This is a genomic window from Rhodoferax sp. GW821-FHT09E07 (assembly GCF_059416145.1).
Genome location: NZ_JBWKOP010000005.1, coordinates 110,886 through 165,917, shown reverse-complemented (window position 1 = coordinate 165,917; position 55,032 = coordinate 110,886). Strand labels below are relative to the sequence as shown.

The following is a 55,032-nucleotide window of genomic DNA, read 5'->3' as shown; positions in this document are numbered from 1 at the left end:
GTAGTCAAATTGGTAATCCAGAAATGGCCTGACCGCTTGCGGGTAGCGGCTGACCCAGCCGTTCTGGGAATACGTCAACACGCCTAGCGCAGCTGACAATACCATCGCGCCTAACAGGCACTTGGCGATCGCTTTGGCTTGCCATCGAGAACCATATCGAAATGGCTTTTCAACAAATCGATATGTCAGTACGCTCAATACAAAGGCCAGAGCGACCATGCCGAGCGTTGTCAGCCTGGGGTGATCCATACCGACCGAAGTCATGCGACCAAACGTCAGCAATGGCCAGTGCCACAGGTACAGTGGGTAACTGATCAGGCCAACGGAGACCATCCATTTATTTGCCAGTAGCGTCCTGTTGACGACACCGCTGCTACCTGCGGCAATCAACAGCAATGCCCCTGTGGTCGGCAGCAATGCCCACCAGCCCGGGAAGCTGCTGGCCTCATCAATGGCATAAATACTCACCGCGACCATTGCGAGGCCTGATACCGACGCTACTGACCGCATGGTGATGGCGAACTTGCCGATCTGGCCAAGCACAGATGAAAGCTTGTCCTCTAACTCATCATGATGGTGCAAATGAAGATAGGCCAACAATCCGCCGACGAGCAATTCCCAGAACCGACTAAATGGCAGGTAAAACGTGCCTACCGGATTGCTTCGCACTCCTGAAACATTAGTCAAAAAAGATATGGCAAGCAGGATACAGATCGGGAACAGCGCACGCCATTTTCGCGATGTCGCGAATATCAGCAGCAAGGGCCACACCAGGTAAAACTGCTCCTCGATGCCCAATGACCACAGATGCAATAGCGGTTTGAATGCGGCAGCTGCATCAAAATATCCCGACTCACTCCACAACATGATATTGGAGACAAACGCGGCGCCCGCGACCATGTGCTGCCCCAGCAATGTATATGCCTGCGGCTCAAGCAACATCCAGCCGAACATCCAGCTACTGGCCAGCACCAGCACCAGCGCGGGAAAAATACGCCGGATTCGGCGCACGTAAAAATCAGCCAAACTGAAGCTGCCGCGCTCCAATCCATTGATAATGATGCCGGAAATCAGAAAGCCGGAAATGACAAAAAAAACGTCGACTCCGACAAAACCGCCCGATATGCGCTTTGTGGCGTGAAAAGCCACAACTGCAAGCACCGCAATTGCCCTTAGGCCATCTATGTCAGGGCGGTGAACCAAGCTGGAACTACTTGACATCCGCTCAAGGCTTTATGGCCATATCAGGAAGAGGGATCAGGAATTTTCCACCAGCATCAGTAAAGCGGGCGTGCTTCTTCATGATGGCATCAGAGTATTGCCATGCAAGTATTACGACAATATCAGGTTGCGGCTCAGCATAAAGTTGATCGGAAGAGTGCACAGGAATATGGGCACCGGGGCTGTACATTCTGAATTTGAGCGGATTGTCATCCACGATGAATTTCATTCGGGTCTGGAGTTCAAAGTGGTATAGCAGCGTGGTTGTCGTTGTTGACGCGCCATAGGCCACAACCGTCTTGCCCCGAGCTATTGCGTTATCCACATACTCCAGAACAGCTTGCTTGCGCTTCTCGATGGCCAGGTAGAAGTCGCGGTAGATTTCCGGATGCGCAATGCCCCGGCGGTCTTCTTCCGCAAGCATTTGCAAATAGGGTTGCGTCTTGGCGCGCTTACCCGTGGACATGGGTTGCGCAAACCCGCGGATGGAGCCGCCCTTGGTCGCCACGCGTTCAACATCAAACAGCGTCATGTCAAGGCTGTTGAAGAATCGCTCCAGCGGAATCAGGGCGTGATGCGAAACGTGTTCGTGATAAATGGTGTCGAACACGAAATTATCGATGATGTCAGGAACATAGGACACCTCGAAAACAAACACGCCATCGGGCGCCAGCAGACTCCTGATCCCTTTGACAATGTCTGCAATGTTGTCTGCATGCGCAAACACATTGTTTGCGCACATAAGCATGGCGGGACCATTTTCAGCCAGGATTTGCTGGGCGATTGCGTAACCGAAGAACTCCGGCAAGGTTTTAACACCCTCGGCGGTCGCTGTGGCTGCGATGTTTTTTGCAGGATCCACACCAATGACACGCAGTCCATGTGCCTTGTAAGCCTTGAGCAGCGAACCATCGTTGCTGCCAATCTCGACGACCAGCGAAGCGGGCGGTATTTGCAGTTCAGAAACCACTGCTTGCGCATATTGTCTGAAATGCTCAACCAGCCCCATGGAGGCGGAGGTGCGGTATGTGTAATTCCGGAACAATATTTCCGGATCAACCACATCCAAATTTTGCAAGTGTCCGCACTCGATGCAAAGATAGGTGTCCAGTGGGAACAGTTCCTGCACCTCGTCAAGCTGTTCCTTTGCCACGAACGCATCGCCAATCGCGGACGGAAGAATGGGCAATACCAATTCGAATCGGGTCGAGCCACAAAGCCGGCAGTCGTTACGGTGTTTATAGTGTTTCAAATTCTGCTCCAGGCAAGGTGCGCTGTTGTGTGGTCAACATCAAAGGCCGGTCATTGATCTGGCCAGTTCTTCCGGCCAGATAACTGAGACGCCCCCGTCCACAAAAATTGCCTGGCCATTGATGAACGATGCTTTTTCGCTGCATAAAAATTCAAGCAGATTGGCTGAGTCTTCTGCGCGCCCGATAGTTCCCATCGGCACAAATTGCTGATACAGACGCATCAGGGCTTCGTTGGCCAAGTAGTAATCCCGGGATTCTGCTTTGAGATAGGTCAGGGGCATGATTGCATTTATGCGAATACCTTTGCGCCCCATCACCCAAGCATTGTATTTTACCAATTGATTCAGTCCGGCCTTAGCCACATGGTAACTTTCGGGCTGCGAACCGCCGACAAATTCAGCGTAAACAGAGCTCACCACCCCGATTGCACGGTCCCCATCCTGGCTGAAATGGTCGGCAAAGCCATTGATAAGCAAGCGGGTTGCGGTCAGTGAGACTTGTATTTCACCCTGCCATGGATCGCCGCCCCCCCGATAGCGCTGGCAAAAAATCAGATACCGGATGTTTCCACTAATGCGCAATACATCCTGAACCACCGCGTCGCTGGAAGTCATGGTCTCCAGATCCGCTGCAACGTGGTTCAAATGCGCAGAGGCAACGAGAGGGTTGCGTGAAAGCACCGTAACTTTGTAGCCCTGCTCGTGGAATTTGTTTGCGACCTCCCGCCCCAACCCCTTGGATCCACCCACGACCACAACATGACCTTTGTCGCTCATACGGCTTGCCCCACTCGCTCGGACAATTCTTTCTGCCAGGCGCCGATAGTTTCCGTGCTGGAATCCTCGGACGGTGCAAACTCTGCGAAAGTCGTCCCGTCCCTGACGAAAGGTCCATTAGTTATTTCATGCACGACCAGCACATCCGACTTGATGATCAGTGTGTGGAAAAAAGGTTTTGACATGCGATAGTAAAAGGGACTGGTGTCGCTGCGTGCCGCAAGCTTCACAATCTGCGCGATGCTGCCATCATCCTCAAAGACGACGATGTCGACTTCCCCGTGCACAACGTGGAATGCCTCGCTTTTACTCGGGTGCTTGTGCGGCCGAATGTAGGAGTCTGACCGGATGGCAATGAACATCTCGTGCAGGGTATCGGCACTGTCGGGATGCAGGTTGATACGCACCCGCCCTTTGGCATTGCCTACCAGTTCACTGCGCAGGTATTCAATCTCGGCCTGGCCAATTGATGCGATTGGGCCGAGCGCGACGTATACGTCTGCGGTTTTCTTGATCAGATTCACGTTATTTCATACCCTTCAATCGACGATGGTCGTGCTTCCGGCTCCGGGAAAGATGGAGTACATGCGGCCGCCTCGGTTCAGGAAACCTGCGCACTTGCTTCTGATTTTCTGCTCTATGTTCGGACCGACACCCAGCAGGCAGATGCCGATGGAGGGATCACGGTCCAGTTCACTTGAAGGAACAATCGGCATCGTGGTTCCGGGAAGCAGATGCCCTATTTTCTCTGGCGCATCGTCGATGGCATACGCGATGTGTTGCGCCAGTCCAAGTGCATTGACGAACATAATGCTCTGGTGCCCCGCGCCGAAAATGGCCACTCTTTGGCCTTTCGCGGTAATGGCCTGCAGGGTACTGTGATATTTTTGCCTTGCATCATCAAAACCGGTTTTGTATCGGGCAAAAGTATCCTGACTTTCTCGGTCCGGACCGACTGATTCTGTTTGCCTGGACGACGGACTTGCAACTCGCAGCACACAGACCAGCGCATCTTCAAGTACCCCCGGGAAACGGGTGAAATGGACTATTTCGTAACCCGCCTTCTGCACGCAAGCCCGCAATGTTCGCTCTGTGAAATAACAAATGTGTTCTTCCCAGATGAAACTGTAGTCCATGCGACTCAGGAACTTACTACTGTCCGGGACTTCGACAAGGAGCGACCCGCCTGTACCCAATAACTGCCCCAAGCCTTGCAGGCAAGCGACCGGATCATGACTATGCTCCAGCAAATACCGACAGGATACGAATTGGGCAGTCCCCTGCTCGGCGGCCAGTTCGGCCAACGTATCGGGCAGCAATACGGCCTGAATACTTTCTAGGTAAGGGTACTCATCAGGTTCCCGGAGCAGACTCGAGGAGAGGTCCAGCTGCATTCGACTGAAACCGCATTTGGCCATGCGCTCCAGCAAGGGCCCATCAAAAGGCCCCACACCCATTGCCAATCGTCCCGGTGCAGCAGGAAGAATGGCATTTAGTTGCTCTACGGCTGAATCCAGATGCGCCGACGGCTCGTTATATCGAATCCACGGTAGGCGAGGGCGGACATATTTCAGAGCCGCATACTCAGACAATTGAACGAGATTACAAGCCGCGCATTCGGCAATGCTCAGTGCATGCGCCTGCGCATGCCGGGGGGCATGCATTTCAAACTGATTGCACGCGACCAGGGGGCCCAATGCCAAAGTGGATGACGCCAGCAGCAACTCACCACATAGCAGACATTGGGTCATATGAATCGGATTGCGTTAATCAGACACTTCAAGCATACGGTTCATCAGAAAGCGCACTGGTGCTTCACGGCGTTCGCATATCTACCAGGCAACGCCCGCTCATCTGCCCGGAACGCATATTGGCGATGGCATCGTTGATGCCTTCCAGCGTCACTTTTTCCGTGATAAGTTCAGAGAGTTTGATGCGCCCGGCATTGAACAGGTTGTGGTAACGGGGAATGTCCTCGTGCGGCACGGCCTCGCCGCCCTGCGAACCCGCCATGCGCTTGCCAAAGTGCAGCGGCAACGAGTAGATGTTGATGTTGTTGCCCTTGCGTGGCACGCCTACCAGCGTAACTTTACCTTGGGGCTTAGTCATTTGGTAACCCATTTCGATGAGGTCTGGCTGGCCGGTGTTGTCAATGAAATGGTCCAGGTTATTTACGCCGATGATTTTTTCAATCTCGGCTTTGGCATCTTGCGCGTTGGAGTTGATGAGGTGGGTGGCACCCAGACCTTTGGCCAGCGTGAGGCGGCTGTCAAACAGGTCTACCGCAATCACCGGATAGGCACCCACTAGGTTGGCTGCCTGCACTATGTTTAGACCGACACCACCAGCGCCAAACACCACAACCGATTGCCCTATGCGCACTTGGGCATTGTTTTCAATGACGCCAAAGCCGGTGGTCACGGCACAGCCAAACAATGCCGCGACTTCCATGTTGCTGCCCTGGGGAATGGCGGTCACGCGGTTTTCGGCCACGATGGCGTATTCATTGAAAGTGGCAATCCAGCCTGCATTGAGCTTCTGGCCTCGCCACTGGTAGTTTGGCGGCACCCCCTCAATGCCCAGACCTTTGCGCCAGTGCATGACTACGGCATCGCCGGGTTTCACGTGCTTCACACCCGGGCCGATGGCTTCCACTGCGCCTGAAGCTTCGTGGCCCAGCAGGTGGGGCAGGAACTTATCTTCGCCTTTGGCGCCGTCAATTTCACCCAGCTGCGAGCCACAGATTCCGCTGAAATGCACCTTGACCAGCACCTGGCCGACTTCCAGCGTCTGTGGCAGCTGCACTTCGTCAATCACCAGGGGTTTGCGCTGCTCGACCAGAATGGCCGCTTTCATGGTTTTGGGGATGGCCATGGGTTATTACTCGAAATAGATAAAAGAATGGTCACCGGTGTAGCCGGTTTGCTTGAACCACCAGTCCCACTCTTCAGGGGAGCAAAAGGCCTCGCAAGTTACTTGCCAGTACAACAGATTGGCTTTTTCCACCTCATTGCGATACGACTCCACGCATAGGTATTTGTTTTTCTTGCCCACGCGCTCCATTTCGCGCAAAGCCTTGTCCAGGTCGTAATTGTGCAGGTTGTGCAGGGTAGTGATGGAAAACACAAAGTCAAAATGCTTGTCCGGGAAAGGCAGACTGTTGGCATTGGCTACCTGCAGCCTGTCCTTGATCTCCGGTTTTGCGTTTTCGATGGCGTAGGGTGATACGTCAATGCCATACACCTCTACGCCGGGTACCAGTTGCGTCAGTTCATACAACTGAAAGCCTTTGCCGCAGCCAATGTCCAGAACCTTGTGACCAGGCTTAATGCCGTAGTGGTCCACCATAGCCTGGCCCACAGGAGCCCAGCGCCCGGGCATGTATTTGTAGCCGCCGTAGCAGATTCGGCGGTCACCGTCCCAGTAGTCATAACCCCACTTTTTGGCTAGTGCAGCGGCCTTGGCCTTGGGATATTCGGGCTCGTTCACACGGGCCAGGTAGTCGCGTGTGGTGCTTTTGTGGACTGCAGACAGAAAATCGATATAAGCCAAGATGCTTCCTTTAGTGCTGTAGTGATTCAAAAAGTGTTGTCGCCTTGTCCAACTGACGCTGCTTGCGCGCAATGGCGTCAGCTCCCGGGTTGGCAAAATTGCGGCGGCGTGCGGCCGCCGGCAAGAATTCATTCAGGATGATGCAGCACCACTTCACCTGCGAGATGGGCTCCAGCAGGCGCACACGAGCCGCCATGGGGTGGGCATCCTCAAACGGGGCCAGTGCTTGCGCAAGGAAAGTCTCCAACTGGGTGTGCGGAACTGCCACACCGGGGTGCGAAAAAAAGTCCCCCACGGCCTTGGCGGGGTCATCCCAGCCGGCGTATTCAAAATCGATAAAGCAGAGACTGCCGTCGGGCCGCACCAGCGCATTGTGAAAGCCGAAGTCAGAGGGTGACAGACAGCGCTGCCCCGCAGGCAATGCAATGTCCGGATTCAGCCCCAATGAAGCACAACCTTCCAGCAGGCGCGCTTTGGTGCCATGCCAGTATTTGGTGAGCCGGCTGACAAATTCTGCGGCAGCCCGGTCCACATCACTTGCCAGCGGCATGTACACAAGCTTGGCGAGGCGCGCATCCACCATCGCAAAATGCGCGGCCACGCTAAAGCAGGCTTCAGATGCGTCCGGTAATGCCATTGCAGCGGCGCGGCTCTGTGGAAAGTTCAACAGGGCCAGGAACTGTGCGGCTTGCCCCATGGCATTCTCATCCACTTGATCCGCTTTGAGTTTGTAGCCTTCCACAAATTCGTAGAGCGCCAGATGGTTGGTCAGGTCTTTGCCCAGTGGTTGAGGGATGCAGCGTAAGCCCATATTCCAAGCATGTTCTAAAAAAGCATACTCCGCGCCCAGACGGTCCCGGGTATCCGCAACATCACGAAAATACCATTTAAGGATCAGCGTTTCCTCATCGCAGTGCAGTGTGAATACCCGGTTGTTGCCGCTGGCCGAAAGAGGCTCCAGGCGGAAACCCGACCTGCCCCGCTCCACCCTAGTCAACAGGGCAGCAACCGCGGGTTCTAGGGAATCGCTCGCCATTGCGCTTCCAGGCGGCCACGAACTTCCGACCAATGCGTCGCACGTGGAAGGGTCTGCGTCTGATGGTGGTTGTCGGGGTCGAACAGAATGGCGGCGGCGACGGGAAACCCGGGGGCCAGCAATATTTCCGGCAAATCGTCCACATACACCGTACAGCCGATGGTGGCGATGTGCTGCACTTTGGATTCCTTGGTCAGCTCAAAGTACACACGCTCCGGCTCCACCAGCGGCCCTTGTGCGTCCGTCAGGTGCAGGCTAATCCAGTGGCGCGCCGCTGCGTGCAGGTCATACTGCTTGCCCAGAAATGGGTGCCGGGTCTTGTGGCTGACGATGGACACGGCAATGCCCTGTTCCCGGGCCCACACCAGGCAGTCCACCACGCCCGGATAGGCAGCGGCCTCGTCCATGCGGGCGCCATACACATAGCCCTGCATCTCAGTCCACACAGGCTCCTGCCCGATCGCGCGCAGATGGTCGCGAACGCTCACCTTGGAAACAGGCACCTTGGCGGTGATCCAGCCGCCCTCCAGCGCAACCTTGTGAAACAGGGCGTCGTAGCTGACGATGGTGTTGTCAAAGTCCAGGCCGATGTGCATGGACAAACTCAGGCCCGCAGTGCGGCCAGTGTGGTGGCGGCGATGTTGTCAGCCGTGAGGCCATATTTTTTGCGGGCATAGGCCTGGCTGCCCACTTCGTGCATGAAGACGTCGTCCGTGCCAAAGCCCAGTTGGGCCACATTGCGCGGCTGGGCCATGCGCCATTCAGCCACTGCGCTGCCAAAACCGCCGATGCGGCTGTGCTCTTCGACGGTGACCAGCAGCTTGAAGCGCGCGGCAGCCTGCTGCAGGTAGTCCGCATCCAGTGGCTTGACGGTATGAAAGCTCACCACCTCGGCAGAAATGCCGCTGGCAGCCAGCAGGTCTGCTGCCTTAAGGGTATCGGCCATCATGTTGCCGGCGCACAGGAGCGCCACATCGGTGCCCGGGCGGATGACCAGCACCTTGCCGAGCGTGAGGTCCGGGGGGGACGCATGGATGTCGGCCTCACCTTTTTTTCCGATGCGGATGTATGTGGGGCTGTCATCCTTCAGCACCTCGTGCAGCGCCTGGCGCAGTTCGGACGCATCACAAGGCGCCAGCACGCGCATTCCCGGCAGCGTGCGCAGGATGGCCATGTCTTCCAGCGAATGGTGGGTGGGGCCCAGTTCGGAGTACGACAGACCGGATCCCGTGCCCACAATCACCACAGGGGCGTGGTGGTAGCACACGTCCACGCGGATCTGCTCGAAACAGCGCGTGGTGGTGAAGGGCGTGATGGTGTACACGAACGGGCGCAAGCCCGACATGGCCATGCCGGCGGCCACGCCCATCATGTTGGCTTCGGCGATACCGCAGTTGTAGAACCGCTTTTCGTCGACAAGCTTGAGCTTGTCGAACAGCTTGTTGCCGATGTCACCAGACAACACCACCACACGCTTGTCGGTGGCGGCAACGCGTGTCATTTCTTCTGCAAATGCATTTCTCACAGCGCCACTCCCAGTTCGATCTTGGACTTGACCACTTCTTCGGCCGTGGGAATGCGGTAGTGCCAGTTGTTGTCATCTTCCATGAAGGAGGCGCCTTTGCCCTTGACGGTGTGGGCAATGATGGCCGTGGGCTTGCCATTGGCATTGGGGAACTGGGCCAGTGCGGCCAGCAGTTCGTCAAAATTGTGGCCGTCCACCTCGACCGCGTTCCAGCCGAAGGCGCGCCACTTGTCGGCCAGCGGGTCTAGCGCCATGACTTCGCGGCTGCGGCCCGTTGCCTGCCACTTGTTGAAGTCGATGATGACGCACACATTAGATGCCTTCTGGGCCGCCGCCAGCATGGCCGCCTCCCACACCGATCCTTCATTGCATTCGCCATCGCCCAGCACCGCATAGACGTTGTAGCTTTGGTCCTGTATGCGCCCGGCCAGGGCCATTCCCAGGCCCAAAGGCAGGCCATGGCCCAGCGACCCGGTGGCTGCTTCGATGCCGGCCAGGTGGTCCGGGGTAGGTGGATGCTCTGCAAATACTCCACCGTCTTCGCCATACGAGTCCAGGTCGGACAGCGGGTAGAAGCCGCGCTCGGCCAGCACATGGAACAGGCCCATGGCGCCATGGCCCTTGCTCAGGATGCAGCGGTCGCGCTCTGGTGCTTGCGGATTGCTGGTGTCGACGCGCAACACGCTGAAATACAGCGCGGTGAGGATATCCACGCACGACAGGCAAGAGCCCAGGTGCGGCGTGCCGGTCTTGGACGAGGTTTCGATGATGCGCGCGCGCAGCGTCGCGGCCAACTTGGCCAGTTGAGCGGTGTCTTTGGTAAGCATCACGGTTTGTGGATGTAGTCGTAGTGGGAAGCCTTGAGCGCTTCAAAGTTCTTGCGCACCCAGGCGATGCATTCGTCCAGACCCTGGTCCAGTGCCACATGGTCGGCCCAGCCCAGTTCATTGCGCACCTTGGTGCTGTCCAGGTGGTAGGCCGAGTCCTTACCCAGACGCTCGCCCACCACTTCCACATGGTCCTCAAAGGTTACGCCCAGCTTGGCGCAGATGCGCTCCACCAGCTCACGAATTGAGACCACCTCGCTGGTGGAGATATGGTAAGTGTCACCGTTGTGGCCCTTGTTCATGATGCGCCAGGTGGCGTCTGACACGTCTGCCATGTGGATGAACGAGCGGGTGGACACGCCGCCGCCATGCAACTGCAGCTTGCGCCCCAGCAGGATGAACAAAATGGTGCGCGGAATAATGCGGTAGAGCTGCTGCCCCGGCCCATACACATTGGCAGCGCGCGTGGTGACCACCGGGAAGTTGTAGGCCGCATGGAAGGTGCCCAGGCTCATGTCGGCAGCGGCGCGCGACACGGCATATGGCGTGCTGGGATTGAACGGAAAATTCTCGTCCACAAAACCGGAGCAGCTTCCGTACACCTCGGGCGTGGAGACGTGCACATAGCGCTCCAGGAAGTTGCATTTACGCAGCACATCGTGCAGCTTGATGGTGGACACCACATTGGTCATGAACCAATCCTGCGGGTTCTGCCAGCTCTCCCCCACCATGCTTTGGGCGGCAAAGTTCACCACATGCTTAGGCTTGACTTCATGCAGCAGTTCAGTAATGCCCTGCAGGTCCTTGTTCAAGTCCAGCATGTGGAAGGCAAAGTTGCTGTGATCGCGCCACTTGTAGGGCAGCATGGCATCAATCGGCTCGGCTGAACGGCTGGTGCCAATGACCTTCACGCCCTGCTGGAGCGCGAAGTCCACAAAGCTGGCACCGGAAAAAGAATTGCTGCCAATGACGAATACGGTTTCCATGGAGTCTCTTTGCTTATGAATTCAGGGAGCCGGGGGACGGTTTTCGTACAGCCACTGCATCAGCATGTGGCCCACCACCAGTTGCAGGTCTTCGGCGATCTGCATGTCGTTCACCGGGAAGTGAATGGCGACATCAGCCATCGCCTTGGCCTTGCCACCGGTGTATCCCAGAATGGCGTAGCTCTTGACCTTCATGGACTTGGCCTGCTCCAGCACCTTCAGGATATTGGGCGAATTGCCGCTGCCCGATAGCGTCACCAGCACATCGCCTTCGCTGGCCAGCACAGCGAGTTGCTCGCTGTAGATGTGGTCATAGCCCACATCATTGGCCAGGCAGGTCATGACGGCCGGGTTGGCAGACAGCGCCACGGCGCGGATGCCGCCACCGGTGCGCTTGGCTACGCCATAGATGTAGTCATTGGCCAGGTGAACAGCGTTGCCGGCACTGCCGCCATTGCCACAGAAAAATACCTGATGCCCGGAGGTCCAGGCCTCGTGCATGTCACGCGCCAGGTGCGACACGCCCGACCAGTCGGCACTGGCCAGCACCTGCGAGAGGCGGCTGGCATAGCCGGTGAAAAAACCTTCCAGCGGGACTTTGAGTTCCATGGGTGCTCCGTGAATGCGAAGTGAGAGCCAGCAAAGGGCCGCGATCAGGCCTGCTTGGCCAGGACGGTTTTTTCCATCCACTTGAGGTTGTAGAAGCGGTCGTCATCTTTCAAGTCGCCGGCGCGGTACTTGGCGATGATTTCCGTCACGGCGTCTTCCACGCTCTTCTTGGGCTTGAACCCGGTCGCCAGCAACTTGTCGGAATTGACGCGGTAGGAGCGCGGGTCATTGGACTCGGTCACCACAATTTCAACCGGCACATGCTTGGTTACAATTCTTGCGATGTCCAAGATGGAAATGTTTTCGAAGCCGGCGTTGTACACGCCAGTCAGTTCCGGGTGGTCAATCAGGTGGAGGTAAACGTCGGTAATGTCATCAATGTGGATGTTCGGGCGTGTCTGGGCGCCGCCAAAGACGGTGATCTTGCCCCTGGAGAGCGCCTGCATGGTTAGCATGTTGACCGAAACGTCCAGGCGCATACGGGGCGACACACCGCACACCGTGGCGGGGCGAACGATTTGCACCACCATATCATCTGAGTAGCTCAGCAGTACGCGCTCACCCACCATCTTGGTCTTGTTGTATTCGGAAATGGGCTTGAGCTCTAGGTCTTCCGTCACCTGCAACTCCTCCTTGATGCCGTACACACTGCCGGACGAGGCGTAAATGAAGCGCTTAACGCCGTTGCGGCGAGCTTTGTCTGCCAGTTGCATGGTAGCCAGTGCGCTGACCTCCCAAGTAAGCTTGGGATCTAGATCGCCACAGGGGTCGTTGGCTATGGACGAGAGATGAATGATGCCATCAACGCCATCCAGGTTGATGGCTTCTATGTCACGCACATCACCTTTTATGCACTTTAGCTTCGAATGGTGCTGCAAAAAATTCCCGAACCACATCGTGTCAAAGACAACGACTTCATATCCCCGCGCTAAAAGTTTAGGGATAAGAACGTGCCCCTTATATCCACAACCACCCGTTACCAATAGCTTCATTTTCCGAACCCTTTTTGTTGCCCAAGAAATGGGACACCATTTAGTTAACAAAACCAGAAATCTTGCCGTGTTTCAGTCTTAGCAATACAAGCGATGTAGTACCAGACGGAGCTTCACTACGCGACGCTAATGTATTCACATCAGATTTCAGAGTTTACCGCTTAAGGACGGTCTGATTAACTCGCAACAACTAGGCGTATCAAGTCGACAATTTTCAAATTGCGAGATACCACTAGCGATCTAACAAAGCTGCACCGCTTTTTTGCATTGTGGGCCGCGCCCCGAATTTCTGGCGCTTCATTCCTAAGCTAGCGTTTTGTCACGCTCCAACCACAAGTTCGACACAGCACCCGCTACGCGCAGATCGAAAAAGGAAGGAGCATCTTCTTGACAGACCAAGTAGCTTTTAGTCCAAGAGGATGCTCATACAGTGCGGCATCTTTCGTTCCCAAGCAGGGAACTTTGAATCACTGACTTTTTACACAGCTAACAAATTATGACAGTGAAATTGAGGAAGAAATTCAGAAGTGAATCCCCCGCATCATCTGCTGCATTGCAATCGCCTCCGGCGACAACTTCTGCTTCTCTCCGGGTTTCGCGCCCTTGGCGGCCGATGAGTCGGGGAACATGCGGAAGCTGGTGTTCATGGCGATCTGGGCGATGCGCGGAACCAAAGCGTGCAGCACTTGGCCTGTGATACCCAGGCGGGTAGCGATGCGTACGGGCTTGCTGATGCAGGCGTCGGCCACCATGTCAGCGGCTTGCTCAGGCGAGAGCGTGGGGACGTTGTTATAGATATTTGTCGGCGCAATCATGGGAGTGCGCACCAGCGGCATGTTGATGGTGGTGAAGCTGATGCCCTGATCCGCAAACTCGCTGGACGCACAGCGTGTCCAGGCGTCCAGTGCAGCCTTGGAGGCCACATACGCACTGAAGCGCGGCGCATTGGTTAGCACACCAATAGAGCTGATGTTGACCACATGACCCTTTTTCTTGGCCACCATGCCGGGCAACAGACCCATGGTCACGCGCAAGCAACCAAAGTAGTTCAACTGCATGGTGCGCTCGTAATCGTGGAAGCGGTCGTAGCTGGACTCAATCGCACGGCGGATGGAGCGGCCAGCGTTGTTGATCAGGAAATCTACGCCGCCGTGGTTATCGATCAAAACCTGCACAAAGCGGTCACAGTCGGCCATATCGGCAATATCGGCCGGGTAGGCAACGAAGCTGTAGCCCTTGGCTTTAGCCTCCTTGCAGGCCTCTTCCAACTTGTCGACGTCGCGGCCGCAAATGATGGTGGTAGCACCCGCTTCGGCAAACTTGTGCGCCGCCGCCAAGCCAATGCCGGACGAACCGCCTGTAACCAGAACCACTTTGCCACCCACGGTGCCGCGCAGGCTTCGGTCAATGTGCAAATCAGGATCGAGGTGACGCTCCCAGTAATCCCACAGGCGCCAAGCGTAGTCTTTAAGATTGGGACATTCCACCCCACTGCCCTTGAGCATGGCCAGCGTGTCCCGGCAATCAAAGCGTGTGGGGTAGTTCACAAAAGTGAGCATGTCTTCGGGCAGGCTCAGGTCTTTGAGAATGGCATTGCGCACGCGGCGCACCGGCGCCAACGCCATGAGGCTCTTGGTCACACTGCGGGGAATAAAGCCCAGCAGGGCCGCATTCACAAACAGATTCATCTTTGGGGCATGTGCCGCCTTGCTGAAGATGTCCAGCACATCCCCCACGCGGTAGCCCACAGGATCCACCAAGTGGTAGCACTTCTTCGCAATGCCCGCCTTGTGGCTGATAGCGTCCAGCGCGTCCACCACAAAGTCCACTGGCACGATGTTGATGCGCCCGCCTTCCAGTCCAATGGCCGGCATCCAGGGCGGCAGCAGCTGGCGCATGCGCTGGATCAGCTTGAAAAAATAGTAGGGGCCGTCGATCTTGTCCATCTCGCCGGTCTGGCTGTCCCCCACCACCATCGCGGGGCGGTACACCGACCAGGGCACCTTGCAGTCCTTGCGCACGATTTTTTCGCTCTCGTGCTTGGTCATGAAGTAGGGGTGGTCGTAGTTCTCGGCCTCTTCAAACATGTCCTCGCGGAAAACACCTTCGTACAGCCCGGCAGCGGCAATCGACGACACATGGTGAAAATGACCGGCATCAATCGCCTTGGCAAAGTCGATCGTGTTGCGTGTACCTTCGATGTTGACGGCGATCTGGCTTTCCTCATCGGCACCCAGGTCATACACCGCTGCAAGGTGGTAAAAATGGTCCACTTGGCCCTTGAGCGTCTTGACGGCATCTGCGGCCACGCCCAGTTTCTTGGAGGTCAGGTCACCGAAAACCGGCAGTGCGCGGGCAGCACTTTTGGCATCTTTCAGGCCCCAGAACTCTCGCAGATCATCGACCTTGCTTTCACTCTCTTTGCGGATCAGAAAGTGCACCACTGCGCCTTTGCGCTCCAGCAGTTTCTTGACAAGGCGCTTGCCGATAAAGCCCGTGGCTCCGGTAACAAAGTACTGCATACACACTCCAAAGAATCAAGGCATTCTGACCGACTTTGCGAGAGGGCTCATTCATCGTAAACCCGCAACAAAATCTGCGAGTTGCGATTGTGATTGCAGCCTGCGCGCACCGTTAGTAGAGTCCATCTACAAACTGACGCCAACTGGCCTTAGAGTCGGGCTTGTACCGTTCGCTCCGTTTATTGGAGCAAGCGCCCACCCGCCATCCCTTCAGGAGCCCCACATGGTCAAAAAACTGCAGAAAAAACAACCTTCCAAAGCCGCAGGCATCCACCTGTCTGGCTCTGTCAAAGACTCTGCCCAGCAAATCTGGCAAGCCGGCCTGGGCGCTTTCACCCGTGCCCAAGCTGAAGGCAGCAAGGCCTTTGAATCCCTGGTCAAGGAAGGCGTGAGCATCCAGCGCAAGACCCAGGCAGTCGCCGAAGAGAAGATTTCCGAAGCCACCGCCAAGATGTCCACCATGGCCACCGACATCTCCACCAAGGCTTCCGGCCAGTGGGACAAGCTGGAAAACATCTTTGAAGAGCGCGTGGCCAAGGCCCTGAACAAGCTGGGTGTGCCGTCTGCCAAAGACGTGAGCGCCCTGATTGCCCGCATTGACGACCTGAACAAGGCCGTGCAAAAGCTGTCCACCAAAGCCCCCACCGCGGCGAAAGCACCTGTCGCCAAAGCTGCCAAAAAGCCTGCCGCGAAGAAAGCTGCTCCCGCACCCATCAAAAAAGCGGTGAAAGCACCGGCCAAGAAATCTGCAGCTCCTGCAAAAAAGGCCGCCATCAAGCGTGACGCGCCCGCCAGCAAGGCCAGCGAACTGCCTGTGGTGGACACCCCAGCTGCGCAAGCGTAATGCGGCTTTGCCACTCCCCAAAAAGGGCGCCTCGGCGCCCTTTTTTGCGCCTACGACACCCTGCTGCAATGCAACAAAAACCGAGCATGCCGGCATCTACACTTTGAGACTATGACCGTTCGAAAAAAGACCCCTCCCAAAATTGCACTGGCGTTGGCGGGCGGGGGGCCATTGGGGGCCATTTACGAAGTCGGCGCCATGTGCGCACTGGAAGAATCATTGCACGGGCTGGACTTCAACCAGCTCGACCACTACGTGGGCGTTTCTGCTGGTGGCTTCATCGTTGCCGCCCTGGCCAACGGCATGACGCCTCGTGAAATGTGTGCTTCCTTCATCGAGAACGACGGCACGCCCTCCGAGACCTTCGACCCCTCCTGGCTCATGGAGCCCGCCTACAGCGAGTTTGTTCGCCGCGGCATCATGCTGCCGGGATTAGCCCTGCAGGCAGCGTGGCGCGTGCTCAGCGGTCGCGCATCTCTGCTGCGGGCACTGGAGGACATGGGCCCAAGCCTGCCCACCGGCATCTTCTCGAACCGGCAGGTGGACATCCAACTGGCACGCCTGTTCAGCCAGCCTGGTCGTACCAACGACTTTCGCGAACTCAAAACCAAGCTCACACTGGTCGCTACCAACCTGGACAGCGCGGAAGCCGCGCCGTTTGGCCGCCCGGGCTTTGACCACGTGCCCATCTCGCGCGCCGTGCAGGCCAGCTCGGCGCTGCCGGGCCTGTTCCCACCCGTGGAGATTGATGACCAGTACTACGTGGACGGTGCGCTGAAGAAAACCATGCATGCCTCGGTAGCGCTGGACGATGGCGTGGATTTGATGATCTGCCTAAACCCGCTGGTGCCCTTCAATGCCACGGCACCGCAGTTCGGCAAGGTCATGCAGCGCGGCATGCCGCCTGAGAAACGCAAGATCCCCCGCATTGTGGACGGCGGCCTGCCCGCCGTGCTGAGCCAGACCTTCCGCTCGATGATCCACTCGCGCATGGAGCTGGGCATGAAGCACTACGCGCACGCCTACCCCAACACCGACATCGTGTGGATAGAGCCCGACCACCGCGACCCCGAGCTCTACCTGGCCAACACCTTCAGCTACGCGCAGCGCCGCCACTTGGCCGAGCATGCCTACCAGCAGACCCGGCAGATGCTGCGCTCACGCAAAACCGGCCTCTCGGCCAAGCTGGCACGCCATGGCATCACGCTCAAGCACGATGTGCTGGAAGACCCCAAGCGCCACCTGTGCCTGCCCCAAAAGGCGCCCACCGAACTGGGCCGGGCCATCGCCAGCCTGCAAGAAATCATGAATGACTTGGGTGCCCTGGTGGCCCAGCCGACCACCCAAGCCCTGCACTGAAGGCGTTCCATGGTCAAAAAAGCCCCCCGCCGAACCGCCGAACGCATTCTGGAAGTCACGCTGGAGCTGTTCAACCGCTTTGGCGAGCCCAACGTTTCCACCACACTGATCTCGGCGGAACTCGGTATCAGCCCTGGCAACCTGTACTACCACTACCCGGCCAAGGACGAACTGATCAACTCGCTGTTTGACCGTTACGAACGCTCGCTTAACGAAGTGCTGAACGCCAGTGACAACGTGCGCGATGTGGAAGACGCTTGGTTCTTCATGCACACGCTGTTCGAACTGATCTGGCAGTACCGCTTTCTCTACCGTGACCTCAACGACCTGCTGAGCAAGAACCGCCGCCTGGAAACCCATTTCCAGAGCGTGCTGAAGAACAAGACCCGCTCCATCCGCGCTCTGCTGGAAAGCATGGCCCGCTCCGGCGCACTGCGCATGGACTCGCGCGAGATGGAACCCACGGCCACCAGTATGGTGGTGGTGCTGACCTACTGGCTGAGCTTCGAGTATGTGCGCGACCCGCGCAATGCACTGGAGCCCGCCAGCGCACAGGCGGCGCTGATGCGCGGCGCGCACCACGTGCTCAATTTGCTGGTGCCCTACCTGGAGCCCCAGCAACGCACGCATTTGCTCCACCTGGCCGGTGCCTACACCAGCCCCTGAAGGCCCCACCATGCCCGCTTGGACGCCCTTTCTCCACGCCGCCCGCTACCCGTTTGATGCCGCCACCGTGGCCGCACAGTGGAACCGCCTGCACGCGGGGAACCTGGAGCCCTTGCCGGGCGATCCGCGCGTGCTGGCGGCCTGGGTGTTGTTCCACCGCGGTGAGTTCGAAGCCGCCGCCCAGGCCGGCGAGCAGCTGGGTGCCGACGGCCTGACCGTGGCCAACAAGGCACGGCTGATCCATGCCGACTACCTGGAGCCGCGGGAGAAAGTGCGGCACGAGTTGTTTTGGGACATTGCCCAGCGCACCGCGGCGCAGGCCGCGGCCCACCCCTTGCACGCCAACGCCCACTACCTGCACGGCTATGCGCTGGGCCGCTACACCCAGGGTGTCAGCGTGGCCAAGGCGCTGGCCCAGGGCTTGGGCGGCAAGGTCAAGGCCTCGCTGGAAACCGCCATTGCGCTGCAACCGGCGCACGCCGATGCTTGCATTGCGTTGGGCACTTTCCATGCGGAAGTCATTGACAAGGTGGGGCCGTTGATTGGCAGCATGACCTACGGCGCCAAGAAGGAAACCAGCCTGGCCCTGTTTGCGCAGGGACTGGAGCGCTTGCCGCATTCGGCCATCGCACTGACCGAATACGCCAAGGCACTGGTCATGCTGGACGGCGACGCCAAGCAGGAGGAGGCCCATCGGCTGTACGAAAAAGCAGCAGCCATTACCCCGCTGGACGCCATGGGCCACCTGGGCGTGGAACTGGTCAAGGCCGAACTCACCGCCTGAGCAGCGCGCCAGGCTGTTGGGGCCTATTCGCCCCAGGGCAGCATCAGCGTGAGCATCGAGAGCTTGGCAAACTCGGGCTCAAACTGGTCGATGATCTTTTGCGGGTCCGGGCACAGCTTAGCATCGGACACCACGCCAAACTGCACGCCACCACCGTAGCTCAGGATAGACACGCCCAGCCCCACAGACCCACTCTGCGGGACCCAGAACAGCGTTTCTTCAATGGTGGAGCCGCAGATCTTCAGCTTGTCCCGCGGGCCCGGCACATTGGTCATCACAGCCGTGGTCTTTTTGCTAAACAGATTCAGCATCGCATCCTGCGCGGGCTTGATGAGCAGCCCCGCCACGGCCAGCAGGCCAAACGCCAGCAGCGGTTGCATGCTGCCCTTGAGCCCGCGCATGCGGCTGCGTACCTCGTACACGCGCTCCACCGGGTTGTCCATGCCCACGGGCAGCACCAGCGGTGCCAGGCCAAACTGGTTGCCCAGCTTGTAGGCATGCTCGATAGGGCGCAGGTTCACCGGCACCATGGCGCGGATCTCCTTGCCTGCAACTGAATCACCATGTTCCTTGAGGTACTCCCCCAGGGCGCCGGCCACGCAGCTCAGCAGCACATCGTTGATGGAGCAGTTCAGCGCCTTGCCCACGGCCTTCACTTCTTCCAGCGGGATTGGCGGGCACCAGGCCACGCGCTTGGAGCTGCCGGGCACGCCTTTGAGGCGGGTGGGCGAGTCATCGGGCATCAGCGCCAGTGACGCCAGATCGCTGACCACCTGGTAGGCCATCTTGGCCGCGTCTACCGAGGAGTGCACGCCTTGCTCCACGCCCTTTTGCGGTTCCATCAGCAGGCCCATGGAGCGTGCGGCGCCCTCGCCCGCCGCGCCCAGGGCCTTCACCGTCATATTGGTCAGCGGCTTGAGCAGCGCATCGGCAATCCAAGCCTCGGCGCCTTCCATGCCGTCGGCATGGGCCTCACGCGGCTTGCGCACGGGTGGGGGCGCTCCACCGTCCACCAAAGACTGCGTGACAGAAATGAGCGCAATGCCGTCGGCAATGCAATGGTGAATGCGCACCATCAGGGCAGAACCCCCTTTGTAGTCCTCTACCAGGTGGAACTGCCACAGCGGGCGATGCCGGCTCAGGGGCTCCATGGTCAGCTGCGCAAGACGGTCCTGCAAGGCCTCCTGCTCCCGGCCCTTGGGTTTCTTGGGCAGGGTTTCGCGCACCAGGTGGTTGCTCAGGTCAAACGCCGCATCCTTCACCCAGGTGGCGCCGGCTGCGTCTTCTACCGCGCACTGTACAAAGCGTGGGTACTTCAGCAGCCGCTCTTCGATGCGCTGGGCCAGGTCTTCGTATTTCAGCTTGGGGTGGATCACCCACACCCCCAAAATCATCATCAGGTTGGAGGCCGAATCCATGCGCAGCCAGGCGGTGTCCACCTTGCTCATGCGTTCGCCTTGCAGGCCCAGCGAGCCGATTACCGCATCGGTCACGTTCTTCTGCACTGCGCGTGCAGCCCTTTGGGTCTGGCGTTTGGCCTTTTGGGCAACATCTTTGGCTAGAACTCTGGTGACCATGGAATCTCCGGGCTGAACGGTGTTGGGGGTGCTTGTCTATTCTGCAGTGAAAACGCACCGTAAGATACGGGACAAGCACCCGGATCACTCGGGTGTGCACCCTAGACCCCATTGCCCCCTCACCGGAGAACACCATGGCCGACCTGCAAGCCACTTTCGAAGCCGCTGTAGCCAATTCCAAGAACCTCAGCGAGCGCCCTGACAACGGCACCCTGCTGAAGATCTACGCGCTCTACAAGCAAGCCACCGCCGGCGACAACACCGAAAAGAAGCCCGGCTTTGCCGACATGGTGGGCCGTGCCAAGTGGGACGCTTGGAATGGTTTCAAGGGCACCGCCAGCGCCGACGCGATGCAACAGTACATCGACCTGATCGAATCTTTGAGCTAAATCAGCCCCTAGCCCCCGTCAATGCTGCGCAAGCAGCTATGAAAAAAGTAGCGCTCCGCGCTACTTTTTTTTCGCCGGTGCTTTGACCTTGGCAGATTTGGGGGCCAGCAACTGGTCCAGGTTCTTGACAATCTCGGCCTCGATCTTGTCCTTGAAGGCGCCCAGCAGAAAGCCCAGTTTGGCGTTCAGTTCAAAACGATCCGCCGTCACCTGCAACGAGCCCTTCACGCCCGAGCGGCTGAACTCCACCTCGTCCGCCGTCTTGCCCTCGGCATAGGTGCACTCCATGCCGAATTCCTGCTCCACCTGCTCCGCCCAGGCAAACGCAATCTTGCGGGCTTCGGCCAGGCCCAGCGTGTGTTCACGAACGATATGAAGATCTGCCACGGTGTTGCTCCTAACGGGTCGTTATGCTGTAAGGGTTGGCTGCACATTGCACCATAAAACCACGGCACCCACACCATGCTCTACAAGTTCAAATCCAAAGCCACCAGCGACGTCATCATGCTGGAAGCCAACGGCCGCCAGATTCTGCAAATCTGGGGCAAGTTTGAAGAAGGCGCGCCGGCCAAGGGCATCCTGCTGCCCGAAGACATGCCGGCCGCGCGAGCTGCTCTGGAAGAGGCCATTGCCGCGGAGGAAGCCCAGCGCGCCCAAGCTGCGCTGAAAGCGCAGGAGCGCGGCGAGGACCCGCACACGCCAGCCGGGGTGACGCTACGCCAGCGCGCCATGCCGCTACTGGATATGCTGCAGCGCAGCCACAAGGCCCAAAAAGAAATCGTCTGGGGAACCTGAGGCGCGGACTCAGTCCGCGTACACGCCCGCCGCCTTGATGATCGGGCTCCACTTGGCGATTTCTGCAGCCACAAATTTCTTGTGCTCCGCCGGCTCCACGCGCTTGTCCGTCACCACCACGGCCCCCAGCGCCTCTTCCTTTTTCAGGAAGTCTGGATCCTTCAATGCCACCTTGAGCGCCGCATTCACCCTGCTCAGTACATCCGCCGGAGTGCCATGCGGAGCGTACAGACCGTGCCAGATGGTGACCTCAAAGCCCTTCAGACCCGCCTCCTGCATCGTGGGCAAATCCTTCAGTGCGGGCGTCGCCAGTCGCTTGGGCGTAGTCACCGCGTAGGCCACCACCTTCTTGCCTTCGATCTGCTGGGTGGTGTTGGTGGTCTGGTCGCACATCAGGTCAATCTGACCGCCGATCAGGTCGGTCATGGCAGGGTTCGTGCCCTTGTAAGGCACCTTGGTCATGTCGGTTGCCACCGCGCTCTGGAACAGCAGGCCGCACAGGTGCGAGGCTGAGCCGATGCCGGCGTTGCCCAGGTTGATCTTGCCCTTGTTCTGGGCAATCCAGCCCGTCAGGTCCTTGAAGTTCTTGGCCGGGTGTTCGGGTTTGCCGATCAGGGTCATGGGCACTTCGTTGATCATGCCCAGGTATTCAAAATCGCTGTCCACCTTGAACGGCATGTTGCGCACCAGCGTGGGCATGGTGGCCATGGCAACGTGGTTCAGCAGCAGGGTGTAGCCGTCTGGTGCGGCCTTGGCCACCTTGTTGGAGCCGATGGAGCTGCCGGCGCCAGCCGAGTTGTCGATGATGATGCTCACCCCGCCCAAGGGCTTGCGCAGCGCCTCCGCCAGGTCGCGGGCCACGCGGTCAGTAGGCCCACCAGCGGCAAACGGCACCACGATGGTGATGGGTTTGGAGGGGTAGGTATCGGCATGGGCGCACACGGCCCATGCAGCCGCAGCAACGACAAGTAGCTTTTTCATGGAATGTCTCCGTTGTTATGGAAACAAAGTCTATCGTCGGAGCCACCCGCGACCTAACAAAAACCACTTGGCCCCAATTTTTTAACGCCTTAGTCAGCGGTAGCTGCGCGCGTCCTCAATCACCTTGCCATCGTTGGGCAGCGCACCCGGCGCGACCAGTTGCACATCGCCGCGCAGCTTGGTCACATCGCGGATCGCCTCGCCCACGCGGGCAGCCAGTCCGTCGGGTTGGCCCGCCACCTCCACCAGCAGGGTCATGGCGTCGCTGGCCATCTCGCCGCTCACCACCAACCGGGCGCGCCCCACCTCGGGGAATCGCTTGGCAATCTCGTCCACCTGCTTGGGGTGCACGAACATGCCGCGCACCTTGGTGGTCTGGTCGGCCCGACCCATCCAGCCTTTGATTCGGGTGTTGGTGCGGCCCGTAGGGCAAGGGCCTGCCAGCACGGCCGACAGGTCCCCCGTGCCAAAGCGCACCAGAGGGTAGCCCGCGCTCAGTGCTGTCACCACGACCTCACCCACCTCGCCGTCCGCCACCGGGTCGCCCGTGCCAGGCCGCACGATTTCCACGATCACCCCTTCATCCAGCACCAGACCTTCGCGCGCCGTGGTCTCGTAGGCAATCAGCCCCAGGTCGGCCGTGGCGTAACACTGGTAACCGTCCACACCGCGCTCCAGAAACCAGTCGCGCAGGCTGGGCGGAAACGCCTCACCGCCAAACATGGCCTTGGTGACGCTGGGAATGGTCACGCCCATCTCGGCAGCTTTTTCCAGAATGATCTTCAAAAAGCTGGGCGTCCCAATGTAGCCCGCAGGCTGCAGCTCACGCATGGCCTGCACCTGCTGCTCGGTCTGGCCCGTACCACCGGGGAACACGGTGCAGCCCAGCGCATGGGCGCCGGTTTCCATCATCGAGCCCGCGGGCACAAAGTGGTAGCTAAAGCTGTTGTGGATCAGTTCACCGGGCCGAAAGCCTGCGGCGTACATCGCGCGCGCCATGCGCCAGTAATCCCGGCCCGTGCCCTCAGGTTCGTAGATCGGGCCCGGGCTGGCAAACACGCGCGGCATGGCGGCACCAAAACCCAGTGCGCTGAAGCCGCCAAACACGCTGCCGCCCTCGGCGCGCGCAGCCTGCTGCAGCGCCTGCAGCTCGGACTTGCGCGTTACCGGCAGCTTGGCCAGTGCGGCGCGGTCCACCACCCGGGTGGCATCCACCCCCTCCAGAATGCGGGCAAAGGCCGGGGCCTGGCGCTGGGCATAGGCCACCTGTTCCGGCAGGGCCGCCATCAGTGCGGCCTCGCGGGCTTGGGTAGAACGGGTTTCCAGGGCGTCGTAGGTGCTGGTCATGGTGGGCTGCCGAGGGGTTTATGAATCTTTTAGGGCTCTAGCCCCCGTGAAATAAGCGCAAAAAGCTATGAAATTAATAGCAAATCAAGCCAACCAGCGCTTGCGGCGCTTGTAGCTCTTCACGTCCTTGAAGCTCTTGCGCTCGCCGCCACCCACGCCCAGGTAGAACTCCTTCACGTCCTCATTGGTACGCAAATCCTCGGCGGCACCATCCATCACCACGCGGCCGCTTTCCATGATGTAGCCGTAGTCTGCATACTTGAGCGCCATGTTGGTGTTCTGCTCGGCCAGCAAAAAGGTCACGCGTTCCTTCGTGTTGAGGTCCTTCACGATCTCGAACACCTCTTCCACAATTTGCGGCGCCAGGCCCATGGACGGTTCGTCCAACAGCACCATGCTGGGGTTGGCCATCAGCGCGCGGCCGATGGCACACATCTGCTGCTCGCCACCCGAGGTGTAGGCCGCCTGGCTGGTGCGACGGGTCTTGAGGCGCGGGAAGTAGGTGTAGACCTTCTCCAGGTTCGCCGCCACTTCGGCCTTGCTCTTGCGCGTGTAGCCACCGGTGAGCAGGTTTTCTTCAATCGTCAGGTGGGCAAAGCAGTGCCGCCCCTCCATCACCTGCACCACGCCGCGTTGCACCAGGTCGGCCGGGCTCAGGTTCTCGATGCGCTCGCCGCGCAGCTCGATGCTGCCCTTGGTGACCGCGCCGCGCTCACCCGCCAGCAGGTTACTCACCGCCCGCAGCGTGGTGGTCTTGCCCGCGCCGTTGCCCCCCAGGATGGCCACAATGCCGCCCGCAGGCACCTGCAGCGACACGCCCTTGAGCACCAGGATGACGTGGTTGTAAATGACCTCGATGCCATTCACGTTGAGAACAATGTTTTTCGCGTCCATAGGTTTGCCTTTGCCAATCGGCAGGCCTGCACAGCACAAGCCTGTCGATTGGCAGCCCTTTGCGGGCCGCCAATCTATTTAGCTCTGGCAGTCGGCGGGGGTGCGCGGTGTCAGCTTCTTCTCAGTGGCGTACTTGGCTGCCGTGGTCTTCACCAGCGGCTTCAGGATTTGCTCATCGGCCTGCAGCCAGTCCGAGGTGAACTGCCACTTGCTGCCATCCCAGGTGTGGATGCGGGCCCACGAGGCGCCCATGTGGTCGGCACACGAGGTGCTGATGGGCCGCATCACGCCAGCAAAGCCCAGCGCGTCCAGCTTGGCCTGGGTCAGGTTCAGGTTTTCCAGACCCCAGCGCACTTGCTCGCCGGTCATGACCTTGCCCTTGCCAAAACGCTCCTGCGCAGCACGGATGCCCTCCACGCCCAGCATGGCGCTCATGGCACCGCGCATGTACAGCACCTGGCCCAGCTCTTCCTTGGGACCCGTGCCCTGGCCCTTGTCATGCACCATGGCGATCACGTCTTTGACCAGCTTGGATTGGGGTTCGGCACCGTGCTGCATGGTCACCGCGTTGTAACCTTTGGCCCCTTCGGCCACGTCCTTCACGTCAGGCTCGGCACCCGCCCACCACACGCCATACATCTTCTCGCGCGGGTAGCCGGTGGCTTGCGCTTCCTTGATGGCGGTGCTGTTCATGATGCCCCAGCCCCACAGCACCACATAGTCCGGCCGGTTCTGGCGCACCTGCAGCCAGGTGGCTTTTTGCTCCACGCCAGGCGCTGTCACAGGCAGCAGCGTGAGCGTGAAACCGTGCATGGCCGCACGCTCCTGCAACAAGGGAATGGGTTCCTTGCCGAACGGGCTGTCGTGGTAGACCAACGCAATTTTTTTGCCCTTGAGCTTGTCAAAGCCGCCTTCCTTCTTGGCGATGGCCTGCATGATCGCGTCGGCCGCCACCCAGTAGGTACCGGCGATGGGGAAGTTCCACTTGAACACCGAGCCGTCCGCGCTCTCGCTGCGGCCATACCCCACCGTCACCACCGAGATCTTGTCGGCCGGCGCCTTTTCGGTGATGGCAAAGGTGGCGCCCGTGGACAGCGGCTGCACAAAGGAAGCACCCTTGCTCTTCAGGCGCTCGTAGCACTCCACGCTGCGCGCAGTGTCGTAGCCGGTTTCGCATTCTTCAAAGCTGAGCTTCACGCCGTTGATGCCGCCGCGCGCATTCACCAGCTTGAGGTAGTCCACATAGCCGTTGGCCCATGGCACACCGTTGGGCGCGTAGGGTCCGGTGCGGTAGGACAGCACGGGGATGAACTGCTCTTTGGACTGGGCCTGGGCATTGCCCGCCAGCAAGACCGAGGCACCGGCCACCACCATGGCGCTCGCAAGTACAAGTTTAGAAAGCTTCATTTGTCTCTCCTGTCATTAAGTTGTTGAAGCACGGGGAAAACACGGAACCTGGCCACCCCTCTCAATGGGGGAAGGGCCACAAACGCAATTTCTGTTTGCCGATGGACCAGAGCTTGGCCAGGCCATGCGGCTCCACGATGAGAAACCAGACGATGAGGCCGCCAAACACCATGAGCTCGGCATGCGATACACCAGCAGTGGAGATGGCAATGCCAAACATGCCCGCCAATGCAGGCAGGAACTGGCTTAGAAAAATGGGCAGCACTACGATGAAGGCCGCGCCAAAGAATGCCCCCGAGATGGAGCCCATGCCGCCGATGATGACCATGAACAGCAGCTTGAACGACTGGTCCACAGAGAAGGCAGCTGGCTCCCAGGCGCCCAGGTAAATAAAGCCCCACAGCGCTCCGGCCACGCCCACGATGAAGGAGCTGACCGCAAACGCGCTGAGCTTGGCGTACATGGGGCGGATGCCGATCACAGCGGCCGCCACGTCCATGTCGCGGATCGCCATCCACTCGCGACCCACGGCGCCGCGCACCAGATTCTTGGCCAGCAACGCAATGACGGCCAGCAGCGTGAGGCAGAACAGGTACTTGGCCACCGGGCTTTCCAGCGAGAAGCCAAACACCTGCAGGTTGGACACAGACACCGAGCCCGAGGGCGAGTTGTTGGTAAACCACTGGATGCGCAGAAACATCCAGTCCGCAAAAAACTGCGCGGCCAGCGTGGCCACCGCCAGGTACAGACCTTTCACGCGCAAGCTGGGCAGGCCAAACACCATGCCAAACAGCATGGAGCTCACACCACCCAGCAGCAGCGCCACCAGCAGCGGCATGCCCTCAATGCGCACAAAGAAGTTGTAGGCCGCATAGGCCCCCACCGCCATGAAGGCGCCCGAGCCCAGCGAGATTTGTCCGCAAAAGCCCACCAGGATGTTCACACCCACCGCGGCCAGCGAGAAGATGAGGAAGGGAATCAGAATGGCGCGGAACAGGTAGTCGCTGGCCAGCATGGGCACCGCGGCAAAGCCCACCACCAGCAGCACCAGCATGGCCATGCGGTCCTGCGCGATGGGGAAAATTTGCTGGTCCGCGCGGTACGTGGTTTTGAATTGGCCGTTTTCTCTGTAGAACATGGTTGTCTCTTATCGTTGTAACGGTCTCAAACGCGGTCAATGATTTTTTCACCGAAGAGGCCTTGCGGGCGAATTAGCAAGAAGCCCAGCGCCAGCACATAGGCAAACCAGATCTCGATGCCGCCGCCCACAAACGGGCCCAGGTAGACCTCGGACAGCTTCTCGCCCACCCCAATAATCAGCCCGCCCACAATGGCGCCGGGCACGGAGGTGAGACCGCCCAGAATGACGACCGGCAGCGCACGCAGCGCCACGGTGGTCAGCGAGAACTGCACACCCAGCTTGCTGCCCCAGATCATTCCGGCCACCAGCGCCACCACACCGGCCACGCACCAGACGATGACCCAGATGCGGTTGAGGGGAATGCCGATGGATTGCGCAGCCTGGTGGTCATCGGCCACTGCGCGCAGGGCACGACCGGTGGCGGTTTTCTGGAAGAACACGCTGAGCAGTGCCACCAGGGCGGCGGCAATCAGCGCGGCGTACAGGTCTTCCTTGTTGATGAGGATGCCGCCTTCAAACGTACTCTCCAGAATCATCACCGGGTCTTTGGGCATGCCGATGTCAATCTTGTAGATGCTGCTGCCAAACAGGGTCTGGCCCAGGCCTTCCATGAAGTAGGTGATGCCCAGCGTGGCCATCAAGAGCGTGGTGCCTTCCTGGTTCACCAGGTGGCGCAGCACCAGGCGTTCGATGATCCAGGCCACCACAAACATGACCACACCCGCACCGGCAAAGGCCAGCACATTGGCGGCAATGGGGTTGGCAATGCCCAGGTGCAGCGGAATCCATTCCGCAAAGCGGGCCATGGCCAGGGCCGCAAACAGCACCATGGCGCCCTGCGCAAAGTTGAACACGCCGGAGGCCTTGAAGATCAGCACAAAGCCCAGCGCGACCAGCGAATACAGCATGCCCGCCATCAGGCCGCCGAGTAAGGTTTCGAGAAAGAAAGCCATGGTGAGAAATCCTTAGTGGCTGGTGCCGAGGTAGGCGCTGATGACGTCGGGGTTGTTGCGCACCTCGTCGGGCGTGCCGTCGCCAATCTTCTTGCCGTAGTCCAGCACCACCACGCGGTCGCTGATGTCCATCACCACGCCCATGTCGTGCTCGATCAACACCACCGTGGTGCCAAACTCGTCGTTCACATCCAGCACAAAGCGGCACATGTCCTGCTTCTCTTCCACGTTCATGCCGGCCATGGGCTCGTCCAGCAACAGCACCTGGGGCTCCATGGCGAGTGCGCGGCCCAGGTCCACGCGCTTTTGCAGGCCGTAGGGCAGCTGGCCCACGGGCGTCTTGCGAAAGGCCTGGATTTCCAGGAAGTCGATGATGTGCTCCACATACTCGCGGTGGCGAATTTCCTCGCGCTCAGCCGGCCCCCAGCGCAGGGCCTGCAGCAGGATGTTGCTTTTGATCTTCAGGTTGCGGCCGGACATGATGTTGTCCAGCACGCTCATGCCTTTGAACAGCGCCAGGTTCTGGAAGGTGCGGCCTATGCCCATGGTCGCCACCTGGTGGCTGTTCATGTACTTGAAGGCCTGGCCGCGGAAGGTGATGGCGCCCTCCTGCGGCGCGTACACACCGTTGATGCAGTTGAGCATGGAGCTTTTACCTGCACCGTTGGGCCCGATGATGGCGCGGATCTCATGCTCGCGCACATTGAAGCTGATGTCGGTCAGCGCCTTCACGCCACCAAAGCGCAACGAGATGTTGTTCACGTCGAGGATCACGTCCCCAATCTTTTTGGCGCTCATGCTGCAGCCTTCACAGGGGCAAAGGTCTTGGCGTCGTCGATGCGCAGCGTGGCGCTCACGCTGCCGGTGCGTCCGTCTTCAAACTTGACCTGGGTTTCAATGAACTGGCTGGTCCGACCGGCGTACAGGGCCTCCACCAGCACGTTGTATTTGTCGGCAATGAAGCCGCGGCGGACCTTGTTGGTGCGCGTCAGCTCGCCATCGTCGGCGTCCAGCTCCTTGTGCAGCACCAGGAATCGGCTCACCTGACTGCCGGCCAACAGCGCATCGGCGCTCAGGTCGGCGTTCACCTTCTCCACACAGTCCTTGATGAGCTGGTAGACCTCGGGCTTTTGCGCAAGGTCGGTGTAGCCCGCGTAGGGCAGGTTGCGGCGCTCGGCCCAGTTGCCCACGGCATCGAAATCGATGTTGATGAGCACACACACGCGCTCGCGTCCGTCACCATAGGCCACCACCTCTTTGATGTGCTGGAAGAACTTGAGCTTGTTCTCCACGTACTTGGGTGCAAACATGGCGCCGTCGTTGGCACCGCCCTTGATGCGGCCCACATCCTTCACGCGGTCAATGATTTTCAGATGCCCGTGGGCATCGATGAAGCCGGCATCGCTGGTGTGGTACCAGCCGTCGGCGGTCAGCACCTCGGCCGTGGCAGTGGGGTTTTTGTAGTACTCCTTCAGCAGGCCGGGCGACTTGACCAGAATCTCGCCGTTGTCAGCCACCTTTATCTCCACGCCCTGGCAGGGCACGCCGACGGTGTCGGCGCGCGCCTGGTTGTCGGGCTGCAGGCAGACAAACACCGCGGTCTCGGTGGAGCCGTAGAGCTGCTTGAGGTTGATGCCAATGGAGCGGTAGAAGGTGAAGAGGTCCGGCCCAATGGCCTCGCCCGCGGTGTAGGCCACGCGCACGCGGCTGAAACCCAGGGTGTTGCGCAGCGGGCCATAGACCAACACATTGCCCAGCGCATACAGCGCGCGGTCGGCGGCCGACACGGGCAGGCCGTCCATTAGCGCTGGCCCCACTTTCTTGGCCACGCCCATGAAGTAGTGGAACATGTGGCGCTTGATGGTGCCCGCGTCTTCCATCCGGATCATCACGCTGGTCAGCAAGCCTTCAAAAATGCGCGGTGGCGCAAAGTAATAGGTAGGGCCAATCTCTTTCAGGTCGATGGTGGCGGTGGCACTGCTCTCGGGGCAATTCACCACATAGCCACAGGACAGCCACTGCGCATAGCTGAAGATGTTTTGCCCTATCCAGGCCACCGGCATGTAGGCCAGCACTTCTTCGTCGCTTGTGAGCTTGTCGAACTCGGCACCGGCCCGGGCGCGGTTCAACAACGAGTCGTGCGTGTGCACCACGCCCTTGGGGTTGCCCGTGGTACCAGAGGTGAAGAACATGGCCGCCACATCGGTGTGCGCAATCTTGGCCACCTCGGCTTGGAAGAAACCGGGGTGCAGTGCCGCAAACGCCTTGCCCGCGGCCTGCAGTTCGTCCATGGCGGCAAGGCCCGGCTCGTCGTAGTGGCGCAGGCCACGCGGGTCGTCAAAGTAGATGTGGGCCAGCTGCGGGCACTGGGCGCGCACCTCCAGCAGTTTGTCCACCTGCTCCTGGTCCTCGGCAAAGGCAAACCGCACTTCGGCGTTGTTGATGGGGAACACGCACTCGGGCGCCGCCGCGTCCTGGTACAGCGGAATGGGCACGGCGCCCAGGCTTTGCGCGGCCAGCATCGTGGCGTACAGGCGGGGCCGGTTGGCGCCCACGACCACCATGTGGTCGTCGCGCTGCAGGCCGGCCTGGTGCAGGCCCGCGGCAATCTGTTCCACCATCTGTGCCAGGTCGGCCCAGGTCAACGCCTGCCAGATTCCGTATTCCTTTTCACGCATGGCCGGCGCCTGCGGGCGCTGGCTGGCGTGCTGCAGCAGCAGCTGCGGAAATGTCGTGTGCGTACCCATTGCGTGTCACCTCGTTATGGCCGGTCATCTGCGCGACGCGGACTTTGGTATGGGGCGAATGGTAGGACTGCATTTGACGTCAAGTTGTCGTTTGGACGACAATTTACGCATTTCTCGGTAGGTGTTTTCCCTTCACTTATTGGCAACTTACAAGGCCTGCCCATGACCACCGACACCACCCTGCACCAGCGCCGCCGCCCTCTCACCGAAGGCGAGCTCAACGCCATTCCGTGGATCCATTTGCTGAGTGCCGAAGACCGCCAGCGCGCCGTGGACGACCTGCGCATTGCCGAGGCTGCGCCGGGCGAATACCTGTGCCGCATGGGCCGCCCGGTGACGTATTGGTTTGGTGTGGTCGATGGCCTCTTGAAGATGAGCACCGACAACGCCGAAGGCCAGACCATGACCTTCACCGGAGTGCCGCCCGGCGGTTGGTTTGGCGAGGGCACGGCCCTGAAGCGCGAGACCTACCGCTACAACATCCAGGCGCTGCGCAAGAGCCTGGTGGCGGGCCTGCATGTGGACACCTTCCACTGGCTGCTGGACCACTCCATCGGTTTCAACCGCTTTGTGATGAACCAGCTCAACGAACGCCTGGGCCAGTTCATCGCCGCGCGCGAGATCGACCGCATGACCAACCCCGACATCCGCGTCGCGCGCAGCCTGGCCTCGCTGTTCAACCCCGTGCTGTACCCGGGCGTGGGCGAGGTGCTGCGCATCACCCAGCAGGAGCTGGCCTATCTGGTGGGCCTGTCGCGCCAGCGCGTGAACGAGGCGCTGAATGCGCTGGAGGCGCAGAACTTCATTCGGGTGGAGTACGGGGGCTTGCGGGTGCTGGACCTGCAGGCGCTGCGGTCGCGGGTGTTTACGCGTCAAATCACTGGCTATCCCCCGTAGAAATTGCGCTCGTAGCTATTGTTTTTATAGTGGCTTGATTGGGTAGCGGTGGGTTTCGCGCTGCTGGGTGGGCGGGGCAGGCGGCCGTGGACATCAAGTTTTCCGCGTAAGCTGACTTCCTAGTGTGCGATTAAGCATGGCAATTCATTGAATGAATATCTGTTTTCTAGCTTGCATCTCAAATGAACAAAATAACTCTTAGGGCGGCACTGATCGCTATTCCACTTGTATGTGCCTGCAATGCAGTTATCGCGCAGGCTTCAACTGACTCGAATCCAATTAGATCTGTTTGGCAGGCCAAGCAGCTCTCCTGCAATGGGTTTGTTGCGATCGAGAGCACCCGCAGCCCGGATGCTGAAGAGATTATTCGTACAGGATTGGTCCAAATTCCGAACCTGGATTTGAAGTTCAGCATTCCCCGGATTCCGCAGTTACCTGCGACCTCTATCAGACTGGTATTTAACGATCGGGGGCGTCAAGTCGTAGACCATTACGTTCTTTTGTCTTTGGGCGATTTGAGCGATCCTGTCGCTGCAGTTATGGTTACTGAGCTGCCCCCATCGTTTGATACGCCGCAAAAGGCACTTGAAGCGGCAGTAGCGGTGGAACGAGGAAATCTTCAAGGCACGGCTGCGAAACCAACGCTGGAGCGTATAGCTACGGCTTGGGGCGAGGGCTTGGATTTGTTCGTACCAACCCGCATTGGGTCCCCTTGTTTTCCTTCAGCCCGATACCGATTAGCCACTGATGCTCAGCCGTCAATGGGATTGAGCCGCTTTTTCACCTCGCCTGGACATTTGATCCAACTTGCGGTTTTGGTCAAATTTCCTACTGGTACTTCTGTCGACATGCAGATGTCAGATACACGTCGGGTGATGGACGTGTTTGCATCCGGGCTGAAAAAGCCGTGAATATGCTTTGCATGGGGTTGCAACTACTTGCCAAATAGCCTGTGCAATCCCCCAGTTCGCAGAATGTAGGGTCGCCAAATGTCTGGAGTGTTGTCGGCGCAGGGGCCTCGTGGACTTCGCGTTTGCGGCGGAAGCAGACGTTTGGTTACGACGTAGATAATTTACTTTTAGACCAAAACTGGTAACCCAACTTTGCAGCCGAAAGCGAGCATCAACTCACACATACAGCGGCGGGCCAAAGCCAGTTTAAAGAGCAGGTTTGCTACATCGATAACTTCAGGCTTTATGAAACACACCACAGTTTCCGAGATGAACTCAGATCAATTCTCTTCGCTCGAAGGCCTGTCGGTCTGCAATGACCTCTTTGGCTCGACTTGGCATTCAAGCTACGTGCGATTTGTCGAAGTCATGTCACCTCATATTGAGCGCAGTTCCATTAATCTTGCCTTTGCCTTTGCCTTTGCCGTTGCCGTTGCCGTTGCCGTTGCCGTTGCCGTTGCCGTTGCCGTTGCCGTTGCCGTTGCCGTTGCCGTTGCCAATCAGCGTAGTTCAAAGCACGGACCGATTCCTGTAGAGAACCTCCTAGTTGAAACCTCAACGACTGAAGCACTGAATGACCTCGTGGTTCTGGCGCTTAGTGAGCTTGCAGCGCCAGACCACGACATTAATTCGGCGTTGATTTCGGTGCTACAGAAAATAGACGTGAGCCGAGCTGAATCAATATTTGGTGTTCGTTTCAGGCCAAGCTTCACCTCCAAAGCCAGCCACGATATAGCGATCCCTAGATACGCCGCTTTCTGGCGAGATAGCGAAAAGGCACACTATCTTGCTGTTCACCATGAGTCGTGAACGTTGAGGGCCGTCAGGATAAGAGTATGCAGATGATGTTGGCGCGCTCTTTCCTTACTGCGGACGGCTTTCAGTCTGTTGACGCCTCAGCAACGCAGCGGAAACGTCATTTAATGCATTTCACATGACGATGGAAAACGTGCTCGGGATCATTGTTCTTCTTGGGTGTGCATTTGCGTGTCATCGCTATTGGCGATCTAAGGCTACATCCTGTACTGCTCGCTGGCTCACGGAACAAGGACTAGAAGTGGCGGACTGGGGAAAAGCAGACTTTGTTATGCATAGACAACATCCATCCATCGCCTTCACGGCCGCAGAGACACTGCATGGTGAAAAAATGTTTGAAATTAAGTTGCATTTCAAAATGAGACTCTTGGGCGACTGGACCATAGATGAGATTACGTACAGCCCCCACCTTTGAAAGGCTGCTTAGGAGCGCAGGAAAAGTCAACAATCAGTCTGTTGTTGCCTCAGATAGACGGTAATTTTGGATATTTGGAGTTCAATTGATGGCCTGGGACAAAAATATCTCTCCTATCGGCTGGTACGTGGTGTCTTACCTACTTCGGTTTGTAGAACTAGACGACACCCTGATGGATGACGAGGACAAGCGCTTTTTGTCCTGGGAGAACACCATACTGATTAAAGCTGACGACTTGGATCATGCCTATGACAAGGCAATGAAGGTGGCCAAGAGTGCGGCGAAGCCATTCAAAGGTGGTCCAGAGGGAGTTCCTGTTCAATGGAAGCTAGTTGGAATTACAAGCATTCTGCCTATTTACGAAGATTTTGCGGACGGCTCCGAAATTGAGTGGACAGAGCACACACCGCGCAAGCTCAAGAATTTGCAGAAAATGGTTACACCCAAGGGTGGATTTTCCCAGTAGTTCTCGAATGGAGCTGAGAGCCGGCCTGTGGTTGCAAATGCTTATTCTTGCGCAGCCAGATCACGGATTTCAAGTTCCGCTTTCAGTCTGCAAGCGTCGCAGTGTCGAATCGATAGACTGCGGAGTCGATAATTTATTCGTTAACCATTTGCCATGCGCACACATCTTTTCCTTGCTGCTCTGTTTTTTGTCACCATCAACGCGATTGCACAAACCCAACCACCACCAATTGTTTTTTTTGATGAAGTAGTGATGTCTGAGACGCGGGCCCTTGAAGTTGCCGAAGTGACAAAACAGAGATTTTGGGGCAGAGTGCCGGGCTATGACGGAAAGCCAATACAACCGACATCCGAAGATGAACGTCTGTCGATTCCTCTGCCGACTTGGGATTTACTCTACATCGCGCAGAGCGCCAGTATGGCTGGGGATGCAGCACGCTGCAAAGTCAGCACCGCTGACGAGCATTTGTTTAGGCTCCAGAATAGTTTTCGGCCAAAGTACAGAGACGAAAAGAGAGTGCAGTTTGCCTTCGCATACAGCATACTTATTTTCAGAGATGTTGCTACCCGTTTAAAGGACGTAGACTGTTCAATGGAGCGTGCGGAGGCTCTTCGAAAAGGGATCGCCTTCATCGCGAAGTGAACATGTTTAATTTGCCTGTCGACACTGACGCTGTGGGTCGGGCAACTTTGCGTTAACGACCGCTTCGCAGCGCAGCGAATGTCTGCAGTCAGTCTGCAGGCGCCTTGGTTTCGGCGCGATAGACTTCGGAACCGATTAATTTTCGTCAGAAGTCGCCATGAAGATCGCGCACACACTACTTGCGATGCCACTGCTGGGCGCATGCGCAGTTGCAATTCTTTTGTGGGAGTCATTGCCCTTCGAGGCACCTATTGGCTTAGCTTTGGCCGCAATTCTTCATTTGGGGCCATTTGGCTTTGCGTTTCACATGACTATGCAGGGTGCACAGCGTGGGCGTTTGGTACGCTTAATGGTAGGGGTGTGTTTTGCTGTATTGCTGGGCTACTTGCCCTTGACGCTTTTGATCAACCGAGTGGATGGTGAAGGGCTGCAGTATTTGCTTGCACTTTATCCTGTGTATTCGTGGTCAGTTGTAGCGATCATGACACTGATAGGCATAGGTGCAGAGGCCATCGTTAATCGTATGTCTCATACAACTCCTAACGTTACGCTTGACAAGGACACGCAGCGGCAATTGTCGCGTTCCGAGCAGCTTTGACGGAACGACTGCTTCGGAGCTCAGCAAAAGTCAGCAATCAGTCTGTAGACGCCTCGGCTCTGCGGCGAAAGCGGACGTCCGCAGATTCACCCGAATGGGGGATATTCAGGGCCTATCTGAGTCGTCAAAATTGGGGGGCAAGCTGCGGGGTTTGCCACTATTTTTAGAGAGCAGCTTGCGCAGACTAGTATATGTAAATGCTATTTTTTATAGACCACACTCCCACTTTATCCCGCGGTGTTTTGCGGCAAAAATTACGTTAAATCTCACATGCGGCAGTCTTGGATATTGCTTCTCTTCACCTTTTCTTCGCCAGCATTTGCTGTTGACGGAGCGGGTCTTACCATTCAAGACATCGTACTTATTGCGGCTTTTCTGCTTTTACCTGCAGTTCCGTTTCTTGCCCTCGCAGGCATTGCCATCCTTGTCGTGAGGTTCTTTCGCCGCGTGCGACGAGGACCTAGCAATCTCGAAATTTCTTCAACTGCCGTTTTACCGCCAGCCCTCGGAAACATTCAGTTCACGGATGATGAGGCCAATCTCATGCAACGTTGGAACATCTTCTTCAACGGAACGCAGTATCGGTTGGGTGATCGCAAATTCGGCACGTTAACTGAGGCATTGGCGGCAGCCAACGGTGTGAGGAACGGTAACGATGAGCTCTAACATTTCGGCCCACACGGACATACGACTTTATGTTGCCGCTTCCCAGCGCGTGTTGCATACCGGTGGCCTCCAACGTTAGACGTCACAGGACAAGCCGTCGCTCACAGGAACGCCATGTACCGCGTCATCTTTCAAAAGTACGTGTTTAATGCTGACCGTGACGACCCGAATGCGCAGTTTGCTGTCCTCACCCGGGAGGAGTCGCTTCCGTTCGCCCCTGTTCCTGGCCAAGAGATTCACTGGCCGCTGGAGCGAAGTCAGAAGATCCTTACTAGCGCGTGGAGCACCGAGCACGGCGGCTTCAGGTGCCGCGTCGAAGACGAGTACACGGTAAGCCTTCGCATCGATGACCCGGATTTCGATGAGTACCTTGAGGATGCGCCCGAACGCGGCTGGACGGTTGCATCTGTTTATCCCGCGAGCAAGCGATGACGATGGGTCGCATGAGTGCGGTGACGCCTAGTGTGCCGGTCAGCTTTACGTTGAAGGCTAATGACTGCTTCGGCGCGCTTTGAAAGTCGGCTTTCAGTCTAAAGAAGACCCGCACTTCCCTCAAGGCAGGTGATGGGGTCCGCGGGCGCAGGCTCGATTCGCGGTTGCCACAGAGCAGGCGCACCCACCACATCCTTAACGCAGCCCCGCAAGCGAACCTAAAAAGTCAGCCCGCGAGCTGAGCCGGAGAACGCGGGCCACGCCGACTGCCTTGCGCGAGGTAGTCGCCTACAACCGGAAGTTAAGAGCCAAACAAGCCTCTAGCCCTCGTAACTGTTGCACCACCAGCTACCAATTCAATAGCGCTAAGCTGGTTTGGCCCCATGCGGCAAGGACTTGGCTTCCATGAGCCGGATGACCGTGGGCCAGCCGCTGGCGATGAAGTCGGCCAGGGCCTGGGCGCTGGGAAAGCGCTGGGCGGGGTCCTTGTGCATCATCTTGTCCAGCAGCAGCTGGAACTCTGCAAATTTGGGCTCGAAGCGTGGGATGGGGGCGTGCACATGCTTGTACAGCAGCGCCTCCATGTGGTCGGCCACGTAGGGGCGCTTGCCGGTCACCATCTCGAAGAAGATGGCGCCCAGGCTGTAGATGTCGCTGGCCGGGCTGACCGGGCGGCCGCTGGCCTGCTCGGGGCTCAGGTAATAGGGTGAGCCGACGATGTCGCCCTGCTGCGTTTTCTCCAGCTCGTCACCCATGTGCTTGGCCACGCCAAAGTCGATCAGCGCCACGCTGCCGTCGGCGCGCAGCATCAGGTTGTCGGGTTTCACGTCGCGGTGCACGATGCCCAAGGCGTGAATTTGCGACAGCGCAAACGCCACTTGCAGCGCGATGGAGAGCGCCTCAAACGGCGACAGCCCGGCCGCAATACGGCGCTTGATGTCGCCATGGGCGAAATACTCCATGGTGATGAAGGCGTGCTCGTCGGTAAAGCCGTGGTCAAAGATGCGCGCCACGTTGGGGTGGTTGATCTGCTCCAGCAACGCGTATTCCTGAATGAAGCGCTGCAGCAGCATAGCGTCCTGGTGCTGGCGCGTGTCCAGCAGCTTCAGCGCGACCTCCAGGCCATCAGCCTCGCGCACGGCCAGCAGCACCTCCGACATGCCGCCCGCACCCAGCGTGCGCAGCACCTTGTAGCCCTTGATGGGCGCAGGCCCGGCGGCCGATGCGGCGTCGGGGGCGCTGGGGTTGGTCTTCTCCAGCGTTTGCACGCGCTTGATGCGGGCGTGCACGGCCTCCAGCACTTCGTCGCGCGTGAAGGGCTTGCCCAGGTAGTCGTCCGCGCCCAGGTTCATGCCGCGGCGGCGGTCGGCGCGGTCCGAGCGCGCGGTGAGAAAGATAAAGGGAATGGCCGCAGTATGTGGGTCGGCGCGCAGGGCTTCCAGAAAGCCGTAGCCGTCCAGCTCGGGCATCATCACATCGGACAGGATCAGGTCGGGCATCTCCTGGCGCGCCAGGGCCAGCCCCATTTCGCCATTCGCAGCCTCTATCAGCTCAAAGCCTTCCATGCGCAGCAGCATGACCAGATTGCCGCGAATGCCGACCTCGTCTTCCACCACAAGGATCTTCAAACCTGCACCTCATAAAGGGAATGGGGCCACTATATCGCCTGGCCGCGCTTGCGCTACATTTTGCGTATTCGCCTTTTCCAGAAAGCAGCCACCCCATGCACCCTCTGTTGTCCTCTTTGAACAGCCCCCAGCGCGTACGTTCCAGCCTGCTGGCCCTGGCCTGTGTGGCGCTGCTGTCAGGATGCTCGATCTGGCCCAAGTCCTGGACGCTCTCCTCCGACCCCGCACCGGCCGCGGCCAGTGCCCCGGCCGACGCCGATGCCAAGGCCCCGGTGGCGCCGCCCCAGTTTGTGGAGACTGCGCCGCAGGAGGCGCGCCAAGAGGTGGTGGTCAACCCCGTGGTGGTGCCCGCACAAACCGACACCACCCCGGTGGCCGCCATGGCTGCGGCATCGCCCGCGCCTACGGCCGCTGCAGCAACGCCTGCCAAGACCGCCAAGGCCACCAAGGGGGCCAAAGCAGCCAAGGGCACCAAAGCCATCAAAACCGCACCCGCTGGCGGCCTGGAGCATGCCTTCTATATCAACGTGGGCCTGTTCGCCGTGCCCACCAATGCCAGCAACGCCTCGCAAAAGCTGGCGGATGCGCAGCTGCCCGTGTTCACCCAAGATCTGCAGACCAAGAAGGGCAAGCTGACCCGCGTGCGCGTGGGCCCGTTCAGCAATCGTGCGCTGGCCGAGAGCGCGGCCACCAAGATCCACGCCATGGAGCTGGACGCCATCGTCTTCGAGCACTGAGGCGGTCGCCATTCGGGTGCTGGGCGCGCGGTCTTGCGCCCGGACGGTGGTTGGAGGCGCGCACATAGCAGCCAAAATGGCACCCAGCCCCCGTAAAATATGCGGTAACAGCTCCTAAAAATATAGCAAGCATGACCGACTCCAAACCACCCGCCCCCACCTTCCGCCGCGCAGCGCCGCCTCCGGGCCGGGTGAAAGCCGCCATTCCGGCCGGCCAGACCAACACCGCCGCTCAAGGCGCTGGCGGCACGGTGCGCCTGAACAAGCGCATGGCCGAGCTGGGCCTGGCCTCGCGCCGCGAGGCAGACGATTGGATTGGCAAGGGCTGGGTGAAAGTGAACGGCAAGGTGGCCGAGATGGGCATGCAGGTGCTGCCCGGCGTGCGCATTGAGATCGACAAACAGGCCCAGGGCCAACAGGCCAACCAGGTCACCATCCTGCTGAACAAACCCATCGGCATCGTCAGCGGCCAGGCCGAAGACGGGCACGAGCCCGCCATCACCCTCATCCAGCCGCACAACCGCTGGGCCGAGGACAACGCCCGCTTCTTCTTCCACGGCAGCCAGCTGAAAAGCCTGGTGCCCGCCGGCCGGCTGGACATTGATTCCACCGGCCTCCTGGTGCTGACGCAAGACGGCCGCGTGGCGCGCCAGCTGATTGGCGAAGACTCGGTGATGGAGAAGGAATATTTGGTGCGTGTGGTCTACACCGGCGTGGCCAACAGCGCCGCAGCCAACTCCCCCGCCGCCACCTACGGCGGCAAGGTGCAGCAGCTCAGCCGCATTGACGACGACGACCCCGTCAGCGCCGATGTTCAAAGCGTGTTCCCGCCCGAAAAACTCAAGCTGCTGCGCCACGGCCTGCGCCTGGACGACCAGGCCCTGAAGCCCGCCAAGGTGGAGTGGCAAAACCCCGAGCAGCTGCGGTTTGTGTTGACCGAGGGCAAGAAGCGCCAGATCCGCCGCATGTGCGAGCTGGTGGGTCTGCGCGTGGTGGGCCTCAAGCGCGTGCGCGTAGGCAAGGTCATGCTGGGCAACCTGCCGGTAGGCCAGTGGCGCTACCTGCAGCCGCACGAAAAATTCTGATGGCCTTGCCCCCCCGCCCCAAGGCCCTGCAGCACTTTCGCGCGGAGGACCTGCGGGGCGTGGTGCAGTTGGCCACCCAGGCCACCCGTGGCGTGGCCCGCATGGCTGAGGGCGTGCATCAGTCCGTCTGGGGCAGCCTGGGCGTGCCGGGCGGCAAGACCACCGGCACCACACGCGGTCTGACGGGCCTGATTTACCAAACCGTGCACGGCGTGACCCAGCTGGTGGGCAGCGGTGCCGAGGCTATCCTGGGCAAGCTGCAGCCGCTGCTGGACGCGGCCGACGCAGAAGCACCCGAAACGCCTGAGCGCGAAGCCGTGCTGGCCGCGCTGAACGGTGTGCTGGGTGACCGGCTGGCCGCCAGCGGCAACCCACTGGCTACCCGCCTGCAGCTGCGCCACGCGGGCCAGCGCCTGGACTGGACCACTCCGTCTGCACCGCCCGCAAAAACCTCTGTGGGTGGCAAGCTGCTCATCATCATCCACGGCCTGTGCATGAACGACCTGCAGTGGACCCACACCACGGCGAGTGGTGAGGTACGCAGCCACGCCACCGCGTTGGGCGCGCTGGGCTACACCCCGGTCTACGTGCGCTACAACACCGGCCTGCACACGTCCGAGAACGGCGCAGCGCTGGCGACGGAGCTGGACCTACTGGTGGCCCACTGGCCCGTGCCGGTGACGGAGATCACCGTGCTGGCGCACAGCATGGGCGGGCTGGTCACGCGCAGCGCGGTGCTGCAGACGGGGCCCTCCGCGCCATGGCGGCAGGTACTGAAGAACATCGTCTTTCTGGGCACGCCGCACCACGGCGCACCGCTGGAACGGGCGGGCAACTGGGTGGATGTGATTCTGGGCGCCACGCCCTACTCGCGCCCCTTTGCCAAGTTGGGCCAGCTGCGCAGTGCGGGCATCACCGATTTGCGGTATGGCTTTGTGAGCCCCGAGGACTGGCAGGGCCACAACCGGTTCCAAAAAGGGCCGGACCGCCGAATACCTGTGCCGCTGCCCGAGGGGGTGGCTTGCTACACGGTGGCTGCCACCACCGCCGCCAAACGCGGCGCACTGGCCGATCGGCTGTTGGGCGATGGCCTGGTGCCGCTGCGCAGCGCGCTGGGCGTGCACGACGACGCCAAACATACCCTCGTGTTTGCCAAGCCCAGCCAGTGCATTGCCTACCGCATGAACCACATGGAACTGCTGCACCGCCCCGAAGTGACCACGCAGCTACTAGCCTGGCTGGCGCCTGGCGCGCAGGCTGCTTAAGTGCTGTCCTTGGGCAGGGGGTCGCCGTCCAGGCCTGCGGGCTGCGTAGGTTCATAGCCATGGGGCGGCGGAGCATCGGCCTTGCCATCCTCCAGCAGCCCGCCCACGCTAGCCTCCCAAAGGCCCCAGGCCGTATCAGTGTCGCTCTCGGTCACCTCAGGCACGGGCAAGGGGTCCAGCAAGCCGTCAAATGGCTTGGGGGCCGGGGAGGGGGTCGCCGCCCGCTTGTCAGGGGGCGGCAAAGGCTGGTCCGGTTTCATAGTGCTTGTTTCTTCCCTGCATGCTTTTTTTGGCAATGTAGCGCTAACCCCGGCGCGGGGGAAGAGGCAGATGCATGCCCCCTGACGCAACTCACCTTTTCCTGCATTTTTCCAGGCCAGTTCCGCCGCACCGGGCTGCGCTCGCCCCGCAGCGCTTGAAAAGCCTGGCCTCGCCCATAATTGAGGGTTGCTCGCGCCGCAGGCGCCGCCCTGCAGGCGCGCGAACCGTTTTATTGAGACTCAGAGACCCATCTATGACCAAGCAAACCATGAATTTCCAGGCCGAAGTGGCGCAGCTGCTGCACCTGGTGACCCACTCGCTGTATTCCAACAAAGAGATTTTCCTGCGCGAGCTGATCTCCAACGCATCGGACGCCTGCGACAAGCTGCGCTTTGAAGCCATCAACAACAGCGGCCTGTACGAGAACGATCCTGAGCTGAAGGTGAAGGTAACCTTCGACAAGGACGCCAAGACGCTGACCATCACCGACAACGGCATTGGTCTGAGCCAGCAGGAAGCCATCGACAACCTGGGCACCATCGCCAAGAGCGGCACCAAAGATTTCGTGTCCAAGCTCACCGGTGACCAAAAGGCGGACAGCAACCTCATCGGCCAGTTTGGTGTGGGCTTCTACTCCGGCTTCATCGTGGCTGACAAGATCACGGTCGAGTCCCGCCGTGCCGGTCTGCCTGCTGACCAGGCCGTCCGCTGGGTCAGCGACGGCGGTGCCAGTGGTGGTGGCGCATTTGAGGTGGAAACCATTACCCGCGAAGCACGCGGCACCAGCGTGATCCTGCACCTGCGCGACGACGCGCAGGACTACACCCAGAGCTGGAAAGTCAAGGGCATCATCAACAAGTACTCTGACCACATCAGCCTGCCCATCCAGATGGAAAAGGAGGAGTGGAAAGACGGCGAGCTGATCAACCCCAACGACGAAAACGGCGGCCGCCAGCCCGGTGGCATGGTCAAGACCGGCGAATGGGAAACGGTGAACAAGGCCAACGCCATCTGGGCGCGCGCCAAGAAGGACATCACCCAAGAGCAGTACGACGACTTCTACAAGCAGATCAGCCACGACTTTGAAGCACCCCTGGCCCACACGCACAACCGCGTGGAAGGCAGCACCGAGTACACCCAGCTGCTGTACATCCCCGGCAAGGCGCCCATGGACCTGTACAACCGCGACCACAAGGCCGGCCTCAAGCTGTATGTGAAGCGCGTGTTCATCATGGACGACGCCGAAGCCCTGCTGCCGAGCTACCTGCGCTTTGTGAAGGGCGTGGTGGACTCTGCCGACCTGCCCCTGAACGTGAGCCGTGAGTTGCTGCAGGAAAGCCGCGACGTCAAAGCCATCCGCGAAGGCTGCACCAAGCGCGTGCTGGGCATGCTGGAAGACCTGGCCAAGTACGACAAGGCGCCCGCGGCAACGGAAGGTGAAGTCACCGACGTGCTGTCGGAAGAGGACAAGGCCAAGGAAGGCAAGTACAGCAAGTTCTACGCAGAATTCGGCGCGGTACTGAAGGAAGGCCTGGGCGAAGACTTTGCCAACAAGGAACGCCTGTCCAAGCTGCTGCGTTTTGCCTCCAGCACCACCGACACGGTGAGCGTGTCGCTGGCCGATTACAAGGCACGCATGAAGGAAGGCCAGGAGGCCATCTACTACATCACCGCGGATACCCTGGCCGCTGCCAAGAACAGCCCGCAGCTGGAAGTGTTCAAGAAGAAGGGCATTGAAGTGCTCTTGATGACCGACCGCGTGGACGAGTGGGCACTGAACCACCTGCACGACTTTGACGGCACGCCCCTGCAATCCGTCGCCAAGGGCGCCGTCGATCTGGGCAAGCTGCAGGACGAAGCCGAGAAGAAGGCCGCGGAGGAAGCTGCCGAAGCCTTCAAGCCCCTGCTGGCCAAGCTCAAGGAAGCGCTGAAGGACAAGGCCGAAGACGTGCGCGTGACCACCCGCTTGGTCGACAGCCCCGCCTGCCTGGTCGTGCAAGACCACGGCATGAGCACCCAACTGGCTCGCATGCTGAAGCAAGCCGGCCAACAGGCGCCCGAGGTGAAGCCCGTGCTGGAAGTGAACGCCGAACACGCGCTGGTGAAGAAGCTGGACGGCAGCGTGCACTTCAACGACCTGGCCCACATCCTGTTTGACCAGGCCCTGCTGGCCGAAGGCGGCTTGCCTGCGGACCCGGCGGCGTACGTGAAGCGGGTGAATGCCTTGTTGGTGTAACGCCCCAGCGGGGGATGGAGGAAAAAATTTGCCTCTAGCCCCCGCCAAATATGCGCTAATAGCTATCAAATAAATAGCATGCCAAGCATCAAAACCCGCCGCTTGGCACTTTCTTTGCATGGGGCTGCCCATGCCCCTCACCCCCACCACCCTGGACTGCGCCTGGCTCCTGTCTGACCCGGGCACCACGCAGCCACAAGCCAACACCCGCATTGCGCTGGACGGCGGATGGGTCAGCGCAGTCACTGCATTGGCCCAGCCGGTACCTGGCCCGCGCCAACTGGTGCTGCCCGCGCTGGCCAACGCGCACGACCACGGGCGCACCTTTCGCAGCGCCACGCTGGGTTCGCAGGATTTGCCGCTGGAGGGCTGGCTGCCCTACCAGGGCCTGGTGCCGGGAGCCGACCCCTACCTGTGTGCGGCCACTTCGTTTGCCCGCTCGGTGCGCCGGGGCGTTGCGCATCTGATGGTGCACTACACACGGGTGCAGGGCGGCATGCCGTTTCTGGACGAAGGCCTGGCTGTGGCACGCGCCGCGCGAGATGTGGGCGTGCGCATCGGCTTTGCGGTGGCGCTGCGCGACCAACGGGGTCTGGGTCTGTGTGACGACACCACCATGCTGGCTGCGCTGCGTCCGGAGATACGCGACGACATCGCCCGGCGCCTCGCAGTGCGCGGGCAATCCCCTGCGCAGCAGGTGGCCCTCGTCGACGAACTCGCCGACTACATTCAACAGGATGCAGACCTGGCAGAGCACATGACCGTGCAGTACGGCCCCACCGGCGTGCAATGGTGCAGCCAGCCACTGCTGGAAGCCGTGGCGCGAAGCTCAGCCGACCACCAGCGTCCCGTGCACATGCACCTGCTGGAGACCCCCTACCAGCGCCAATGGGCAGACCAAACCTTCCCACAGGGCATCGTGCGCTACCTGGACCAGATCGGCCTGCTGAGCCCGCGCCTCACGCTGGCCCATTGCGTTCATGCGCGCAGCGATGAACTGGCCCTGCTGGCCGAGCGCGGGGTGACCATTGCGGTCAACACCAGCTCCAACCTGGCCTTGAAGTCCGGCATCGCACCCTTGGCCGATATGTTGCGCTACGGCTGCCGCGTGGCCATGGGCCTGGATGGGGCAGGCCCGGACGAAGACGATGACGCCTTGCGCGAAATGCGCCTGGCCTACACGTTGCACCGCGGCTGGGGGTTCGAAGAGGAGATGACACGCGCGCAGCTGTGGACCTTTGCCGCACGCCTTGGCCGGCACAGTGTCAGTGGCAATCGGCATGCGCTGGGTGGCAGCATTGCCCCCGGCGCACCGGCCGACCTGGTGGTACTCAACTGGGACGCGCTGGACGACGACACGCTGTTCGACAACGTCGACCCGCTGGACCTGCTGCTGGCGCGCGGCAATGGCAGCCATATTGACCAGGTCTATGTGGGGGGACGCTGTGTGGTGCGCGGCGGAAAGTTGGCTACGCTGGACGAAGCCGCCCTGCGCGCTGAGTTGTTGGCGCAGGTGCGCTCACGCATTGCTGCGCAGGCCGACCTGGCGCCATGGCGCGCGACGGTAGATGCCTTTGTGGAGGACCTGGGCCCGTTCTACCGGCGCAGCGCCTGGGCAGGTTGCTGCTAACCGGGGCTAGAACGCGGGGGCCTGCTGGTCCGCAAAGCGCAGGCGCACGGCCTCGCGCGTTTCGCGTGCGGCCATCAGGGCCCGCACGCAATCGGCATCCAGCTGACCCAGGTCGACCTCGCGTTGCAGCTCGCGCGCCACTTCGTCTTCGCTCCAGGACGCCTTGTACGCACGGTGGTTGGTCAGCGCGTCATACACATCGGCGACCGCCACAATGCGTCCCTCCAGCGGAATGTCGGCCATGGTCAGGCCGCGCGGGTAGCCCGAGCCATCCCCGCGCTCGTGGTGGGTGGCCACGATGTTGCGCATGATGCGCGTGGGCAAGTTGTCCTCCATGCCCATGTCGCGGCCGATGCGCTCGATGATGCCTTCGCCAATCGTGACATGCCGTTTCATGATGTCGTACTCCTGCGCGTCCAGCCGTCCGGGCTTGAGCAGGATGTGGTCAGGAATACCGACCTTGCCGATGTCGTGCAGGGGCGCAAACAGCTGCAGGTATTCGATGAACTCGTCGGTGAGGGCATATTTGTCCGCCAGCGCGCGCGCCATGATGCGCGAGTAGTAGGCAATGCGCTCCAGGTGCTGGCCGGTTTCAAAGTCGCGGATACGGGCCAGGTCCACCGCCACCTGGATGGTGCCGACCAGGCCGTGGGCCAGCCGCTTTTGCAGCAGATAGAGCTGCGAAATAAGGTCGGAGAAGGTGTCCAGAAACTGCGCCACATCTTCGCCAAAGGCCTGGGACTGCTTGGAGTCGTAAAACAGAAAGGCGGCCAGCGTCCCATCCTGGTAGACGGGGGTGGTGTAGCTGGAGCGGTAGTCCTGGGCCTTCAACCAGTTGGTGTGCGCACTCGTGGAGCGAAAGGTTTCCCGGATGTCCCCCACCAGGCGCCGCTGGCGCGTGCGGGCCAGCTCCGCCAGCGAGGGCACGTCTGCCAGGGGCACTTCGTAGTGCTTGAGCAGGGTGTCGTCTTTGTTGCTGCTGACAAAGGTCTTGAGCAAATCGGTGGCGGAGTCGTACAGCACCACGGCCACGCGATCAATGAAGGGGTAACGCGACCCGATCAGGCTGTGCACGGCACGCAGTTGCTCCGTCAAACTGTGGGCGACGGGCCCCAGGCCTTGGTATTGCGGCGTGATGGATCGGGAGTCTGAAGACGCAAACATGGCTGCATTGAACCACGGTCTGGCGGCTGCGACAATCCAGCCTTCTACATCCTTGCGAGACCCCATGCACCCCTTCTTCCGCACCACCGCAGCCGCCCTGATTCTGGCCACCGGCACACTCACCTGGGCCCAAAATGCCACCACTGCGGCAGCCGCCAAGGAAGACGGCGCCGTGGTCAGCAGCACGGGCCTGGTTTACCGCACGCTCAAGGACGGCAGTGGAGCCAGCCCCAGCGCGACCGACAAGGTGAAAGTGCACTACCGCGGCACCTTCCCCGATGGCCGTGAGTTCGACAGCTCCTACAAGCGTGGTGAGCCGATTGAGTTTCCGCTAAACGGCGTCATCAAGTGCTGGACCGAAGGCGTGCAACGCATGAAGGTGGGTGGTAAAGCCAAACTCACCTGCCCACCGCAAATTGCCTATGGCGAACGCGGTGCCGGCGGCGTGATTCCGCCCAACGCAACGCTGGTGTTTGAGGTGGAGCTGTTGGGCATCAACGGCAAGTAAGTGCGCCAGTTGCCCTGGTTCAGATGATGGCGTGCAAGCCCAGCACCTGCTGCGTGGGCGGCGCTGGCTGGGACGGCACGCGTTGCAGCAAATCGGACAGGTCGTCGGCGTGCTCCTCCTCCACGGCCAGAATGCCCTCCAGCAGGCGCCGCGTGGTGGGGTCCTGATCGCCCAGGTAGCCAATGACATGGCGATAGCTGTCGATGGCGATGCGCTCAGCGACAAGGTTCTCTCGGATCATGTCCACCAACGTGGCACCCTCCCGGTATTCGGCATGGCTGCGCTGCAGTAGCGTGTCGGGGGCAAAGTCAGGTTCGCCACCCAGCTGCACAATGCGCTCGGCCAATTGGTCCGCATGCGCCAGCTCCTCGTTGGAATGGTCCAGAAACTCGGTGGCGACCGCCTGTGAGTGGATACCGCGCGCCATGAAGTGGTGGCGCCGGTAGCGCAGCACACACACCAGTTCGGTGGCCAGCGCGCTGTTGAGCATCTTCACCACCGCCTGGCGGTCGGCGGTATAGCCCTCCGTCACCGCACCTTGTTCCATATGGCGGCGCGCACGCTCGCGCAGGGCCTCTACATCGATCTCATCAGACTTTCGCATTGCAAGCACCTCCAAGGCATGACCCGGGGAATTCCGGGAATACCTTCAGCATGCGGCCCGTGGAACATTGGCACCGTGCGCTACCGCACATGCCAAGCACGGCGGCTAAGGGCAGGCATTTGGTTACCAAATGTATTTGCGGCGCCATCGAAATCGATTTTGAGAAGTCGATACCCGCCAAGGTAGTCCGATACGCCTATTGTTGCCTCGGCGCATTGCTCATAAATTGCGCGCTGCTTCTGGCCGGCATTCGGGCACAGGACGCGTTTTTTCAAACCAAACAGGGAGATCAATTTCATGGGTATTCGCCATTTCGCCTTGACCGCCATTGCAACCGTCGTATGCGGCTCTGCCATGGCCGGATCTGCCACGGTTCATTTGAACGGCAGTGACTTCATCCAATCCGGGACCGTACAAAACACATCGGCCCCCAATGTAGACATCGTCAAGGTCGTGTACGACCTTGGTGTCCAAGTCGATGGCGCTGCCATTTGGGAGATTTACGGAAGCAACGGCACGCACTCCAACTTCTTGACGGGCAACTGGTACTCCACCGAAACCTGGGCAGGACTGTCTGTGGCGGGTGGCAATAATTTCCAGTTCTCCGGTCTGGATATCGATTTGATTCAAAGCGTGACACCCCCCAGTGTGACCAGCAGCACACTGGGCTACGGACCTAGCTTGGCCAATGCCACGGTCTCGGTCTATTTCAGCGACAACTCTTGGGGACGTGCCCATTTGACCCCCCAGTACTGGGGGATGAACCAGGACCTGCAGATCGCAGCCGTGCCTGAACCAGAAACCTACGCATTGATGCTGGCAGGCTTGGGCCTCCTGGGTGCGGCTGCACGACGCAAGCAACGCAAGTCGGCCTGATATAGCCAGCTTCGCCAAAAAGCCCTGCTCGCTTCATGCGCGCAGGGCTTTTTTATTGCGGTTGCTACGAATCGTGCCGGGCTTTAAAGCCGCAGCTGCAGCAGCGGCTGCAACACGCTGGCGCCGAGCTTGCGGGAGCGCTCGCCGCTCCAGCCGTGCTGGGGGTCGGGCAGGTCGGCGTTGTCCTTGAAGGGCATTTCGACGGTGAAGGCCAGGCAGCCGAATTGCTGGGCGATCCAGTTGGTGGCCAGGGTCATGTTGGCCTGGCCGGGCGCTGTTTTTCCGTAGTTCACTGTGTCCTGGAAGTCCGGGCAGCTGGCCATCCAGGCGGCCTTGAAGGCTTCTTCCAGTGCGGCCACGCGCGGGCTGTAGCCCGGTGTGCCTTCGGAGCCCACCACAAAGTTATAGGGCAAGGCCTCGTCGCCATGCACATCCAGGCACAGGTCCACGCCCGTGTCCAGCATGGCCTGGCGTACCAGCAGTACCTCGGGTGATTTTTCGGCGCTGGGGTTGGCCCACTCGCGGTTCAGGTTGGCGCCCGCGGCATTGGTGCGCAGGTTGCCCAGCACCGCGCCGTCGGGGTTCATGTGGGGCACCACGTAGAAGACATAGCGGTCCAGCAGCACGCGGGCCACGGCTTCGTCCCCGTCCAGCAGGCGCGCCAACAGGCCTTCCACAAACCACTCGGCCATGGTCTCGCCGGGGTGCTGGCGTGCGATGATCCAGACCTTCTTTTTCTCGTCCAGCGGCGTGGTGCCCGCCTCGTCGGTGATGCGCAGGAGCGTCATGTCGCGCCCCTGCACCGTGCTGCCCAGGCGCTGCACCTGCACCCAGGGCGAGGTGGCGGCCGAGGCCAGCAGGTCCAGATGCTGCTCGTAGGAATAGGGCTCGAAATAGGCGAAGTACACGGCCTGCGCCATAGGCGTGAGGCGCGCAGTCATCTCGGTGCCGTCGTACTGGGTGTCGATGCGGGTCCAGTGTTGGCGGTCGTGGCTGGCCAGCACCTGGTAGCCCTCCCAGCCCTTGGGGTAGGCGCATTCCGCAGCGTTCAAAAACCGCAGGGTGACCGGCTGAAACGCCGCACCGTGCAGGCAAAAGTGGAACCACTGCGCAAAGTCCGACGCGTTGTCCTTGCGGATGCGCAGCTGGATGTCCTGCGCGCTGTCCAGGCGCACCACGTCGATGGCGCCGGAATCAAATTGGGTAGAGATATGGAGGGCTGGCATGGCTCCATCATTGCAGAAATGCGCCTCAAGCCAGGCTAGCGTGTGCCGATAACCATCCACCGACCTTTGTATTTCACGGAGTTCCCATGAACATCGCCAGCACCCCCGCAGTGCAAGCCGCCAGCGCCGCTGCCCAAGGCAGCACCGCAGACGCCGTGAATATCCTCGTGCTGAAAAAGGCGCTGGACATGCAGGCCGTGGCCGCCGCCACGCTGCTGCAAGCCCTGCCCCCAGTGCCGCCGCTGGCCACCAGCGGCAGCGTAGGCACCCGGGTCAACACCTTCGCCTGAAGGCATCTTCGGCCCGAGGCCTTGGATCCAATCGAGCTCCAGCCCCCGTAAATATTGGATAGACAGCTCCTGCTTTGATAGCAATTACTGCGCCTCCACCACCTTCACCAGTTGCCCCACGGCCGGCTCGCCACCGCCATAAAAGCCGTTGATCAGGCGCAGCTGCTGTTCGGGCCGGGCAATGGGGGAGGTCTTGGCCAGCTCCGCAAAGCCGCCCTTGGGATAGGGCACGGTCTTCAGGCCCCAGGGGCGGGCTGCCGCGCGGTCCTGGGCCGTAAGGGCGCGAAAACTGCCCTCCACCTCGCGCACCTGGGCGCGGGCGCGCTGCAGGGCGCTGGCGTCCTTGGCACTGGTTTGCAGCACATACACCCGGTCGCCGGGGCCGGTAACCACGGTGGCCTCGAGCGCCTGGGTCTGGCCGTTGCTGGCGACACGGGCACCCACAAAGCGCGTGGCCGGCAGGCCGTTCACGGTGGTGGTTTCCACCTGACCCTGCGTGGGCTTGAGCACGCTGCGGATCACATCGGTGTGGTTCTTGCCAGCCTGCGGCGGCACCAGACGCACTACCACGGCGGCATCACGCGCGGTGTTCAGCAGCGCCAGTTGCTCGTTGTCGTTCTGGATGTACCAGCCTGTGGGCGCGGTCACCGCAAAGTTCAGGGGCTCGTGGTAGAAATTGCGCCCTCGCACCAGGCCCTGGCTGGGGCTGTCGCCAAAGGTCAAGCCGGAGAGCACCTTCAGGTAGCGCGTGCGGCCCTCGTCGCCATAGGCGCTCTGGCTTTTGTACTGCGCTGCCAGGGCGGTGATGGCTTGCAGGCGCTGGTCGTTGCTGGGGTGGGAGGCCAGCCAGTCGCTGCCGCTGGGCACGGGGCGGCCTTCGGCCTTGGCCTGGTCGGCGGCAAAACGCTCCTGGTTCTTCAGCACCGTGATCACATCCACCATGTTGTGCGGGTCGTAATGGGTGCGAGACAGGTACTCGGCGCCCAGGCCATCGGCCTGCAGCTCCTGGTCGCGGCCATAGGACGCGATGTAGCCCGCCGCCACCGTTTGCGAGGCCTGGCTGGCCAACTGCCCTGCGCCGCCAAAGCCCTGCCCTTCCAACACCGCGCCCAGCACAGTCGCCGCAAACACCCCCAGCCCCGCAGTCTGCTGGCGGGTGGCGCGCTGGGCGCCATGGCGCGCAGTCACGTGGCCAATCTCGTGGCCCATGACACCCGCCAGGTCGGCTTCGCTGTCCAGGTAGGCCATGATCCCGCGCGTGACATACACATAGCCGCCGGGCAGCGCAAAGGCGTTGATCTCGGGGCTGTCCAGCACAGTGAAGTGCCACTGCAGCTGGCTGCGGTGGCTTTGGGCGGCCAGCTTCTGGCCCAGGCCGTTCACATAGGCCTGCACCGCGGGGTTGGCGTAGGCGCCATATTCCTTCATCACTTCTGCATGGCCCTTGGCGCCTTCGGCAATCTCGTCCTCTTCGCTCATGACCGAGCGTTCGGTCTGGCCGGTGACGGGGTTGACCATGGCCGTGCCGCAGCTGGTGAGCAGGAGCGCCGCAAGCACGGCGCTGGAGATTTTTTGTTTCATGGGGTTACGGCTGTAGCGTTTTTCGCATTCTAGGGAGGACTGCGCGGCCGGGCCGGCTTGCAGCACGCGTAACCGTCACAAGATAATGTTTGCCATGGACACCTTGATCGCCCGCCTGAGTGAATCGGTATCGTCAGCCCGCACCGTCGAGGAACTGACACGCCCCCTGCTGGAACTGATGGAAACCGTCACCGGCATGGAATCCACCTACCTGACCACCGTAGACCTGGACCGCCGCATGCAGCACGTGCTCTATGCGCGCAACACCCAGGCGCTGCAAATTCCCGAAGGCATCGACGTGCCGTGGGAAGACACGCTGTGCAAGCGCGCGCTGGACGAAGACCTGCCCTACACCGACGACGTGCTGAACCACTGGCGCGGCACCGCAGGCGCGGAGATGGGCATCCAGACCTACACCAGCGTGCCCGTGCGTACCGACGATGGCGCGCTGTACGGCACCCTGTGCGCCGCCAGCGGTTCGCGCAAGTCCATGCCCGACAACGCCAACGACGTGCTGCATCTGTTTGCCAAGCTGATCGGGCAGAGCGTGCAGCGCGAAGCCCTGGTGGCGCAGCTGCAACGGGTCAACTCCGACCTCAATGCCCACGCCTCCACCGACGCACTGACCGGCCTGCCCAACCGCCGCGCCCTGATGGCGGCGCTGGAGCGCGCCCTGGCCCAGGCCCGCCGCGAAGGCAAAACCGTGCTGGTCGGGTTTATGGACCTGGACGGCTTCAAGGCCATCAACGACACCCACGGCCACGAGACCGGGGACGAGTTCCTCACCGCCATGGCGCAGCAGATTTCCGGCGCACTGCGGGGCGAAGACCTCCTAGCCCGCCTGGGCGGCGACGAGTTCGTGCTGGTCGGCCCGGGCCCCGCCGTTGACGCCAACACGGCCGAGGCCGCCCAGGCCTTTGCCCAGCGCATGGGCCATTCCACCGCGACCCGGTTCACCCTGCGCCGGCAAGTGATCGACTACGCCGGCGCCAGCGTCGGCGTGGTGGCCATCGATCCGCGCGCAACGACGGCAGAAGAAGCGCTCAAGCTGGCGGACAAGGCCATGTACGAGGTCAAACGCGCGCGCCGCGCTGCCACACCTAAGACTGCAGCCCTGCCAGATCCTGCTTGATGAAGTCGATGAAGGCCCGCGTACGGGCTGGCAGCAAGCGGGCATTCGGGTACACCACCTGAATCGGCCGCGGCGGTGGCTCAAATGCCTCCAGCACCAACTCCAGCCGGCCATCAGCTAGGTGGGCCCCCACCTGGTACGACACAAACATGCCAAACCCCATGCCGGCCAGGCAGGCGTCCAGCACCGGGGCGTTGTGGTTGAAGGTGAGGTTGCCTGACACCGGTACCGTGAAGGTCTTGCTCTGGGAATGGAAGGTCCACCACGGACCGCTGGTCCCCAGGAAGCGGATGCAATTGGCCTGCAGCAGGTCCCGCGGATGCGTGGGCCGCCCCACCCGGTCTAGGTACGCCGGGCTGGCCACCACCACGCGGCGCAACGTGCCCAAAGGATGGGCCACCAGCGACGAGTCTTCCAAGTTACCAATGCGGATGCCCAAGTCCAGCCCCTCTTCCAGCAGGTTCACCACGCGGTCGGCCAGCACCACATTGCACTGCACCTGCGGAAAACGCTGCACAAAGCGCATGACCGCAGGCGTCATGTGCAACTGGCCAAACATCACGGGCGCCGTGATGTGCAGCTGCCCCGTGGGTTCGCTCACGTCGGCCACCAGCGCGACCTCGGCCTCCTGCACGGCATCCAGCAGCTGGTGGCAGCTTTCCAGGTAGTGCTTGCCCTCCTCAGTAAGCGACATGCGCCGCGTGGTGCGGTGCATAAGACGCACGCCCAGATGCGCTTCCAGCGCGGCCAGGGTGCGCACCATGGCGGGCAAAGAAGAGTCCAGCGCGCGCGCAGCGGCAGTCAGGCTTCCCGCCTCCGCAATCTGCACGAACGCCTGCATGGCCTTGAGTTTGTCCATGTCTCCATTAAACCGGATATTGGATGAGTCAAATCCATTTTCCGCCATTTATCAAATTCATGGCAACAAACACAATGGCCATGTCTCTTCCTTTTTTCAGAAAGCCTGCCATGCCCCATCCGCACCCCACCCCCCCCATCCGCCTGCACCGCATGGCCCTCTCGGGCCACAGCCACCGGGTGGAGCTGTTTCTCTCGCTGCTGGGCCTGCCCGTGGAGCTGATAGACGTGAACGTGCTTGGCGGCGCCCACAAGGCTCCGGCCTTTTTGCAGCTCAACCCCTTCGGTCAGGTCCCCGTGATCCAGGACGGCGAGGTAACGCTGGCAGATTCCAACGCCATCCTGGTCTACCTGGCCAGCCGCTACGCAGCGGAGCCCGACGCCTGGCTGCCCCGTGACCCGGTGCAGGCCGCGGCGGTGCAGCGCTGGCTGTCGGTGGCCGCAGGGCCGCTAGCTTTTGGGGCCGCTGCGGCCCGGGTCATCGTGCTGTTCAAGCGCACCGCGCCGGCGGACGAGGCCATCCAGCGCGCCCATGCCCTGCTTGCGGTGATGGAAAGCACGTTGCAGCGCACGCCCTACCTGGCAGGTGCGCACCCCACGCTGGCCGACATTGCCAACTACAGCTACACCGCCCACGCCCCCGAAGGTCGCGTGGCGCTGGACGCCTACCCCCACGTGTGCGCCTGGCTGGCACGCATCGAGGCGCTGCCCGGCTTTGTACCTATGGTGAAGACGCCCCTGCAACAGGCTGCCTGAGATGCACAACCACCTGCCCGAGCGCGCCTTCCACGCTGGCGAACAGGCCCTGCAAGCGCTGGTGGGCGTGCGCGAGCGCATGGCCGAAGTGGGCAAGGTGGTCATGCGCGACCACATGCCCGACCAGCAC

Annotated in this window: 59 protein-coding genes (2 of these 59 running past the window's edge); 26 read left to right on the top strand and 33 right to left on the bottom strand. The window is 60.4% G+C overall.

What is annotated here, in order from left to right:
- From AC07OE_RS11260 to AC07OE_RS11190, 15 genes are all read right to left on the bottom strand, one after another.
- Window positions 1–1,221, bottom strand: the 5' portion of a protein-coding gene (locus tag AC07OE_RS11260) for an acyltransferase family protein (RefSeq protein ID WP_495070654.1). 738 nt of this gene lie to the left of the window's left edge; 1,221 of the gene's 1,959 nt are visible here — the first part of the coding sequence; it begins with the start codon at window positions 1,219–1,221; its stop codon lies beyond the left edge, outside the window.
- 4 nt (window positions 1,222–1,225) lie between these two features.
- A complete protein-coding gene (locus AC07OE_RS11255) occupies window positions 1,226–2,473 on the bottom strand; it encodes a methyltransferase domain-containing protein (protein ID WP_495070653.1) in 1,248 nt (415 codons plus the stop codon).
- Between the two features lie 39 nt (window positions 2,474–2,512).
- Window positions 2,513–3,250 carry an SDR family NAD(P)-dependent oxidoreductase gene (locus tag AC07OE_RS11250; protein WP_495070652.1) on the bottom strand — a complete coding sequence of 246 codons (738 nt, stop codon included), beginning with the start codon at window positions 3,248–3,250 and terminating at the stop codon, window positions 2,513–2,515.
- On the bottom strand, window positions 3,247–3,774 hold the full coding sequence (locus tag AC07OE_RS11245) for a WbuC family cupin fold metalloprotein (protein WP_495070651.1): 528 nt from the start codon (window positions 3,772–3,774) through the stop codon (window positions 3,247–3,249). Before AC07OE_RS11245 ends, AC07OE_RS11250 begins: the two co-directional genes overlap by 4 nt.
- Before the next feature lie 15 nt (window positions 3,775–3,789).
- Window positions 3,790–5,001 (bottom strand): methyltransferase domain-containing protein, encoded by a 1,212-nt coding sequence (locus tag AC07OE_RS11240; RefSeq protein WP_495070650.1) that lies wholly within the window; start codon window positions 4,999–5,001, stop codon window positions 3,790–3,792.
- A 64-nt stretch (window positions 5,002–5,065) separates the two neighbouring features.
- Window positions 5,066–6,124, bottom strand: coding sequence for a zinc-binding dehydrogenase (locus AC07OE_RS11235; RefSeq protein ID WP_495070649.1), 1,059 nt, complete (start codon window positions 6,122–6,124; stop codon window positions 5,066–5,068).
- 6 nt (window positions 6,125–6,130) lie between these two features.
- Complete coding sequence (locus AC07OE_RS11230; RefSeq protein WP_495070648.1) at window positions 6,131–6,802, bottom strand: class I SAM-dependent methyltransferase; 672 nt, start codon at window positions 6,800–6,802, stop codon at window positions 6,131–6,133.
- A gap of 10 nt (window positions 6,803–6,812) precedes the next feature.
- On the bottom strand, window positions 6,813–7,871 hold the full coding sequence (locus AC07OE_RS11225; protein ID WP_495070647.1) for a phosphotransferase: 1,059 nt from the start codon (window positions 7,869–7,871) through the stop codon (window positions 6,813–6,815).
- Entirely contained in the window at window positions 7,820–8,434 is a 615-nt protein-coding gene (locus tag AC07OE_RS11220; protein ID WP_495070646.1) for a haloacid dehalogenase-like hydrolase, read from the bottom strand. The genes AC07OE_RS11225 and AC07OE_RS11220 overlap by 52 nt, the downstream gene beginning before the upstream one ends.
- Before the next feature lie 8 nt (window positions 8,435–8,442).
- Window positions 8,443–9,339, bottom strand: a complete 897-nt coding sequence (locus AC07OE_RS11215) for a transketolase family protein (protein ID WP_495070645.1) — start codon at window positions 9,337–9,339, stop codon at window positions 8,443–8,445.
- Window positions 9,340–9,359: 20 nt separating this feature from the next.
- Window positions 9,360–10,190 (bottom strand): transketolase, encoded by an 831-nt coding sequence (locus AC07OE_RS11210; protein WP_495070644.1) that lies wholly within the window; start codon window positions 10,188–10,190, stop codon window positions 9,360–9,362.
- Window positions 10,190–11,176: a GDP-mannose 4,6-dehydratase gene (locus AC07OE_RS11205; protein ID WP_495070643.1), complete on the bottom strand. Its 987-nt coding sequence runs from the start codon at window positions 11,174–11,176 to the stop codon at window positions 10,190–10,192. The genes AC07OE_RS11210 and AC07OE_RS11205 overlap by 1 nt, the downstream gene beginning before the upstream one ends.
- A 21-nt stretch (window positions 11,177–11,197) precedes the next feature.
- Complete coding sequence (locus AC07OE_RS11200) at window positions 11,198–11,785, bottom strand: SIS domain-containing protein (protein ID WP_495070642.1); 588 nt, start codon at window positions 11,783–11,785, stop codon at window positions 11,198–11,200.
- Window positions 11,786–11,829: 44 nt separating this feature from the next.
- Entirely contained in the window at window positions 11,830–12,777 is a 948-nt protein-coding gene (locus AC07OE_RS11195; protein WP_495070641.1) for an NAD-dependent epimerase/dehydratase family protein, read from the bottom strand.
- A gap of 521 nt (window positions 12,778–13,298) precedes the next feature.
- A complete protein-coding gene (locus tag AC07OE_RS11190) occupies window positions 13,299–15,299 on the bottom strand; it encodes an SDR family oxidoreductase (protein ID WP_495070640.1) in 2,001 nt (666 codons plus the stop codon).
- Window positions 15,300–15,522: 223 nt separating this feature from the next.
- On the opposite strand from AC07OE_RS11190, the gene AC07OE_RS11185 reads away from it, so the two are divergent.
- The 4 genes from AC07OE_RS11185 (at window position 15,523) to AC07OE_RS11170 (ending at window position 18,952) form a co-directional block, all read left to right on the top strand.
- On the top strand, window positions 15,523–16,143 hold the full coding sequence (locus tag AC07OE_RS11185; protein ID WP_495070639.1) for a phasin family protein: 621 nt from the start codon (window positions 15,523–15,525) through the stop codon (window positions 16,141–16,143).
- A 111-nt stretch (window positions 16,144–16,254) separates the two neighbouring features.
- On the top strand, window positions 16,255–17,502 hold the full coding sequence (locus AC07OE_RS11180) for a patatin-like phospholipase family protein (RefSeq protein WP_495070638.1): 1,248 nt from the start codon (window positions 16,255–16,257) through the stop codon (window positions 17,500–17,502).
- Window positions 17,503–17,511: 9 nt separating this feature from the next.
- Entirely contained in the window at window positions 17,512–18,168 is a 657-nt protein-coding gene (locus tag AC07OE_RS11175) for a TetR/AcrR family transcriptional regulator (RefSeq protein ID WP_495070637.1), read from the top strand.
- Between the two features lie 10 nt (window positions 18,169–18,178).
- A complete protein-coding gene (locus AC07OE_RS11170; RefSeq protein ID WP_495070636.1) occupies window positions 18,179–18,952 on the top strand; it encodes a hypothetical protein in 774 nt (257 codons plus the stop codon).
- Window positions 18,953–18,975: 23 nt separating this feature from the next.
- Here AC07OE_RS11170 and AC07OE_RS11165 read toward each other — a convergent pair whose 3' ends face one another.
- Window positions 18,976–20,529, bottom strand: a complete 1,554-nt coding sequence (locus AC07OE_RS11165) for a wax ester/triacylglycerol synthase family O-acyltransferase (protein ID WP_495070635.1) — start codon at window positions 20,527–20,529, stop codon at window positions 18,976–18,978.
- 134 nt (window positions 20,530–20,663) lie between these two features.
- Here AC07OE_RS11165 and AC07OE_RS11160 point away from each other — a divergent pair, with 134 nt between their 5' ends.
- The gene (locus AC07OE_RS11160) at window positions 20,664–20,918 is read left to right on the top strand and encodes an acyl-CoA-binding protein (protein WP_495070634.1); all 255 of its coding nucleotides are present in this window, start codon (window positions 20,664–20,666) and stop codon (window positions 20,916–20,918) included.
- Between the two features lie 60 nt (window positions 20,919–20,978).
- Here the strand turns inward: AC07OE_RS11160 and AC07OE_RS11155 are convergent, their stop codons facing one another.
- Complete coding sequence (locus AC07OE_RS11155) at window positions 20,979–21,305, bottom strand: polyhydroxyalkanoic acid system family protein (RefSeq protein ID WP_495070633.1); 327 nt, start codon at window positions 21,303–21,305, stop codon at window positions 20,979–20,981.
- A gap of 75 nt (window positions 21,306–21,380) precedes the next feature.
- Between AC07OE_RS11155 and AC07OE_RS11150 the strand changes: the two genes are divergently transcribed.
- Window positions 21,381–21,713 (top strand): DUF1840 domain-containing protein, encoded by a 333-nt coding sequence (locus AC07OE_RS11150; protein ID WP_495070632.1) that lies wholly within the window; start codon window positions 21,381–21,383, stop codon window positions 21,711–21,713.
- A gap of 9 nt (window positions 21,714–21,722) precedes the next feature.
- Here AC07OE_RS11150 and AC07OE_RS11145 read toward each other — a convergent pair whose 3' ends face one another.
- The 8 genes from AC07OE_RS11145 to AC07OE_RS11110 all read right to left on the bottom strand — a co-directional run bounded on the left by AC07OE_RS11145 (window position 21,723) and on the right by AC07OE_RS11110 (window position 31,183).
- Window positions 21,723–22,694, bottom strand: a complete 972-nt coding sequence (locus tag AC07OE_RS11145) for a tripartite tricarboxylate transporter substrate-binding protein (RefSeq protein WP_495070631.1) — start codon at window positions 22,692–22,694, stop codon at window positions 21,723–21,725.
- A 93-nt stretch (window positions 22,695–22,787) separates the two neighbouring features.
- Window positions 22,788–24,041: a phenylacetate--CoA ligase family protein gene (locus AC07OE_RS11140; protein WP_495070630.1), complete on the bottom strand. Its 1,254-nt coding sequence runs from the start codon at window positions 24,039–24,041 to the stop codon at window positions 22,788–22,790.
- Window positions 24,042–24,125: 84 nt separating this feature from the next.
- Window positions 24,126–24,935: an ABC transporter ATP-binding protein gene (locus AC07OE_RS11135; protein WP_495070629.1), complete on the bottom strand. Its 810-nt coding sequence runs from the start codon at window positions 24,933–24,935 to the stop codon at window positions 24,126–24,128.
- A 78-nt stretch (window positions 24,936–25,013) separates the two neighbouring features.
- Complete coding sequence (locus tag AC07OE_RS11130; RefSeq protein ID WP_495070628.1) at window positions 25,014–26,342, bottom strand: ABC transporter substrate-binding protein; 1,329 nt, start codon at window positions 26,340–26,342, stop codon at window positions 25,014–25,016.
- Window positions 26,343–26,403: 61 nt separating this feature from the next.
- Window positions 26,404–27,480 (bottom strand): branched-chain amino acid ABC transporter permease, encoded by a 1,077-nt coding sequence (locus AC07OE_RS11125; protein WP_495070627.1) that lies wholly within the window; start codon window positions 27,478–27,480, stop codon window positions 26,404–26,406.
- Between the two features lie 26 nt (window positions 27,481–27,506).
- On the bottom strand, window positions 27,507–28,436 hold the full coding sequence (locus AC07OE_RS11120; protein WP_495070626.1) for a branched-chain amino acid ABC transporter permease: 930 nt from the start codon (window positions 28,434–28,436) through the stop codon (window positions 27,507–27,509).
- A 12-nt stretch (window positions 28,437–28,448) separates the two neighbouring features.
- Window positions 28,449–29,234, bottom strand: a complete 786-nt coding sequence (locus AC07OE_RS11115; protein WP_495070625.1) for an ABC transporter ATP-binding protein — start codon at window positions 29,232–29,234, stop codon at window positions 28,449–28,451.
- Window positions 29,231–31,183 (bottom strand): AMP-dependent synthetase/ligase, encoded by a 1,953-nt coding sequence (locus AC07OE_RS11110; RefSeq protein WP_495070624.1) that lies wholly within the window; start codon window positions 31,181–31,183, stop codon window positions 29,231–29,233. Before AC07OE_RS11110 ends, AC07OE_RS11115 begins: the two co-directional genes overlap by 4 nt.
- 162 nt (window positions 31,184–31,345) lie before the next feature.
- On the opposite strand from AC07OE_RS11110, the gene AC07OE_RS11105 reads away from it, so the two are divergent.
- The 9 genes from AC07OE_RS11105 to AC07OE_RS11065 all read left to right on the top strand — a co-directional run bounded on the left by AC07OE_RS11105 (window position 31,346) and on the right by AC07OE_RS11065 (window position 37,065).
- Complete coding sequence (locus tag AC07OE_RS11105) at window positions 31,346–32,080, top strand: Crp/Fnr family transcriptional regulator (protein WP_495070623.1); 735 nt, start codon at window positions 31,346–31,348, stop codon at window positions 32,078–32,080.
- A 182-nt stretch (window positions 32,081–32,262) separates the two neighbouring features.
- A complete protein-coding gene (locus tag AC07OE_RS11100) occupies window positions 32,263–32,991 on the top strand; it encodes a hypothetical protein (protein ID WP_495070622.1) in 729 nt (242 codons plus the stop codon).
- Between the two features lie 285 nt (window positions 32,992–33,276).
- Complete coding sequence (locus AC07OE_RS11095) at window positions 33,277–33,840, top strand: hypothetical protein (protein WP_495070621.1); 564 nt, start codon at window positions 33,277–33,279, stop codon at window positions 33,838–33,840.
- 124 nt (window positions 33,841–33,964) lie between these two features.
- Window positions 33,965–34,261 (top strand): hypothetical protein, encoded by a 297-nt coding sequence (locus tag AC07OE_RS11090; RefSeq protein WP_495070620.1) that lies wholly within the window; start codon window positions 33,965–33,967, stop codon window positions 34,259–34,261.
- 88 nt (window positions 34,262–34,349) lie between these two features.
- Window positions 34,350–34,727, top strand: a complete 378-nt coding sequence (locus AC07OE_RS11085; RefSeq protein WP_495070619.1) for a DUF4288 domain-containing protein — start codon at window positions 34,350–34,352, stop codon at window positions 34,725–34,727.
- 153 nt (window positions 34,728–34,880) lie between these two features.
- Window positions 34,881–35,369, top strand: coding sequence for a hypothetical protein (locus AC07OE_RS11080; RefSeq protein ID WP_495070618.1), 489 nt, complete (start codon window positions 34,881–34,883; stop codon window positions 35,367–35,369).
- A gap of 157 nt (window positions 35,370–35,526) precedes the next feature.
- Window positions 35,527–35,967: a hypothetical protein gene (locus tag AC07OE_RS11075; protein WP_495070617.1), complete on the top strand. Its 441-nt coding sequence runs from the start codon at window positions 35,527–35,529 to the stop codon at window positions 35,965–35,967.
- Between the two features lie 270 nt (window positions 35,968–36,237).
- The gene (locus tag AC07OE_RS11070) at window positions 36,238–36,633 is read left to right on the top strand and encodes a hypothetical protein (RefSeq protein ID WP_495070616.1); all 396 of its coding nucleotides are present in this window, start codon (window positions 36,238–36,240) and stop codon (window positions 36,631–36,633) included.
- A gap of 114 nt (window positions 36,634–36,747) precedes the next feature.
- Complete coding sequence (locus AC07OE_RS11065) at window positions 36,748–37,065, top strand: hypothetical protein (RefSeq protein ID WP_495070615.1); 318 nt, start codon at window positions 36,748–36,750, stop codon at window positions 37,063–37,065.
- Between the two features lie 365 nt (window positions 37,066–37,430).
- On the opposite strand, the gene AC07OE_RS11060 is transcribed toward AC07OE_RS11065, so the two are convergent.
- Window positions 37,431–38,693 carry a protein kinase domain-containing protein gene (locus AC07OE_RS11060; RefSeq protein WP_495070614.1) on the bottom strand — a complete coding sequence of 421 codons (1,263 nt, stop codon included), beginning with the start codon at window positions 38,691–38,693 and terminating at the stop codon, window positions 37,431–37,433.
- A gap of 95 nt (window positions 38,694–38,788) precedes the next feature.
- Between AC07OE_RS11060 and AC07OE_RS11055 the strand changes: the two genes are divergently transcribed.
- The 3 genes from AC07OE_RS11055 to AC07OE_RS11045 all read left to right on the top strand — a co-directional run bounded on the left by AC07OE_RS11055 (window position 38,789) and on the right by AC07OE_RS11045 (window position 41,780).
- Window positions 38,789–39,430: an SPOR domain-containing protein gene (locus AC07OE_RS11055; RefSeq protein WP_495070613.1), complete on the top strand. Its 642-nt coding sequence runs from the start codon at window positions 38,789–38,791 to the stop codon at window positions 39,428–39,430.
- A gap of 131 nt (window positions 39,431–39,561) precedes the next feature.
- On the top strand, window positions 39,562–40,515 hold the full coding sequence (locus AC07OE_RS11050; RefSeq protein WP_495070612.1) for a pseudouridine synthase: 954 nt from the start codon (window positions 39,562–39,564) through the stop codon (window positions 40,513–40,515).
- Window positions 40,515–41,780 carry an esterase/lipase family protein gene (locus AC07OE_RS11045; protein ID WP_495070611.1) on the top strand — a complete coding sequence of 422 codons (1,266 nt, stop codon included), beginning with the start codon at window positions 40,515–40,517 and terminating at the stop codon, window positions 41,778–41,780. Before AC07OE_RS11050 ends, AC07OE_RS11045 begins: the two co-directional genes overlap by 1 nt.
- Here the strand turns inward: AC07OE_RS11045 and AC07OE_RS11040 are convergent.
- The gene (locus AC07OE_RS11040) at window positions 41,777–42,040 is read right to left on the bottom strand and encodes a hypothetical protein (RefSeq protein ID WP_495070610.1); all 264 of its coding nucleotides are present in this window, start codon (window positions 42,038–42,040) and stop codon (window positions 41,777–41,779) included. The genes AC07OE_RS11045 and AC07OE_RS11040 overlap by 4 nt on opposite strands.
- Before the next feature lie 254 nt (window positions 42,041–42,294).
- On the opposite strand from AC07OE_RS11040, the gene htpG reads away from it, so the two are divergent.
- Entirely contained in the window at window positions 42,295–44,277 is a 1,983-nt protein-coding gene (gene htpG, locus AC07OE_RS11035; protein WP_495070609.1) for a molecular chaperone HtpG, read from the top strand.
- A gap of 130 nt (window positions 44,278–44,407) precedes the next feature.
- A complete protein-coding gene (locus tag AC07OE_RS11030) occupies window positions 44,408–45,907 on the top strand; it encodes an amidohydrolase family protein (protein WP_495070608.1) in 1,500 nt (499 codons plus the stop codon).
- A 6-nt stretch (window positions 45,908–45,913) separates the two neighbouring features.
- Here AC07OE_RS11030 and AC07OE_RS11025 read toward each other — a convergent pair whose 3' ends face one another.
- Entirely contained in the window at window positions 45,914–47,071 is a 1,158-nt protein-coding gene (locus AC07OE_RS11025; RefSeq protein WP_495070607.1) for an HD-GYP domain-containing protein, read from the bottom strand.
- 64 nt (window positions 47,072–47,135) lie between these two features.
- On the opposite strand from AC07OE_RS11025, the gene AC07OE_RS11020 reads away from it, so the two are divergent.
- The gene (locus AC07OE_RS11020; RefSeq protein ID WP_495070910.1) at window positions 47,136–47,579 is read left to right on the top strand and encodes an FKBP-type peptidyl-prolyl cis-trans isomerase; all 444 of its coding nucleotides are present in this window, start codon (window positions 47,136–47,138) and stop codon (window positions 47,577–47,579) included.
- A gap of 19 nt (window positions 47,580–47,598) precedes the next feature.
- Here the strand turns inward: AC07OE_RS11020 and AC07OE_RS11015 are convergent, their stop codons facing one another.
- Window positions 47,599–48,183, bottom strand: a complete 585-nt coding sequence (locus tag AC07OE_RS11015; RefSeq protein WP_495070606.1) for a ferritin-like domain-containing protein — start codon at window positions 48,181–48,183, stop codon at window positions 47,599–47,601.
- Between the two features lie 80 nt (window positions 48,184–48,263).
- Entirely contained in the window at window positions 48,264–48,482 is a 219-nt protein-coding gene (locus tag AC07OE_RS11010) for a hypothetical protein (RefSeq protein ID WP_495070605.1), read from the bottom strand.
- Between AC07OE_RS11010 and AC07OE_RS11005 the strand changes: the two genes are divergently transcribed.
- Entirely contained in the window at window positions 48,481–49,059 is a 579-nt protein-coding gene (locus tag AC07OE_RS11005) for a PEP-CTERM sorting domain-containing protein (RefSeq protein WP_495070604.1), read from the top strand. The two genes, AC07OE_RS11010 and AC07OE_RS11005, sit on opposite strands and share 2 nt — an antisense overlap.
- 83 nt (window positions 49,060–49,142) lie before the next feature.
- Here the strand turns inward: AC07OE_RS11005 and AC07OE_RS11000 are convergent, their stop codons facing one another.
- Window positions 49,143–50,285, bottom strand: coding sequence for a M14 family metallopeptidase (locus AC07OE_RS11000; RefSeq protein ID WP_495070603.1), 1,143 nt, complete (start codon window positions 50,283–50,285; stop codon window positions 49,143–49,145).
- An 86-nt stretch (window positions 50,286–50,371) separates the two neighbouring features.
- Here AC07OE_RS11000 and AC07OE_RS10995 point away from each other — a divergent pair, with 86 nt between their 5' ends.
- Entirely contained in the window at window positions 50,372–50,575 is a 204-nt protein-coding gene (locus AC07OE_RS10995) for a putative motility protein (protein WP_495070602.1), read from the top strand.
- 84 nt (window positions 50,576–50,659) lie between these two features.
- Here AC07OE_RS10995 and AC07OE_RS10990 read toward each other — a convergent pair whose 3' ends face one another.
- Window positions 50,660–52,156 (bottom strand): M48 family metalloprotease, encoded by a 1,497-nt coding sequence (locus tag AC07OE_RS10990; RefSeq protein WP_495070601.1) that lies wholly within the window; start codon window positions 52,154–52,156, stop codon window positions 50,660–50,662.
- A gap of 94 nt (window positions 52,157–52,250) precedes the next feature.
- Between AC07OE_RS10990 and AC07OE_RS10985 the strand changes: the two genes are divergently transcribed.
- Entirely contained in the window at window positions 52,251–53,288 is a 1,038-nt protein-coding gene (locus tag AC07OE_RS10985) for a sensor domain-containing diguanylate cyclase (protein WP_495070600.1), read from the top strand.
- On the opposite strand, the gene AC07OE_RS10980 is transcribed toward AC07OE_RS10985, so the two are convergent.
- Window positions 53,257–54,147, bottom strand: a complete 891-nt coding sequence (locus tag AC07OE_RS10980; RefSeq protein WP_495070599.1) for a LysR family transcriptional regulator — start codon at window positions 54,145–54,147, stop codon at window positions 53,257–53,259. The two genes, AC07OE_RS10985 and AC07OE_RS10980, sit on opposite strands and share 32 nt — an antisense overlap.
- A gap of 110 nt (window positions 54,148–54,257) precedes the next feature.
- Between AC07OE_RS10980 and AC07OE_RS10975 the strand changes: the two genes are divergently transcribed.
- Together AC07OE_RS10975 and AC07OE_RS10970 are read left to right on the top strand one after the other, a co-directional pair.
- Window positions 54,258–54,902 (top strand): glutathione S-transferase family protein, encoded by a 645-nt coding sequence (locus tag AC07OE_RS10975; RefSeq protein WP_495070598.1) that lies wholly within the window; start codon window positions 54,258–54,260, stop codon window positions 54,900–54,902.
- Window position 54,903: 1 nt separating this feature from the next.
- Window positions 54,904–55,032, top strand: partial view of a pyridoxamine 5'-phosphate oxidase family protein gene (locus AC07OE_RS10970; RefSeq protein ID WP_495070597.1) — the 5' end (the start) only. Its footprint extends 834 nt past the window's final position; the window shows 129 of its 963 coding nt (coding positions 1–129); its start codon is at window positions 54,904–54,906; its stop codon lies beyond the right edge, outside the window.

Excerpts from the sequence above, each read along its gene's own strand:
- AC07OE_RS11250 (WP_495070652.1), bottom strand. The coding sequence starts at position 3,250 with ATGAGCGACAAAGGTCATGTTGTGGTCGTGGGTGGATCCAAGGGGTTG.
- AC07OE_RS11240 (WP_495070650.1), bottom strand. The coding sequence starts at position 5,001 with ATGACCCAATGTCTGCTATGTGGTGAGTTGCTGCTGGCGTCATCCACT.
- AC07OE_RS11235 (WP_495070649.1), bottom strand. The coding sequence starts at position 6,124 with ATGGCCATCCCCAAAACCATGAAAGCGGCCATTCTGGTCGAGCAGCGC.
- AC07OE_RS11220 (WP_495070646.1), bottom strand. The coding sequence starts at position 8,434 with ATGCACATCGGCCTGGACTTTGACAACACCATCGTCAGCTACGACGCC.
- AC07OE_RS11215 (WP_495070645.1), bottom strand. The coding sequence starts at position 9,339 with ATGACACGCGTTGCCGCCACCGACAAGCGTGTGGTGGTGTTGTCTGGT.
- AC07OE_RS11210 (WP_495070644.1), bottom strand. The coding sequence starts at position 10,190 with ATGCTTACCAAAGACACCGCTCAACTGGCCAAGTTGGCCGCGACGCTG.
- AC07OE_RS11205 (WP_495070643.1), bottom strand. The coding sequence starts at position 11,176 with ATGGAAACCGTATTCGTCATTGGCAGCAATTCTTTTTCCGGTGCCAGC.
- AC07OE_RS11200 (WP_495070642.1), bottom strand. The coding sequence starts at position 11,785 with ATGGAACTCAAAGTCCCGCTGGAAGGTTTTTTCACCGGCTATGCCAGC.
- AC07OE_RS11195 (WP_495070641.1), bottom strand. The coding sequence starts at position 12,777 with ATGAAGCTATTGGTAACGGGTGGTTGTGGATATAAGGGGCACGTTCTT.
- AC07OE_RS11190 (WP_495070640.1), bottom strand. The coding sequence starts at position 15,299 with ATGCAGTACTTTGTTACCGGAGCCACGGGCTTTATCGGCAAGCGCCTT.
- AC07OE_RS11185 (WP_495070639.1), top strand. The coding sequence starts at position 15,523 with ATGGTCAAAAAACTGCAGAAAAAACAACCTTCCAAAGCCGCAGGCATC.
- AC07OE_RS11180 (WP_495070638.1), top strand. The coding sequence starts at position 16,255 with ATGACCGTTCGAAAAAAGACCCCTCCCAAAATTGCACTGGCGTTGGCG.
- AC07OE_RS11175 (WP_495070637.1), top strand. The coding sequence starts at position 17,512 with ATGGTCAAAAAAGCCCCCCGCCGAACCGCCGAACGCATTCTGGAAGTC.
- AC07OE_RS11170 (WP_495070636.1), top strand. The coding sequence starts at position 18,179 with ATGCCCGCTTGGACGCCCTTTCTCCACGCCGCCCGCTACCCGTTTGAT.
- AC07OE_RS11165 (WP_495070635.1), bottom strand. The coding sequence starts at position 20,529 with ATGGTCACCAGAGTTCTAGCCAAAGATGTTGCCCAAAAGGCCAAACGC.
- AC07OE_RS11160 (WP_495070634.1), top strand. The coding sequence starts at position 20,664 with ATGGCCGACCTGCAAGCCACTTTCGAAGCCGCTGTAGCCAATTCCAAG.
- AC07OE_RS11150 (WP_495070632.1), top strand. The coding sequence starts at position 21,381 with ATGCTCTACAAGTTCAAATCCAAAGCCACCAGCGACGTCATCATGCTG.
- AC07OE_RS11145 (WP_495070631.1), bottom strand. The coding sequence starts at position 22,694 with ATGAAAAAGCTACTTGTCGTTGCTGCGGCTGCATGGGCCGTGTGCGCC.
- AC07OE_RS11140 (WP_495070630.1), bottom strand. The coding sequence starts at position 24,041 with ATGACCAGCACCTACGACGCCCTGGAAACCCGTTCTACCCAAGCCCGC.
- AC07OE_RS11135 (WP_495070629.1), bottom strand. The coding sequence starts at position 24,935 with ATGGACGCGAAAAACATTGTTCTCAACGTGAATGGCATCGAGGTCATT.
- AC07OE_RS11130 (WP_495070628.1), bottom strand. The coding sequence starts at position 26,342 with ATGAAGCTTTCTAAACTTGTACTTGCGAGCGCCATGGTGGTGGCCGGT.
- AC07OE_RS11125 (WP_495070627.1), bottom strand. The coding sequence starts at position 27,480 with ATGTTCTACAGAGAAAACGGCCAATTCAAAACCACGTACCGCGCGGAC.
- AC07OE_RS11120 (WP_495070626.1), bottom strand. The coding sequence starts at position 28,436 with ATGGCTTTCTTTCTCGAAACCTTACTCGGCGGCCTGATGGCGGGCATG.
- AC07OE_RS11115 (WP_495070625.1), bottom strand. The coding sequence starts at position 29,234 with ATGAGCGCCAAAAAGATTGGGGACGTGATCCTCGACGTGAACAACATC.
- AC07OE_RS11110 (WP_495070624.1), bottom strand. The coding sequence starts at position 31,183 with ATGGGTACGCACACGACATTTCCGCAGCTGCTGCTGCAGCACGCCAGC.
- AC07OE_RS11105 (WP_495070623.1), top strand. The coding sequence starts at position 31,346 with ATGACCACCGACACCACCCTGCACCAGCGCCGCCGCCCTCTCACCGAA.
- AC07OE_RS11100 (WP_495070622.1), top strand. The coding sequence starts at position 32,263 with ATGAACAAAATAACTCTTAGGGCGGCACTGATCGCTATTCCACTTGTA.
- AC07OE_RS11095 (WP_495070621.1), top strand. The coding sequence starts at position 33,277 with ATGAAACACACCACAGTTTCCGAGATGAACTCAGATCAATTCTCTTCG.
- AC07OE_RS11090 (WP_495070620.1), top strand. The coding sequence starts at position 33,965 with ATGACGATGGAAAACGTGCTCGGGATCATTGTTCTTCTTGGGTGTGCA.
- AC07OE_RS11085 (WP_495070619.1), top strand. The coding sequence starts at position 34,350 with ATGGCCTGGGACAAAAATATCTCTCCTATCGGCTGGTACGTGGTGTCT.
- AC07OE_RS11080 (WP_495070618.1), top strand. The coding sequence starts at position 34,881 with ATGCGCACACATCTTTTCCTTGCTGCTCTGTTTTTTGTCACCATCAAC.
- AC07OE_RS11075 (WP_495070617.1), top strand. The coding sequence starts at position 35,527 with ATGAAGATCGCGCACACACTACTTGCGATGCCACTGCTGGGCGCATGC.
- AC07OE_RS11070 (WP_495070616.1), top strand. The coding sequence starts at position 36,238 with ATGCGGCAGTCTTGGATATTGCTTCTCTTCACCTTTTCTTCGCCAGCA.
- AC07OE_RS11065 (WP_495070615.1), top strand. The coding sequence starts at position 36,748 with ATGTACCGCGTCATCTTTCAAAAGTACGTGTTTAATGCTGACCGTGAC.
- AC07OE_RS11055 (WP_495070613.1), top strand. The coding sequence starts at position 38,789 with ATGCACCCTCTGTTGTCCTCTTTGAACAGCCCCCAGCGCGTACGTTCC.
- AC07OE_RS11050 (WP_495070612.1), top strand. The coding sequence starts at position 39,562 with ATGACCGACTCCAAACCACCCGCCCCCACCTTCCGCCGCGCAGCGCCG.
- AC07OE_RS11045 (WP_495070611.1), top strand. The coding sequence starts at position 40,515 with ATGGCCTTGCCCCCCCGCCCCAAGGCCCTGCAGCACTTTCGCGCGGAG.
- AC07OE_RS11040 (WP_495070610.1), bottom strand. The coding sequence starts at position 42,040 with ATGAAACCGGACCAGCCTTTGCCGCCCCCTGACAAGCGGGCGGCGACC.
- htpG (WP_495070609.1), top strand. The coding sequence starts at position 42,295 with ATGACCAAGCAAACCATGAATTTCCAGGCCGAAGTGGCGCAGCTGCTG.
- AC07OE_RS11030 (WP_495070608.1), top strand. The coding sequence starts at position 44,408 with ATGCCCCTCACCCCCACCACCCTGGACTGCGCCTGGCTCCTGTCTGAC.
- AC07OE_RS11025 (WP_495070607.1), bottom strand. The coding sequence starts at position 47,071 with ATGTTTGCGTCTTCAGACTCCCGATCCATCACGCCGCAATACCAAGGC.
- AC07OE_RS11020 (WP_495070910.1), top strand. The coding sequence starts at position 47,136 with ATGCACCCCTTCTTCCGCACCACCGCAGCCGCCCTGATTCTGGCCACC.
- AC07OE_RS11015 (WP_495070606.1), bottom strand. The coding sequence starts at position 48,183 with ATGCGAAAGTCTGATGAGATCGATGTAGAGGCCCTGCGCGAGCGTGCG.
- AC07OE_RS11005 (WP_495070604.1), top strand. The coding sequence starts at position 48,481 with ATGGGTATTCGCCATTTCGCCTTGACCGCCATTGCAACCGTCGTATGC.
- AC07OE_RS11010 (WP_495070605.1), bottom strand. The coding sequence starts at position 48,482 with ATGAAATTGATCTCCCTGTTTGGTTTGAAAAAACGCGTCCTGTGCCCG.
- AC07OE_RS11000 (WP_495070603.1), bottom strand. The coding sequence starts at position 50,285 with ATGCCAGCCCTCCATATCTCTACCCAATTTGATTCCGGCGCCATCGAC.
- AC07OE_RS10995 (WP_495070602.1), top strand. The coding sequence starts at position 50,372 with ATGAACATCGCCAGCACCCCCGCAGTGCAAGCCGCCAGCGCCGCTGCC.
- AC07OE_RS10990 (WP_495070601.1), bottom strand. The coding sequence starts at position 52,156 with ATGAAACAAAAAATCTCCAGCGCCGTGCTTGCGGCGCTCCTGCTCACC.
- AC07OE_RS10985 (WP_495070600.1), top strand. The coding sequence starts at position 52,251 with ATGGACACCTTGATCGCCCGCCTGAGTGAATCGGTATCGTCAGCCCGC.
- AC07OE_RS10980 (WP_495070599.1), bottom strand. The coding sequence starts at position 54,147 with ATGGACAAACTCAAGGCCATGCAGGCGTTCGTGCAGATTGCGGAGGCG.
- AC07OE_RS10975 (WP_495070598.1), top strand. The coding sequence starts at position 54,258 with ATGCCCCATCCGCACCCCACCCCCCCCATCCGCCTGCACCGCATGGCC.